At 67.5% G+C, this 57,201-nt stretch carries 51 protein-coding genes and 1 pseudogene (1 of these 52 running past the window's edge); 26 read left to right on the plus strand and 26 right to left on the minus strand.

Going from position 1 to position 57,201, the window contains the following annotated elements; translation table 11 throughout:
* The 4 genes from AC1RIF_RS20480 to AC1RIF_RS20495 form a co-directional block, all read right to left on the minus strand.
* Positions 1–218 carry the 5' portion of an MbtH family protein gene (locus AC1RIF_RS20480; protein WP_031937199.1) on the minus strand. The gene continues 16 nt to the left of window position 1, outside the view, so only the first 218 of its 234 coding nucleotides appear in the window; the start codon lies at positions 216–218; the stop codon falls past the left edge of the window.
* Positions 215–1,567 (minus strand): lysine N(6)-hydroxylase/L-ornithine N(5)-oxygenase family protein, encoded by a 1,353-nt coding sequence (locus tag AC1RIF_RS20485; protein ID WP_492603201.1) that lies wholly within the window; start codon positions 1,565–1,567, stop codon positions 215–217. Before AC1RIF_RS20485 ends, AC1RIF_RS20480 begins: the two co-directional genes overlap by 4 nt.
* A gap of 151 nt (positions 1,568–1,718) precedes the next feature.
* Complete coding sequence (locus AC1RIF_RS20490) at positions 1,719–4,313, minus strand: condensation domain-containing protein (protein WP_492603202.1); 2,595 nt, start codon at positions 4,311–4,313, stop codon at positions 1,719–1,721.
* Positions 4,314–4,343: 30 nt separating this feature from the next.
* On the minus strand, positions 4,344–5,150 hold the full coding sequence (locus tag AC1RIF_RS20495; RefSeq protein ID WP_492603203.1) for an alpha/beta fold hydrolase: 807 nt from the start codon (positions 5,148–5,150) through the stop codon (positions 4,344–4,346).
* A gap of 265 nt (positions 5,151–5,415) precedes the next feature.
* Between AC1RIF_RS20495 and AC1RIF_RS20500 the strand changes: the two genes are divergently transcribed.
* A complete protein-coding gene (locus tag AC1RIF_RS20500) occupies positions 5,416–5,538 on the plus strand; it encodes a hypothetical protein (RefSeq protein WP_492603204.1) in 123 nt (40 codons plus the stop codon).
* A 12-nt stretch (positions 5,539–5,550) separates the two neighbouring features.
* Here AC1RIF_RS20500 and AC1RIF_RS20505 read toward each other — a convergent pair whose 3' ends face one another.
* The 4 genes from AC1RIF_RS20505 to AC1RIF_RS20520 all read right to left on the minus strand — a co-directional run bounded on the left by AC1RIF_RS20505 (position 5,551) and on the right by AC1RIF_RS20520 (position 9,525).
* Positions 5,551–5,811, minus strand: coding sequence for a WhiB family transcriptional regulator (locus AC1RIF_RS20505; RefSeq protein ID WP_492603205.1), 261 nt, complete (start codon positions 5,809–5,811; stop codon positions 5,551–5,553).
* A gap of 24 nt (positions 5,812–5,835) precedes the next feature.
* Positions 5,836–6,378: an HNH endonuclease gene (locus tag AC1RIF_RS20510; protein ID WP_492603206.1), complete on the minus strand. Its 543-nt coding sequence runs from the start codon at positions 6,376–6,378 to the stop codon at positions 5,836–5,838.
* A gap of 575 nt (positions 6,379–6,953) precedes the next feature.
* Positions 6,954–7,919, minus strand: coding sequence for an NAD(P)H-dependent flavin oxidoreductase (locus AC1RIF_RS20515; protein ID WP_492603207.1), 966 nt, complete (start codon positions 7,917–7,919; stop codon positions 6,954–6,956).
* A gap of 46 nt (positions 7,920–7,965) precedes the next feature.
* Positions 7,966–9,525, minus strand: coding sequence for a class I adenylate-forming enzyme family protein (locus AC1RIF_RS20520; RefSeq protein WP_492603208.1), 1,560 nt, complete (start codon positions 9,523–9,525; stop codon positions 7,966–7,968).
* A gap of 92 nt (positions 9,526–9,617) precedes the next feature.
* On the opposite strand from AC1RIF_RS20520, the gene AC1RIF_RS20525 reads away from it, so the two are divergent.
* The 9 genes and pseudogenes from AC1RIF_RS20525 (at position 9,618) to AC1RIF_RS20565 (ending at position 19,710) form a co-directional block, all read left to right on the plus strand.
* Positions 9,618–10,811 carry a thiolase family protein gene (locus AC1RIF_RS20525; protein WP_492603209.1) on the plus strand — a complete coding sequence of 398 codons (1,194 nt, stop codon included), beginning with the start codon at positions 9,618–9,620 and terminating at the stop codon, positions 10,809–10,811.
* 53 nt (positions 10,812–10,864) lie between these two features.
* On the plus strand, positions 10,865–11,806 hold the full coding sequence (locus AC1RIF_RS20530) for a winged helix-turn-helix transcriptional regulator (protein ID WP_492603210.1): 942 nt from the start codon (positions 10,865–10,867) through the stop codon (positions 11,804–11,806).
* Positions 11,807–11,998: 192 nt separating this feature from the next.
* Positions 11,999–13,660 carry an aldehyde dehydrogenase family protein gene (locus tag AC1RIF_RS20535; RefSeq protein WP_492603211.1) on the plus strand — a complete coding sequence of 554 codons (1,662 nt, stop codon included), beginning with the start codon at positions 11,999–12,001 and terminating at the stop codon, positions 13,658–13,660.
* A gap of 2 nt (positions 13,661–13,662) precedes the next feature.
* Positions 13,663–14,859 carry a thiolase family protein gene (locus tag AC1RIF_RS20540; protein ID WP_492603212.1) on the plus strand — a complete coding sequence of 399 codons (1,197 nt, stop codon included), beginning with the start codon at positions 13,663–13,665 and terminating at the stop codon, positions 14,857–14,859.
* 33 nt (positions 14,860–14,892) lie between these two features.
* A complete protein-coding gene (locus tag AC1RIF_RS20545; RefSeq protein ID WP_492603213.1) occupies positions 14,893–16,632 on the plus strand; it encodes a class I adenylate-forming enzyme family protein in 1,740 nt (579 codons plus the stop codon).
* A 2-nt stretch (positions 16,633–16,634) separates the two neighbouring features.
* Positions 16,635–17,162 carry a PaaI family thioesterase gene (locus AC1RIF_RS20550; RefSeq protein ID WP_492603214.1) on the plus strand — a complete coding sequence of 176 codons (528 nt, stop codon included), beginning with the start codon at positions 16,635–16,637 and terminating at the stop codon, positions 17,160–17,162.
* 2 nt (positions 17,163–17,164) lie between these two features.
* Positions 17,165–18,646: a carotenoid oxygenase family protein gene (locus AC1RIF_RS20555; protein WP_492603215.1), complete on the plus strand. Its 1,482-nt coding sequence runs from the start codon at positions 17,165–17,167 to the stop codon at positions 18,644–18,646.
* A gap of 151 nt (positions 18,647–18,797) precedes the next feature.
* Positions 18,798–18,917: pseudogene (locus tag AC1RIF_RS20560) on the plus strand (acetyl-CoA acetyltransferase); the annotation flags it as partial.
* 175 nt (positions 18,918–19,092) lie between these two features.
* Entirely contained in the window at positions 19,093–19,710 is a 618-nt protein-coding gene (locus AC1RIF_RS20565) for a beta-ketoacyl-[acyl-carrier-protein] synthase family protein (protein ID WP_492603350.1), read from the plus strand.
* Here AC1RIF_RS20565 and AC1RIF_RS20570 read toward each other — a convergent pair.
* A complete protein-coding gene (locus tag AC1RIF_RS20570) occupies positions 19,700–21,367 on the minus strand; it encodes a metallophosphoesterase (protein WP_492603216.1) in 1,668 nt (555 codons plus the stop codon). The two genes, AC1RIF_RS20565 and AC1RIF_RS20570, sit on opposite strands and share 11 nt — an antisense overlap.
* Positions 21,368–21,638: 271 nt before the next feature.
* On the opposite strand from AC1RIF_RS20570, the gene AC1RIF_RS20575 reads away from it, so the two are divergent.
* Positions 21,639–22,472 (plus strand): tyrosine-protein phosphatase, encoded by an 834-nt coding sequence (locus AC1RIF_RS20575; RefSeq protein ID WP_492603217.1) that lies wholly within the window; start codon positions 21,639–21,641, stop codon positions 22,470–22,472.
* Here AC1RIF_RS20575 and AC1RIF_RS20580 read toward each other — a convergent pair.
* Positions 22,449–24,248 carry an ABC transporter ATP-binding protein gene (locus AC1RIF_RS20580; RefSeq protein WP_492603218.1) on the minus strand — a complete coding sequence of 600 codons (1,800 nt, stop codon included), beginning with the start codon at positions 24,246–24,248 and terminating at the stop codon, positions 22,449–22,451. The two genes, AC1RIF_RS20575 and AC1RIF_RS20580, sit on opposite strands and share 24 nt — an antisense overlap.
* Positions 24,245–25,942 (minus strand): ABC transporter ATP-binding protein, encoded by a 1,698-nt coding sequence (locus AC1RIF_RS20585; protein WP_492603219.1) that lies wholly within the window; start codon positions 25,940–25,942, stop codon positions 24,245–24,247. Before AC1RIF_RS20585 ends, AC1RIF_RS20580 begins: the two co-directional genes overlap by 4 nt.
* 138 nt (positions 25,943–26,080) lie before the next feature.
* Here AC1RIF_RS20585 and AC1RIF_RS20590 point away from each other — a divergent pair, with 138 nt between their 5' ends.
* From AC1RIF_RS20590 to AC1RIF_RS20600, 3 genes are all read left to right on the plus strand, one after another.
* Positions 26,081–26,254, plus strand: coding sequence for a hypothetical protein (locus tag AC1RIF_RS20590; RefSeq protein ID WP_492603220.1), 174 nt, complete (start codon positions 26,081–26,083; stop codon positions 26,252–26,254).
* 31 nt (positions 26,255–26,285) lie between these two features.
* On the plus strand, positions 26,286–27,815 hold the full coding sequence (locus tag AC1RIF_RS20595) for an alpha,alpha-trehalose-phosphate synthase (UDP-forming) (RefSeq protein ID WP_492603221.1): 1,530 nt from the start codon (positions 26,286–26,288) through the stop codon (positions 27,813–27,815).
* Between the two features lie 261 nt (positions 27,816–28,076).
* Positions 28,077–28,469, plus strand: coding sequence for an IS3 family transposase (locus AC1RIF_RS20600; RefSeq protein ID WP_492603222.1), 393 nt, complete (start codon positions 28,077–28,079; stop codon positions 28,467–28,469).
* Here the strand turns inward: AC1RIF_RS20600 and AC1RIF_RS20605 are convergent.
* From AC1RIF_RS20605 to AC1RIF_RS20660, 12 genes are all read right to left on the minus strand, one after another.
* Positions 28,456–29,028: an Rv1363c family protein gene (locus AC1RIF_RS20605; RefSeq protein WP_492603223.1), complete on the minus strand. Its 573-nt coding sequence runs from the start codon at positions 29,026–29,028 to the stop codon at positions 28,456–28,458. The two genes, AC1RIF_RS20600 and AC1RIF_RS20605, sit on opposite strands and share 14 nt — an antisense overlap.
* Positions 29,025–29,816: an Rv1363c family protein gene (locus AC1RIF_RS20610; protein WP_492603224.1), complete on the minus strand. Its 792-nt coding sequence runs from the start codon at positions 29,814–29,816 to the stop codon at positions 29,025–29,027. Before AC1RIF_RS20610 ends, AC1RIF_RS20605 begins: the two co-directional genes overlap by 4 nt.
* Positions 29,783–31,195, minus strand: coding sequence for an MCE family protein (locus tag AC1RIF_RS20615; RefSeq protein WP_492603225.1), 1,413 nt, complete (start codon positions 31,193–31,195; stop codon positions 29,783–29,785). The genes AC1RIF_RS20610 and AC1RIF_RS20615 overlap by 34 nt, the downstream gene beginning before the upstream one ends.
* Entirely contained in the window at positions 31,192–32,415 is a 1,224-nt protein-coding gene (locus AC1RIF_RS20620) for an MCE family protein (protein ID WP_492603226.1), read from the minus strand. Before AC1RIF_RS20620 ends, AC1RIF_RS20615 begins: the two co-directional genes overlap by 4 nt.
* Entirely contained in the window at positions 32,412–33,716 is a 1,305-nt protein-coding gene (locus AC1RIF_RS20625) for an MCE family protein (protein ID WP_492603227.1), read from the minus strand. The genes AC1RIF_RS20620 and AC1RIF_RS20625 overlap by 4 nt, the downstream gene beginning before the upstream one ends.
* The gene (locus AC1RIF_RS20630) at positions 33,713–34,765 is read right to left on the minus strand and encodes an MCE family protein (RefSeq protein WP_492603228.1); all 1,053 of its coding nucleotides are present in this window, start codon (positions 34,763–34,765) and stop codon (positions 33,713–33,715) included. Before AC1RIF_RS20630 ends, AC1RIF_RS20625 begins: the two co-directional genes overlap by 4 nt.
* A complete protein-coding gene (locus AC1RIF_RS20635; protein WP_492603229.1) occupies positions 34,752–35,786 on the minus strand; it encodes an MCE family protein in 1,035 nt (344 codons plus the stop codon). Before AC1RIF_RS20635 ends, AC1RIF_RS20630 begins: the two co-directional genes overlap by 14 nt.
* Positions 35,786–36,967 carry an MCE family protein gene (locus AC1RIF_RS20640; protein WP_492603230.1) on the minus strand — a complete coding sequence of 394 codons (1,182 nt, stop codon included), beginning with the start codon at positions 36,965–36,967 and terminating at the stop codon, positions 35,786–35,788. Before AC1RIF_RS20640 ends, AC1RIF_RS20635 begins: the two co-directional genes overlap by 1 nt.
* An 11-nt stretch (positions 36,968–36,978) precedes the next feature.
* Entirely contained in the window at positions 36,979–37,830 is an 852-nt protein-coding gene (locus AC1RIF_RS20645) for an MlaE family ABC transporter permease (RefSeq protein WP_492603231.1), read from the minus strand.
* A gap of 20 nt (positions 37,831–37,850) precedes the next feature.
* Positions 37,851–38,615 carry an MlaE family ABC transporter permease gene (locus AC1RIF_RS20650; protein ID WP_492603232.1) on the minus strand — a complete coding sequence of 255 codons (765 nt, stop codon included), beginning with the start codon at positions 38,613–38,615 and terminating at the stop codon, positions 37,851–37,853.
* Positions 38,616–39,279: 664 nt separating this feature from the next.
* Positions 39,280–40,191, minus strand: coding sequence for a 3-oxoacyl-ACP reductase (locus tag AC1RIF_RS20655; RefSeq protein WP_492603233.1), 912 nt, complete (start codon positions 40,189–40,191; stop codon positions 39,280–39,282).
* Between the two features lie 118 nt (positions 40,192–40,309).
* Complete coding sequence (locus tag AC1RIF_RS20660) at positions 40,310–40,498, minus strand: ferredoxin (RefSeq protein WP_114720967.1); 189 nt, start codon at positions 40,496–40,498, stop codon at positions 40,310–40,312.
* A 276-nt stretch (positions 40,499–40,774) separates the two neighbouring features.
* Between AC1RIF_RS20660 and AC1RIF_RS20665 the strand changes: the two genes are divergently transcribed.
* The 3 genes from AC1RIF_RS20665 (at position 40,775) to AC1RIF_RS20675 (ending at position 44,823) form a co-directional block, all read left to right on the plus strand.
* Positions 40,775–41,956, plus strand: a complete 1,182-nt coding sequence (locus AC1RIF_RS20665; RefSeq protein WP_492603234.1) for an acyl-CoA dehydrogenase family protein — start codon at positions 40,775–40,777, stop codon at positions 41,954–41,956.
* 14 nt (positions 41,957–41,970) lie between these two features.
* Positions 41,971–43,092, plus strand: coding sequence for an acyl-CoA dehydrogenase family protein (locus AC1RIF_RS20670; protein WP_492603235.1), 1,122 nt, complete (start codon positions 41,971–41,973; stop codon positions 43,090–43,092).
* A gap of 99 nt (positions 43,093–43,191) precedes the next feature.
* Entirely contained in the window at positions 43,192–44,823 is a 1,632-nt protein-coding gene (locus AC1RIF_RS20675) for a long-chain-fatty-acid--CoA ligase (protein ID WP_492603236.1), read from the plus strand.
* Between the two features lie 73 nt (positions 44,824–44,896).
* Here the strand turns inward: AC1RIF_RS20675 and AC1RIF_RS20680 are convergent, their stop codons facing one another.
* Positions 44,897–46,012 (minus strand): NAD(P)H-dependent flavin oxidoreductase, encoded by a 1,116-nt coding sequence (locus AC1RIF_RS20680; RefSeq protein WP_492603237.1) that lies wholly within the window; start codon positions 46,010–46,012, stop codon positions 44,897–44,899.
* Positions 46,012–47,661, minus strand: coding sequence for an acyl-CoA synthetase (locus AC1RIF_RS20685; protein ID WP_492603238.1), 1,650 nt, complete (start codon positions 47,659–47,661; stop codon positions 46,012–46,014). The genes AC1RIF_RS20680 and AC1RIF_RS20685 overlap by 1 nt, the downstream gene beginning before the upstream one ends.
* Before the next feature lie 79 nt (positions 47,662–47,740).
* Here AC1RIF_RS20685 and AC1RIF_RS20690 point away from each other — a divergent pair, with 79 nt between their 5' ends.
* From AC1RIF_RS20690 to AC1RIF_RS20705, 4 genes are all read left to right on the plus strand, one after another.
* Positions 47,741–48,562 carry a crotonase/enoyl-CoA hydratase family protein gene (locus AC1RIF_RS20690; RefSeq protein WP_492603239.1) on the plus strand — a complete coding sequence of 274 codons (822 nt, stop codon included), beginning with the start codon at positions 47,741–47,743 and terminating at the stop codon, positions 48,560–48,562.
* 144 nt (positions 48,563–48,706) lie between these two features.
* On the plus strand, positions 48,707–49,330 hold the full coding sequence (locus tag AC1RIF_RS20695) for a TetR/AcrR family transcriptional regulator (protein ID WP_492603240.1): 624 nt from the start codon (positions 48,707–48,709) through the stop codon (positions 49,328–49,330).
* Between the two features lie 80 nt (positions 49,331–49,410).
* Positions 49,411–50,604, plus strand: coding sequence for a thiolase family protein (locus tag AC1RIF_RS20700; RefSeq protein ID WP_492603241.1), 1,194 nt, complete (start codon positions 49,411–49,413; stop codon positions 50,602–50,604).
* A gap of 28 nt (positions 50,605–50,632) precedes the next feature.
* The gene (locus AC1RIF_RS20705; RefSeq protein ID WP_492603242.1) at positions 50,633–51,394 is read left to right on the plus strand and encodes a 3-hydroxyacyl-CoA dehydrogenase; all 762 of its coding nucleotides are present in this window, start codon (positions 50,633–50,635) and stop codon (positions 51,392–51,394) included.
* A 76-nt stretch (positions 51,395–51,470) separates the two neighbouring features.
* Here AC1RIF_RS20705 and AC1RIF_RS20710 read toward each other — a convergent pair whose 3' ends face one another.
* A complete protein-coding gene (locus AC1RIF_RS20710) occupies positions 51,471–52,511 on the minus strand; it encodes an LLM class F420-dependent oxidoreductase (RefSeq protein WP_492603243.1) in 1,041 nt (346 codons plus the stop codon).
* 106 nt (positions 52,512–52,617) lie between these two features.
* Here AC1RIF_RS20710 and AC1RIF_RS20715 point away from each other — a divergent pair, with 106 nt between their 5' ends.
* The 5 genes from AC1RIF_RS20715 to AC1RIF_RS20735 are packed head-to-tail and all read left to right on the plus strand — an operon-like array spanning position 52,618 to position 57,158.
* The gene (locus tag AC1RIF_RS20715) at positions 52,618–53,574 is read left to right on the plus strand and encodes a Zn-ribbon domain-containing OB-fold protein (RefSeq protein ID WP_492603244.1); all 957 of its coding nucleotides are present in this window, start codon (positions 52,618–52,620) and stop codon (positions 53,572–53,574) included.
* A 13-nt stretch (positions 53,575–53,587) separates the two neighbouring features.
* Entirely contained in the window at positions 53,588–54,652 is a 1,065-nt protein-coding gene (locus tag AC1RIF_RS20720; RefSeq protein ID WP_492603245.1) for a thiolase family protein, read from the plus strand.
* A gap of 1 nt (position 54,653) precedes the next feature.
* The gene (locus AC1RIF_RS20725; RefSeq protein ID WP_492603246.1) at positions 54,654–55,829 is read left to right on the plus strand and encodes a thiolase family protein; all 1,176 of its coding nucleotides are present in this window, start codon (positions 54,654–54,656) and stop codon (positions 55,827–55,829) included.
* A 14-nt stretch (positions 55,830–55,843) separates the two neighbouring features.
* On the plus strand, positions 55,844–56,707 hold the full coding sequence (locus AC1RIF_RS20730) for a TIGR03619 family F420-dependent LLM class oxidoreductase (RefSeq protein WP_492603247.1): 864 nt from the start codon (positions 55,844–55,846) through the stop codon (positions 56,705–56,707).
* Positions 56,708–56,720: 13 nt separating this feature from the next.
* Positions 56,721–57,158 carry a nuclear transport factor 2 family protein gene (locus AC1RIF_RS20735; protein WP_492603248.1) on the plus strand — a complete coding sequence of 146 codons (438 nt, stop codon included), beginning with the start codon at positions 56,721–56,723 and terminating at the stop codon, positions 57,156–57,158.
* Positions 57,159–57,201: the final 43 nt, after the last annotated feature.

Below are 57,201 nucleotides of genomic sequence, written 5' to 3' on the forward strand. Positions count from 1 at the left end.
TTCTGATCCTGCTCCATGGCCTCACGCAGGCTCTTCGGCCGCATGTCGGTCCAGTTCTTCTCGACGTATTCGACGCATGCCTGACGCGAATCCTCACCGAAAACGATCCTCCAGCCCTGCGGGACCTCGGAGAACGTAGGCCACAGGGAGTGCTGGTCTTCGTCGTTCACCAGCACGTAGAAGCGGCCGTCTTCGTCGTCGAACGGATTGGTGCTCATCTAACCTCGCTTGTCGCGTACGGGTTGTCTGCGCTCAGCCTAGCAAGGCTGCCGCTGAGATCTCGATGAGCGAGAATCGAATTGAGAATCTCTCCTGCGCGCACCGCGACATTGGACAGCAACGACGCTGTCAGGCCGTGGGTCTTCTCGGTCCCGCCCTGCAGGTAGATGCCCCCGCGAACCCCCGGACCGGCCTCGAGTCGATAGTCGCGGCCGACCCCACGATCGACGCTCACCTCAGGCAGCGACGCGCCGAACAACGACTCCAACGGCGCCGCCGAGAACCCGGTCGCCAGGACCAGGGCGTCACAGGTCAGCGTGTCGGTCAGGCCGTCGATCGAACTGCGCACCGACACCTCGATACCGTCCTCGACTTCGCGGACACCCTCGATCTCGGACGCACGGCGCATGAACAGACGCCGCTCACCCCGGACGCGCTCCTGGTACTCGGTCGCGTACAACTCGTTGATCAGGTCGATGTCGACGACCGAATAGTTGGTGCTGCGATGCAGTTCGAGCAGCCGAGCACGTTCCCCCGCCGGCGCGGCGTGCAGTTCGTCCACTGTGTCCGGATCGAAGATCCGGTTCGCATACGGACTGTCGTCGGCGGGGCTGAACCCGAAGCGGGAGAACACACTGTGCACCTCGGCGCCGGGATAGTTGGCGTGCAGGTACTGCACCACCTCGGCGGCGCTCTGCCCGGCGCCCAGGACCACGAACCGCTGATGCACGGGCTCGGGCAGTTCCGCGATCCGGAACAGGAACTGATGGTTGTGGAAGCAGCGCACGGACGGGGTTGCCCACTCCGGCAGCCTTTCCCGCAGCCCGGCACCCACCACGACATTGCGGGCGTGCACCGTTCGTCCGTCCCTCGTCTCCACCGCGAACCGGTCCGCGACGCCGGACGCGTCGGTGACGGCCTCGACCCGGTCGACGACCGCGCCGTAGCGGACATCCGCCTCGACCCGCTCCGCCGCCCACTGCAGATAGTCCTGGAACTCGAGGCGGGTCGGGAAGAACGTCTGGTGGTTGACGAAGTCGACGAGCCGCTCGCGGGCGTGCAGGTAGGCGAAGAAGCTGTAGCCACTGCAGGGATTCCGGAACGTGACCAGGTCCTTCGGGAATGCGATCTGCATGGTCGCGCCGTCGAGGAGCATGCCCTGGTGCCAGCCGAACTGATCCTGCTTCTCGAAGAAGCGAGCGGCGATCCTCGCATCGGGAGCACACTCCCCGTTGTGCTCCTCGATCGCGATCGCGAGCGCGAGGTTCGCCGGCCCGAATCCGATCCCGACGACATCGAGCGGCGCCTCGAATGTGTCCCCACTGCCGGTTCGTCGACTGTCAGTCATCGCTCATCGTCCGTCCTCGTCGCACCGGCACCCCGATCTGGCTTTGCATCTTGCGTTGCAGAAGATAGCAAAGGCTATCCTCAGTCGGGGATGCTACCAACTAGGAACCGACTGCGCTCTTCGTCGCGCGAGCCCCTTGTGCACGCCCGGCTCACGCCCGCGTGGCGCCGCCGGTGACCACGTCCAGCAACGCCGGAATCTCACGGGCCCAGCGCTCGACGGTGTCCCGATCGAGAACTCCTGTGGAGAAATCGAAACCGGCCCGCACCGGACCCCCACCAACGGCTTCATGGAAGCGCAGCGTCAACTCCGCCGAGGGCATCCCCACCGGAACCGCAAGCAGTCCGTCGAGGACACCATCGGGGACGTCGAATCGGGGCCGCTCGTCACGAACGAGCATCACCTGCGGGTCCCGTGCACCCGCCCTACCGTCGAGTACTGATGCGACACAGTCGAATCCGACATCCTGGTGACCCAGCGCCTCACGGTTCGACGACCGGACGCGTGCCAGCAGCTCGTCGAACCTCGGCGATCCACTCGTGTCGGTACGCAGCACCACGACATTGGCGAAGCAACCGACCAGGCCGGCGAGCGCGTCCTCGGTGCGTCGCGCGACCAGCGAACCGATCGGAATATCTTCCCCCGCACCATGCCTGGTGAGGATCGTCGCGAGCGCCGCCTGCAGCACCGTGAACGTGTCGGTGTCCGTACGGTCCGCGAGCCGGTCGATGCCGTCGCGCAGCGCCGCCCCGATCTCGATCCGGACCGTCTCGCGCCGAGGCTCACGGACGCCGGCGGGAGCAGGAAGATGGAGCCGAGGAACCATGCCCGACAGCCGATCCCGCCAGTAGTCGAGCTGCCGGGCGTGCCTGCTGTCGGGGTCGCGCGGATCTCCCAGCAGCCGGGCCTGCCAACGGACGTAGTCCGGGTACTCCACCTCGAGAGGCGCCCACTCCGGCCGCGCACCGCCGGACCGCGCGGCATACGCGGACAACAGGTCTGCGAGCAGCAGCCCCACGGACCGATCGTCGACCGCCAAGTGGTGCATGGTGAGGAGCAGCACCCGGCGGCCGGCGTCGTCGCACACCAGGTGCAGCCGAAGCGGTGCCTCCTCGGTGAGGTCGATCCGTAGCTGCGCGAGACCGTGGACCCGGCGCTGCAGGTCGTCGTCACCGATCTCGATCACCTCGAGGCGCGGACGCGGACCGTCGGTCGCGAGCACCTCCCGACCGTCCAGCGCGAACACCGTGCGCAGCGGAGCATGTCGCTCGACGACGTCGTCGAGCGCGCGCGCCAGGTGCTCGCGATCGACCGATCCGGTCAGATGCAGCGCCAGCGCGTGGTCGGCGCGGGCCGACCTGCCTGCCGCGCGATGCCGCAGCCAGTGCAGGCGCTGCGACGGCGCGAGCGGCACCGGCCCGGACCCGTCCGTCGGGGCCAGCGCGGGGCTGCGGTCGTCGTCGGTCGTCGGATCGAGCGTGCCGACCGTGGCCATCGGGTCCGCGAAGAACTGGGACAGGAAGTGCACCAACCGATCCTGGTGCCGGAGCAGTTCGGTGCGCCGACCTGCGGGCGCCCGCAGGTCGATGCGGACGGGTTCGCCGTCCGTGCCGCCCTGGATGGAGAAGTCGAGGTCGCGGACCGGTCCGGTGACCAGCTCCCGAACCCGGACCGGCGCGCCGCCGAGTGCGACCGGATGCTCGAACATCATGGAGTTGAGGCCCGGACCGAACACCCGCCGGTCCGGGTCGATCGCGTGGACCTCACGCTCGAGTTCCTCGCCGCGGTAGCGGCCGTGGCGCAGCGCCGCCACCAGCCGGACGTCGATCGCGCGGGCGAGTTCCCCGACGGTGGCGTCCGGATCGACGTGGAACGTCACCGGCAGGATCGTCGACACCGCGCCCGGCGTGCGACGCAGCGCGGGCCCCACGCGGGCAGCGATCGGCACGGACACCGTCAGATCGCGCAGCCCGGTGATGCGGTGCAGATAGGCGACGAGCAGCGCCATCGGCAGTCGGCTCCGACGGATACCGACGTCGGCGGCGAACGCGGACAACGCATCCGCGATGCCGGCATCGATGTGGACGGTGGTCGATTCGGGTGGCGCCGAGGCATCTCCGCCGGCGCACAGCAGCGGCGGCTCCGGTGACTTCAGAACCTCGGCAAGCCAGTACTCGCGATCCGCGGCGAACCGGGCCGAGCCGCGGTAGCCGAGGTCCGCGTCGACCAGATCGCGCAGCACCCACTCCCCCGGCGACGATTCGAGGTCGGGGTCGGCGCAGCGGGCGGCCGTGTCCGCGGCGAGCAGCGCGATCCCGCGACCGTCGACGAGGGCGTGATGGTAGCGCTGATACCAGACGGTGTGGTCGTCGGCGAGCCGCAGCAACGCGTGCGCGAACAGCGCGTCGGACCCGGTGACCTCGACGCGGGTCCGCAGGTCCCGGTCCATCCACGCCTGCGCGGCCGCCTCGGGATCGGCCGCGTCGCGCAGGTCGACCACGTCGACCGACCACCCGTCGGGCGGTGTCGGCACCTGCCACAGCGTGCCGTCCGCCTCGACCCGGAACCGCACGTGCAGCGCCTCGGCGTGGGTGACGGTGCGGCGGATCGCCTCCGCGGTCCGGTCCAGGTCGATCGGACCGGTGACGTCCACGACGAGCGACAGGTTGTGGGCAGTGCTCTCCGGGTTCTGCTGCTGCGCAACGAGAATCCGGGACTGCGCAGCGGTCACCGATAGGCCGGTCATGTCCTGCAGCTTCCTTCAGCCCGTCGTGTCTCAGTCCGCGAGGAAGTCCAGAACCACCTTGTTCACGGCCTCGGGACGCTCGAGGTAGCCGTAGTGCCCGGTATCGGGAATCTCCTGGTACGTCGCACCCGGGATCGCGTCGGCCAGTTCCTTCGACAGGTAGGCAGGGATCATCCGGTCGTCCGCGAAGCCCACGGACAGACACGGACGGGTGATACCACGGTACGCGGCGGCGCGGTCGAAGTCGCGGTCCATCGCGAGCTGCGCCCGCACACCGGCCGACGTCTTGCCACCGGAGAACTCGAAGACATCGAGCCAGTCCCGCGCGGCATGCTGGTCCGCGAGCGTCGCCGGCGACAGGTTCATGACGGCCGTGACGGCGGCCCGGTACTTCGACGGCAGCGTGATCCCGGCATCCTCGAGTTCGCGCTCGCCCTCGTTGAGGGTCCGCTGGAACTGGTCCATCCGGGCGTGGCCCGCGAGGAACACCGCCTTGCGCACCAACTCCGGACGCGACAGCGCCAATTCCTGTGCCACCCGGGCACCCATCGACGTGCCCACGACATGCGCCGGGCCGCCGCCACCGAGCAGCTCCATCAGCCCCGCGGTGTCGGCCACCATGTCCTCGATCGTGATGCCGTCGACGCTCTCCCCCGACGGAGCGATCCCGCGGTTGTCGAACGTGCACACCCGATACCCCGCGGACAGCAACGCCGGGACCTGATGCAGGTCCCACACCCGGCCGGGGCTGCCGGTCCCCATGATCAGCACGACCAGGTCGCCGTCACCCTTGACCTGGTAGTTCAGAGGAATCCCGTTGATGGTGGCGATGGGCATGTCGGCCTTCCTCGTGACGTTCCGGCTGGTTGCGATCCGGGGCAGGAGGCACCCGATCCTGGGGCAACGGTACCCCGCGGTCCGCCCCGGACCCGGATCGCGAGGCGGTGCCGGCCGTCACCGTCTCGAATGCACCGCCCATCCGAGTTGCACCGAATCGCGTCGGTACTCCTCACCCGATTGATACCGTCCCCGACGGCACCGCGGAGATCACTTCGCCCCACCGGGCACGGCATCGGCCGGGCCGAGACCTCAGGAGACACGAATGGGAATGCTCACCTTGATCGGCCGCCTGTTCGGCTTCGACCCCAAGGACGCCGTCCCGGCGCTGCTCGACCAGCTGCTGGCCGCGTCGAGCGCCGCACAGGAGCCCCCCGCCGGCCAGTAGGACCACGGCCGCTCACTCGCCGGACCGCCGCACCACGGTGCCGCGCCGGTACTCGCGCCCGCCCCACACGCCGGACTGCTGGGCGGCCACGGCGAAGTCGCCGCACGCGGTCGCGATGGGACATCGGGCGCAGACCCCGGCGGCGTAGTCGAACGGCTCGCTCGGGTCCGGAAACCAGCGGTCAGGGTACTGGTCGCCCCGGCAGGCGGCGACGCCCCAGTCGGTGGTGTCGTCGGTGATCGGCAACAGGTCGGCCAAGGTCGGGGTGGCCATCGTTCTTGCCTCCTCTCGGGGCGGTCACTGCGTCGGGGTCAGGTCGCGCCAGATCGCGCGCTGACGCTTGAGGTCCTCACGCGGCGCCCGGGGAACCCACAGCAGCGGCATCCCGGCTTCCTCCGGGGTCCGGTCCGCCTTGCGTCCGTTGCAGTCCGCGCAGGCGGCGACCAGGTTGTCGTACGTGTCTCCGCCGCCACGACTGCGGGGGAACACGTGGTCGACCGTGCGAGCGCCGGTTCGCCCGCAGTACGCGCACCGGTAGTGATCGCGCACCAGGATCGCCGGGAACGTGGCCCGGGAGTGGTCGTCGACGACCGGACGCGGTGGCGTGTGAACGTATTCGAGCAGCTGGATCGTGCGCGGGAGCGGGAACGCGATGCGCTGGGAGCGGACCACGAATCGCGGGGTGTGCTCGATCAGCGTGACGGCGAGCTCTTCGGCAAGCAGCACGACTGCCCGCGCGGCGGGTACGACATCGAAGTCCTCGTAGGTGGCATTGAGGACGTGGACGCGGGTGTTCATCCAGGTGCGTGCGGTAATCGCGGTGGAGGAAGAATGGGCCATGACTATCGACAACCTCGTTCTCTCGCAAAGGGAGTAGCGGGTTCTCGAGGTGTGTGCGGCCCGTAGCGGCCTGAGTCGGCCGGCGGATCACCCGAAGGTGACGATTCTGTCGGGGCGTGCACGCCCCGAGAGGTGGGGCGTCAGAGGACGCGGAATCCGGCTGCAGTGCCGGGGTTTTCGGAAATCCGGTCCAGGCACTGAACCAGCGGATGCTGCCTGCGCTGCAAATACGTGTTCATGCACATCCGACTGTTCCTTCCTGATCGCGTGGCGGCTTCCGGGCGCCCAGTGTGCCACTGACCTGAGCCAGAGGCGACGGATTTGTTTCGACACCTGCCGGGTACGGCGCTGCCACGCCTGCCGGCTCGTCGCACCATGAGCGGCCGCAGTACATGAGCGAATCCGGGGCAGCTTCGGCCCCGGATTCGCTGTCCTCGAACGGACTTCTACCGCCTGGCGCTCCACCGAGGGGCGGAACATACGGTCACTGTCGGCTGAAGCGAGGGGCCGGCTCGTTGCCGATCTCGGCCTGCACCGCCGCGGCCTCGGACTCGAGACACGCCCCTATCGCGAATTCAGACCACGGCGGGCGTGGTCAACCGGCCCGCCCGTTTCAGCGCTGCGGCGTACTCCCCCTCGATCGTCTCGACGATCGTGCTCACCGATTCGATCGAGTGGATGGGCGCGAGTCCCTGACCGGCAGCCCAGACGTCCTTCCATCGCTTCATCGATTCCGCACCGGCGGTGTAGTTCTTCTCCCCGGTCGGCGATGTCAGGTTGTCGGGATCGAGTCCACAGGCCACGAGGCTGGGCTTGAGCCACGAGGCCGGGGTGCCGGTGATCGCCGAACTGATCACGAGGTCGTCGACCCCGTGGTCGACGACCATCTGCTTGTACCCGTCCACGGCCATGCTCTCCGCGGCCGCCAGGAACCGGGTGCCCATGTAGACCAGGTCCGCACCGGCGGTGACTGCGCCCGCGACACCGTGGCCGTCGCTGATGCCGCCGCCGACGATGATCATCCCGTCGAAGAACTCGCGCACGGCCGACGTGAACGCGAAGGGCGACAGGTGACCCGTGTGGCCTCCCGCGCCGGCCGACACGCAGGCCATGCCGTCCACTCCCGCATCCGCGGCCTTGTGTGCCAGGCGCAGATTCACGACATCGGCGATGACCGTGCCGCCGTAGCCCTTGACGATGTCCATCACGGGTTTCGGGGACCCGAGAGCGGTGATGACGATCTGCGGCCGGTACTCGGCGATGAGGCGTAGGTCGTCCGCGAGGCGGGCGTTGCTGCTGTGGGTGACCACGTTTGCCGCCCACGGGGCGACCGGGTCTGCGCCGGCCTCGGCCGCACGCAGGTCATCGGTGATCGATCCCATCCAGGTGTCGAGGTCGGCCGCGGTGCGGCAGTTCTGAGTCGGGAACGAGCCCACGATGCCGGCGGTGCACGCGGCGGTGACGAGTTCCGGGCCGGACACCAGGAACATCGGTGCCGCGACGACCGGCAGGCGCAGGCTGGACAGGAACGAATTGGTCATGGTGTCTCCTCTGTCTGGAGCAGTCGGTGCAAGTGTTGGCGTGGGTTCACGATGCCGCTCGGACGAGGGCGTCGAGCAACTCGGTGGCCGCCGCCCGATCGACCTTTCCCAGCGCGGTCAAAGGGAGGCAGTCGACGCGGTGCGCTGCCTTCGGGCGTTTGTAGTCGGGCAGGCGAGTGCGACTTTCCGCCAGCACGACGTCGCCCTCGACCCTCGCGTCGGTTGCCGAGGTGTACGCGGCGACGATGCGCTGTCCCCACACCTCGTCCGGCAGCCCGACGACGACGACATCGTCGACCCCGGGGATCGCGGAGATCGCTTCCTCCACCTCGCGTGGATAGACGTTGTATCCGCCGGTGATGATCATGTCCTTGCTACGGCCGGTCAGGTGGATGTAACCGTCCGGGTCGCGGTAACCGAGATCGCCCGAGTACAGGTGGCCGTCGACGTGACTCTTGCCCAAATCGGTTCGCGTGCCCGCATTGTGATAGCCGGGACTGACGGCCGGGCCGGCGACGACGAGCTCACCGACCTCCCCGTCGGGGACGGTGGAGCCGAGGGTCCGGAACGCTATGTCCGCCTCGGGGCAGGGGCGCCCCACCGAGCCGAGGAGTCCTGCCCCCTCGAGTACACCGCGGCGGTGGTCCTCCGCCGTCAGCACGGTCAGTGGCGGGATCGCCTCCACCATTCCGTAGTACTGAACGAGATTGGGCGTGATGCGGTGGAATGCCTGGCGAACATGTTCGACCGGCATCGGTGCGCCGGCGTACGCGAGCATCCGGATACGACGCATCACCGACAGCCGGTCGTCGTCGAAGTCCAGCAGTCGGGCGATGACCGTGGGCACCAGAGCCGTGTGTGTCGCGGCGTGGGTCTCGACGGCGTCGATCAGGCCCGCGGGACTCACGTGGTCGAGCAGCACCTGCCGCCCACCGGCCTCGAGGAACGGCAGCACGAACAGGCCACTGGTGTGAATGACGGGGCCCGCGTGCAGGAACACCGCCCGCTCGGCTCCGTCGAGGGTGCCGGCGAGCACGTGGTCGCGCATCGCGCCCAACGAGGCCAGTCGGTTCGCGTGTGTCCGCTGGGCTCCCTTCGGGATGCCTGTGGTCCCGGACGAATAGTGCAGCGCGCACAGAGAACTCGGCTCGGGTGTGGCAAAGGATGCGCGGCCCGCGACACCGGCCGCCAGCTCGTCGAGCGAAGGCCCGATCGACGATGTCCCGTCAACGGTGATCACGGTCGGCGTGTTCGTCCGGGCAGCGAACTCGGCCGCGCCGTGGATCCGGGGGTCGACGATCAGCGCTTCCGGTTCACAGTCGTGGACGACGCGTTGCCAATCCATCTGACCTACGCGCGGATTGAGCGAGACCCGGACGAATCCACCGATTGCCAGTGCCAGATCGACCTCGACCGCGGCAGCGGAGTTGCCGAGTAGGACCACGACCCGACTCCCCACTGCGATCCCGAGTCCGTGCAGGCCCCCGACCAGCGCGTGCGCCCGATCGGACAGTTCGGTGAACGTTCGAGCCTCGCAGCTGTCCTCGATCGCGACCGCGGGCCCGTACCGGTCGGCCGCGGTTCGAACTACGTCGGCTATGGACATGAAGCTTCCTCCATTCGCTACAGTTATTGAAGTAGACAACGGCGGGCGCATTTCCGCAAGGGCCGCACCCCGACCGCACAGGAGGAGTCCCCATGACCCAACGCCTTGCCCCATCCGACCGACGCGCACCGTGGGTGATCGATGCAGTCCGGACCCCGTTCGGCTCGGCACGAGGGGCGCTCTCTCATGTGCGGGCGGACGACCTGGCCGCGCTTCCGATCGCGGAGCTGGTCCGTAGGCATTCCACGCTCGATCCCGGCCGCATCGACGACGTCGTGTGGGGAAATGCCAACGGCGCGGGCGAGGACAACCGCAACGTGGCCCGGATGGCGCTGCTCCTCGCGGGGCTTCCCCACACGATTCCCGGAGTGTCGGTCAACCGACTGTGCGGTTCCGGTGCCGAGGCAATGTTGTCTGCGGTCAGGCGCGTCGAAGTGGGCGACGCCGAGATCGCAATCGCCGGCGGCTCGGAGAGCATGAGCCGCGCTCCATACGTACTGCCGCCGGTGGACTCCGCGTTTCCTCGGTCGATGGAGCTGATTCCCACCACCGTCGGGTGGCGCATGCCGAACCCCCGATTCCCCGCGGCCTGGGTCGAGACGCTCGGCAGGTCGGCGGAACTGGTGGCGCAGCAGGTGGGCGTCGGCCGACTCGAACAGGACGAATGGGCGCTTCGGTCCCATGAGCTGGCGGGCCGTGCGTGGGCGGACGGCGTGCACGACGGCTTCGTCGCGCCGTACCCGGACCTCGACCGCGACGAATCGATTCGCGACACCGACCTTGCGACCCTGTCCGCGCTACGGCCGGCCTTCTCCAGCGGCGGCAGCGTCACCGCCGGGAATTCCTCTCCGATCAGCGACGGAGCGGTCGCGGCCCTGGTGGGTACCGGAGCCGCTGCCGACGACCTCGGTGTCGAACCGCTCGGCCGGGTTCTGGCCTCGGCGGTCGTCGGCACCGAGCCCGACAAGTTCGCGCTGGCGCCCGTGGCTGCCATCGCGAAGGCCCTGGACCGCACGGGTCTCGGGCTCGCCGATGTTCGAGTGCTCGAGCTCAACGAGGCATTCGCCGCGATGGTCCTGTCCTGCCTCCGTGAACTGCCCGGCATCTCGGTCGATCGGGTCAACCCCTTCGGTGGCGCCATCGCGCTGGGCCATCCGCTCGGCGCATCGGCGGCCCGGATGGTGGTGGATTGCCTGCGTCATCTACGCCGGCTCGGCGGGGGAATCGGGGTCGCGGCTGCGTGCATCGGAGTGGGCCAGGGCATCGCTATTGTGTTGGAGGCCTGACAGACGATCCGACAGGATGCGATCGTCGCGGGCAGTGCCGAGAGGTGGGTGACGTGGCCGAATCCGGGGCCGCCGCGCCTCAGAGTCCGGTTGCTCAGACGATCGACCTACTCGGTGACCGGCTGACTCTTGCCATCCTGCGCGAGGCCTTCGTCGATCACGTGCGGCGCTTCAGCCAGTGGATCGACCGCACCGGCGCTCCACCGGCCATGCTGACCGCACGACTGAACGCGCTGGTGGAGGCCGGCCTGATGGAGCGCCGGCCGCAGCAGAACGGCGGCGACCGGCACGACTACCTCCTGACCGAACTCGGCATCGCGACGTGGGAGATCCTGGCCAGCGTCTGGGCGTGGCAGCGCGAGTGGTCTCCGGAGGGGTTGTTGCAACCCGAGTTGGTGCACATCGACTGCGGCCACCGGGGACCACCGGCGATGATGTGTCGGCACTGCGACGGAGCCGTCGGCACGCGGGATGCGCAACTCGAACTGGATCCCGAATCGCTGGTTCTCGTGGCACGGAGCGGGCGACGGCGATCGACACGCAATGCCCCGTCGGTGAGCCGGGTCGACCTGCAGTTCACCGAGGTCATGGAGGCGATCGGCGACCGCTGGAGCGCCCTGGTCACAGGCTTGGCGCTGTCGGGGGTTCGCCGCTTCGGCGAATTCCAGTCGATCCTGAAGATCTCGCCGACCACGCTCACCGAGCGACTGGTCCGGCTGTCCGACGTGCAGATACTCACCCGGAGCGAACACGGCGGCGGTCGCGAGTACGTGTTGACACCCCGCGGCCGAGGACTGTTCCCGATCTTCGCGTTCATGCTGTCGTGGACGCAGGTCGCGCATCCCGATGCGCTCCCGCTGGGTCCGAAACTCCGGCACCCCGACTGCGGTTCCTGGCTGCTCCCGGCGCTGCGCTGCCGCGGATGCGACGCCAGGCTGGAACGCACGTCCGTGCGCTTCGAGCCCTTCCCGTTCGGCACTCAACTCCCGCGCTAGGCAGAGCACTCTCACGAAGCACTGTCACCAAGCGGTCCGACGTCGTCGACCGTTGACAACCTCCACTGTGTCCTGGTTCACTTCAATAACAGTAGTTACTTCGGTCGAAACGGACAACGTCCTCATCCGAAACGCATCGCCCCGATGACTGACTGATCTCGCCCAACTCTGTTGACACAGGAACGAGCGCCCATGTTCTTCGAAACCCACCTCGAACTGCTGAAGGCCGCGGCCGAGGCCAACCGCACCCGTGCCGCGTGGACCGGGTACGCGGCTGTCACCCCGCCCGACGCAGCACAGTCCGACGCCCTCGTGGGGGCCTACGACGGTGCCACCCTGACGCTTTCGTCTCCCACCGCCTCGGTGATCACCGCCGACGAGGTCTCGCCGTACACCGGGAAGGCGCTCAACGTCAGCTACAGCGCACCGTCCGTGAACGAGGCGCTCGTGGGCGCGGCGACCACCGCCACCGCGCTCCGCGATGCGGGCGTCGAGCGGCGGGTCGGCGTCTGCCTCGAGGCACTGCACCGGATCCACCTGCGCGGCCAGGAGTTCGCGGCCGTCACCTCGCACACCACAGGGCAGAGCCTCAACATGGCCTGCAGTGGCAGCGGGACCAACGCGCTCGACCGCGGCCTGGAGGCCGTCGCGATGGCCTGGTCCGCGATGACACGGGTGCCCGAGAACGTCACCTGGCAGCAGAGATTCGGCAAGTCGGACGTAACGCTGCGCAAGCGGTTCCGTACCCGGCCGATCGGCACAGCGCTCGTCGTGGCCTGCGCCTCGTTCCCCGCCTGGAACGCCTACCCCGCGATCCTCGCGAACCTCGCGACCGGAAATCCGGTGCTGGTCAAACCGCACCCCCGATCGGTGCTCGCCACCGCACTCGCGGTGGAGGTGATTCGCGAGGTGCTGGCCGAGGCGCAGCTGCCCGCCGATGCCGTCCAGCTCGTGGTCGACACCGTCGACGCTCCCATCGCCGGTCAGCTCGCCACGAGCCCCGAGGTGCGGATCGTCGACTTCACCGGCAGCCCCACGTTCGGGTCGTGGCTGGAACGAAACGTCCCGAACGCCCTGGTGTTCACCGAGACCGCGGGCGTCAACACCGTCGTCCTCGATTCCGTGTCCGACCTCTCGGCGGCAATGCGCACGCTCGCCGGGGGTCTCGCGCTCTTCAGCGGCCAGATGTGCACCACCCCCCAGAACATCTACATCCCCGACGCGGGCGTGCGCACGGACGACGGCGTGATCGCCCGAGACGACGTCATCGCGGCCCTCCTGTCGGCGATCGACGACCTCGCCGGCGCACCTCGGCGTGCCGGGGCCGTCTGCGGCGCGCTTCAGTCCGACGCGACGCTGCACTCGATCACCGCCCTGGCCGACGCAGCCGGGGCGAGCGGGACCCTGCTCCGCAGGCCGACGCCCTACGCCCATCCGGACTACCCCCAGGCCCGGGCGGTGACGCCGCTGATCATCCGAGTCGACCCGCGGCGGGACGCATCGCTTCCCGACGGCGAACAGTTCGGCCCGGTCGCCTTCATCGTCGATTGCGCCGACACCGCGTCCGCGGTCGAACACGCGACCGCGAGCGTCCGCCGTCACGGCGCGATCAGCTCGTATCTCTACTGCACCGACGACGCGGTCGTCGACGAGGTGGCCGACGCGTATGCCGACGCCGGCGCCTCCCTCTCGGCGAACCTGGTGTCCTCGATGCCCATGCAGTTCGCGGCTGCCTACAGCGACTATCACGTCACCGGCCTCAACCCGGCGGGCAACGCGACCCTCACCGACGAGTCCTTCATCGCCGGGCGATTCCGCATCGTCCAGGATCGTCGCCAGGTCGAGGGGCAGTGACCATGTCCCAGTTCTCATCCGGCGTCTACATCTACGACGCGGTCCGCACGCCGAAGGCCCGGGTCCGGCGCCAGGGCGGCACGTTCGCCGACGTACCCGCACACGAACTTCTCGCCCAACTGCTGTCCGCCCTGCAGGACCGCGGACTCGCTGCCGAGACGGTCGACGATGTCGTAGTCGGCACCAGTACGGCCGTCGGCGAACAGGGCGGCAACGTCGCCCGTGCCGGCGTGCTCTGGGCCGGCTGGCCGGACCACGTCGGCGCCGGGGTGGTCTCCCGCCTGTGCTGCTCGGGACTTGACGCGATCGAGTCCGCCTCCGCCAAGGTGGCGTCCGGCATCACCGATGTCGTCGTCGCCGGCGGGGTCGAGTCGATGTCGCGTGTGCCGATGTTGTCGGACCGGCCGGCCTTCGTCTCCGACGAGGAGCTCGGCGACCGCACGGGCTACGTGACCATAGGGGTCTCCGCGGATCTCACCGCAGTCGAATATGGTTTGGCGCGAACGGATCTCGATGCCTACGCGGTGACCTCGCACCAGCGTGCCGCCGCGGCCCCGCCGTCCCGGTCGGTGATTCCGGTCCGATCGGGCGCCACCACGATCCTCGAGCGGGACGAGGGACCCCGACCGAACGTCAGTCTCGAGTCACTCGCCGAACTCGCGCCCCTCTTCGCGGAAGATCCGTCGTGGAGCCGGGTGGCGATGCGCCTGCCCGCCGTCGGGCGTCCGGACGGCGGACTGCACACCGCCGCCACCGCCCCGCAGATGGCGGACGGTGCGGCGATGGCGGTCTTCGGATCCTCCGCAGCGCGTGATCGTATCGGCCACGACCCGATCGCGGAGGTGGTGGGCGTCGCCCAGGCCGCCGTGCGCTCTCCGCTGCTGACGGCATCCGTCACCGCCTCCAGACGGGCCCTCGCGAACGCGGGGATCACCGCCGGGCAACTCGACGTGATCGAGGCGAACGAATCCTTCGCTGCGTCCGTCCTGGTGACGATCCGGGAGCTGGGGCTCGATCCGAACAAGGTCAACCCGCTCGGCGGATCGCTCTCCACCGGTCACCCGCTCGGTGCGAGCGGTGGAGCCCTCCTCGTCAACGCCCTCGATCAGCTCTCCCGCATCGACGGCGAGTACGCCCTGGTGACGATCCCGGCCGCGCTCGGGCTCGGTGCCGCCGTCGTCGTCCGCCGACTCCGCTGACCACCGCCCCAGACCACTGCACGAAAGGACGCCATGAACGCCATCTCGGAAGGCCACGCCGCCAACCGTTTACGCCCGTGCCATCCCGACAGTCGTGTCGACGACTACCTCGAACACCGCTGGTGGTCGCCGCTGACCGTGCTGGACCTCCTCGACAACCAGATCCGAAGCCGCGGCGACGCCCCGGCAGTGACCGATCCGACGAACCTGCCCGCGCTGTGCGGAATCGAACCGGAGGCACTGAACTGGCAGGAACTCGACTCGCGCGTCGACGACCTCGCCGCCAAGCTGCACGAATCGGGTATCGGTCCCGGCGATGTCGTGGCGGTGCTGATGCCCAACTCCGTCGCCCTGACCGCGACCTACTTCGCCCTGTGGCGTCTCGGAGCGATCGCGGCCCCGATGCCGGCCTCGTACCGGCGGCACGAACTGACCCGAATCGTCGAATCCGCCTCGGCCGTCGCGGTGGTCACCGTCAGTACCTTCGGCGACCGCGCCCCGTCCGAGGAGTCGCTCGACCTGATCGACGAGCTGCCCTCACTGCGCACCGTGTTCACCTTCGGCCCGGCCGCCTCGAGCGGCGCCAGGCCTCTGGACGCGGCCCCTGCCACCGACGAATCGCTCGACGCCGTGCGACGCCTTTACACGGCACTGCCCCGATCGGTGAACGACTGCATCACCATCTGCTGGACCAGCGGCACCGAGGCGGCCCCCAAGGGCGTGCCGCGCTGCCACGGTGACTGGATCGCGGTCGGCCAGGCGGTCCAGGACGGCCTCGAGACCGACACTGCGTCCGTCATGCTCAACCCGTTCCCGATGGTCAACATGGCCGGGTTCGCGACGTCGCTACTGCCGTGGCTGCTCGGCGGCGGCCACCTGATCCACCATCACCCGCTGGACATGGCCGTGTATCTCGATCAGCTCCAGCGTTATCGGGTCACCCACACCAGCATGCCGCCCGCGATCCTGACCATGCTGCTGCAACGCGAGGACCTTCGGACCGCACACGACCTGTCGGCGCTCCGCCGGGTGGGGTCGGGCGGTGCTCCGCTGCCCCCCGGCGTCGTGCGTGACTGGCAGTACTCGCTCGGCGTCGAGGTGCTCAACTTCTTCGGGTCGAACGAGGGCGTGTGCATGCTCGGCGCCCCGTCGGACACGCCGGACCCGTTGATCCGGGCCGAGTACCTGCCGAACTACGGCGCACCGGACAGGTCGTGGGCCACCGAGGTGGCCGAGCGCACGTCGGCGCGCCTGGTGGATCTGGCGACCGGTGAGCAGGTCACCGAGGTCGGTGGGCGCGGCGAACTCCGACTCAAGGGACCGACCATCTTCGCCGGCTACCTCGAGGGAACCGCGGCTTCGAGCCCGTTCGACGAGGACGGATACCTCTGCAGCGGAGACATCTTCGAGCTCTGCGGAGAGAACGGCGAGTACCTCAGGTTCGTCGACCGGAGCAAGGAGATCATCATCCGGGGCGGGATGAACATCGCTCCGGCCGAGATCGAGGGGATCCTCATCGAGCATCCCGCCGTCGCCGACGTGGCGATCGTCGGGTACCACGACGATGTTCTCGGCGAGAAGTGCTGCGCGGTGGTCGTTCCCACGACCGGAGGTGAGCTCGCCCTCGAGGACCTGGTGAGCTTCCTGCGCGCGAAGGAGGTGGCATCGTTCAAGCTGCCCGAGCGGCTGGTCACGGTCAAGCAACTCCCCCGGAACCCGGTAGGAAAGTTGCAGCGTCGCGACCTTCGCGGCGCGGTCGCGAAGGTCGGCTGACCATGGGATCACCAGATGTCGGCGGCGCACCGGTCGGCATGCCGCGAGAGACGCCGACCGGCTCCGGCGGGTACATCGCCGCCGAGATGACCGCGATGCTCGAGGGGCGGTTCCCCGGTCTGGTCGGTATGCGCATCATCGAGGCGACGGCGACAGCGGTCACCGGCGAACTCACCGTTCGCGAAGAGTTGCTGGCGCCGAACGGATACCTGCACGCGGCCACCGTCGTGGCCTTGGCCGACACCGTGTGCGGTGTCGGCGCGCGGCTGGCGCTGCCCGCCGAGGCATCCGGATTCACCACACTCGAACTCAAGACGAACTATCTCGGAACCGCACGGTCCGGAACCGTCACCGTGGCGGCGACACTCATCCACGGCGGACGGCGCACCCAGGTGTGGGACGCCACGGTCCGCGACAACGCGGGGATCACGATCGCGCTCTTCCGATGCACCCAGATGGTGCTGCACCCCGCGTCACCGCAACAACATTCATCCACTCGACCCACCCTCCACACCACCGAAGCGGAGTAGCCATGACTTCCCCTCAGCCCGGTGCGAGCGGCGACCTCGTTGCCGTCGCGCGCCCGGTCGACGCCATCGACGACAACCCGTACACCCTCGGGGTGTTCGCACCCGTCGACGACGAACTCACGCTGGACGACCTCACCGTCATCGGTGAGATCCCCAAGGACCTCAACGGTGTGTACCTCCGCAACGGCCCGAACCGGCAGTTCGAGGCGTCGGGCCGTTATCACATGTTCGACGGCGACGGCATGATTCACGCCGCCCACTTCGAGAACGGGAAGGTGCGGTACCGCAACCGCTACGTCCGGACCAAGGCGTTCCACGAGGAGTCGGATGCGGGCCGCGCCCTGTGGACCGGACTCATGGAGAACCCGAAGGACAACCCGTGGGGCAACGGACACGGTCTCGGGATCAAGGATTCCGCCAACACCGACGTCATCTACCACCGCGGCCAGGTCCTGGCGACGTGGTACCTCTGCGGGACTCCCTACGCCGTGGACCCGCTGTCCTTGGAAACTCTTGGTGCACAGGATTTCCTGGGGACTCTTGCCGGCGACATGATGGCACACCCCAAGGTCGACGAGGCCACCGGCGAACTGATCTGGTTCGACTACGGGCCCGACCAGGACTTCCTGGGCTACGGCATCATCGGCGCCGACGGTCGTCAGACGCACCTCACGCAGATCGATCTGCCGGGTCCGCGACTTCCGCACGACATCGGGATCACCGAGAACTACTCGATTCTCATGGACCTGCCGCTGGTGCAGGATCACGACGCGCGCCGGGCCGGCAAGTACCGGATCTTCTACGATCAGGAACTCCCCGCTCGTTTCGCGGTCATCCCGCGTCACGGGAGTGGCACCGACGTGCGCTGGTTCGAGGTCAAGCCCTGCTACATCTACCACGTCGTCAATTCGTGGGAAGAGGGCGACGAGATCGTCATGGACGTGTGCCGGGTGAAGAACCCGCAGCACCAGACGACTTTCGCCTCACCGCTGTCGAACATGCTCGCGTACATGCGACTCGACGCGCAGCTCTACCGGTATCGGTTCAACCTGCGCACCGGCACCACAGTCGAGACCGAACTCGACAATGCCAACATCGAGTTCCCCAGCGTGGATTCGAGGGTGATGGGCCGCTCGCACCGGTACTCGTACAGCATGAGCCTCGGCAACGAGCCGACCCTGCTCTTCGACGGTCTCGTCCGCTTCGATTCGCTGACCGGCACCAAGGAGGAGCACAAGTTCGGTTCCGGCCGTTGGGGTTCGGAGGCCCCCTTCGCGCCGCGTGACGGATCGACCGGAGAGACCGACGGCTACCTGGTCTGCTTCGTCAACGACGAGGCCGAGGACCGGGGCGAGATCGACATCTTCGACGCCCAGGACGTCGCGGCGGGACCGATCGCGCGGGTGTTGCTGCCGCGCCGGGTTCCCTCCGGCTTCCATGCCACCTGGGTGCGTGCCGATCAGTTGGCCGAGGCCCGCGCGTAGAAGAAGGACCCTCGGCCCGTGTGGTCGGGCCGAGGGCGCGTCAACCCGCGGACCACAGGAGAATCAGATGACGGACCCCGTCTACGTGCTCGGAGGAGCCCAGACCGACTTCGCCGGAGAACTCTTCGCAGGACAGGCCCAACTCGGCGGCATGGTGGTTGCAGCCGTACCGGGACTCGACGGCCTACCGAGTACACGGCACGAAGCGGCTTGCGCCTCCGGCAGCACGGCAGTACTCGCCGCATGTGCGGACATCGAGTCCGGCCGCTACGACGTGGCACTGGTCGTCGGGGTCGAGTTGATGCGAAATGTGTCCGCGCAGAAGGCCGCCGAGTACTTGGGTTACGCGGCGTGGGCGGTTCGGGAGGCGCCGGGCGTGAAGTATCCGTGGCCCGTGCGCTTCGCCGACATCGCGCGGGAGTACGACCGGCGTTACGGCCTCGATCATGCGCATCTGGGTGTTCCCGGCTGGATCCTTCGACGTGAACGACGAGGTGAACCCCACGGTGGAGGGGATGCTCCGCAAGACCGACTGCGGACGTATCACCGACGGCGGTGCCGCCGTAGTGCCGGCAGGGCCGACGTTTGCTCGAGAATGGGCACAGCGGACGGGCGCCGACCTCGACCAGGAGGCGACCATTGCAGGGTTCGGCCACCGCACCGCGACCCTGCTGCTCGCGGACAAGATCACCCAGAGCGCCGACCGGAACTACCTCTTCCCGCATCTACACGGCACCGTCGAGGACGCATACCGGCGCGCGGGGATAGCAGGGGTAGCCGACCTGGACGTCGCCGAGATCCACGACTACTTCACCATCAACGGTCTGGTCACACTCGAGCATCGCCCGACGCGCCCTCACCGTGAACATCGGTGGATCGTTCACGACCGCGGTGTCCACGGTCGTCGTCCGAGGTACCCGCTGAGCGCGAAATGCGGTGGACGAGCACCCACAGCGCCACACTCTCCGGATCGGGGCTCGGCGCGCGGCCGTCCGGCCCGATCCGAAGTGGCGGGCGCTCTCGTCCGCCACTCCGGATCGTTCCGATCGACGGTCAGCGAGTGAAGGTCAGCGTCACCGCAGGGGACGCGTTGCCGTACGCGTCCACCGCCACGACCTCGGCGTCGTACGCGTTGCCCACCACCGCGTCCGGGACGGGGATGTCCAGGGAGTTGGGGCGCGGCATGAAGTAGAAGTCCGAGAGGACCTTGGACGAGACGACCTTCGTGCCGGACGTCGTGTCCGTGATGTCGACGCGGTAGTGGTGGACCATCTGGTCGTCACGGGCCTGCTCGATCCGCACGGCGGTCGCGCCGTCCGGTCCCGTTACCGCGGACAGCGGTGTGGGCGAGGAGAATTCCGGTGCGACAGTGTTGCGTGCGGCGGACGTGTAGCGGAAGTTGTCCTTGATCTGCGGGCTCGTCGATCCCTCCAACTCCACGGTCCAGCTCGAGCCGCTGAGGGTGCCCGCGCTCGAGTACGGCGGCTGCCAGTTCGCGGACCACTGCCCACCGGTGTAGATGTCGTGCTTGTCGGCGGCCATGTTGATCCGGCTGATCTCCGCGCGGTCCTGGTAGACCTCGACGAAGAGTGCCTGCGAGGTCGGCGACTCGAAGCGGTTCGCGAGACCGGTCTCGGTGACCATCTGGTAACCACGGTCGAACTCGATGTACGACATCGAACCGTCGTTCACCGCCGTGAAGTCACGCTGGTGGATCGACCGGTCGTCGTTGTTGTTCAGATGCGAGTGGCCGGAGAAGTAGATCACCTGAGGGAATGCCTTCAGGTCCTCGGCCAGACGCGGGTTGGACGCCTGCTGTCCGTCCATCGCGGTCCCGGTGGTGGGGCGGTGCCCCTGGACGAGGATCGGCTCGGTGAGGTTCGCCGGATCGGCGGTGATCTCGGTGAGCCTGCCCTTCAACCAGTCTCGCTGCGCCGTGTCGTTGTTGTACGTCTCCGTGTTCAGCGTGAGCACGTGCACGCCGTTGACGTTCGATTCGTAGTAGCCCCCACCGGAATCCGGGAACCACTCCCGCGGGTAGCCTGCCCGGACGTCGTCGAGGTACGCGTCGTGGTTGCCGTAGGACATGAGCACCTGGGTGTCGGCCATGCCCTTGCGGTCGAGGTTCTCCTGGAAGATCCGCGAGACGATCTTGTGGTCCGGCCCCTTGCCGTTCCAGTTGTCGTTGATCATGTCGCCGTTGGACAGGATCGCGTCGGGCTTCGGGAAGATCGATCCGATGGTGTCGAAGAAGCTCTCGTACTTCTTGGTGTTGTTCTCGTAGTCGCCGACGTGGACGTCCGACATCACCACGATCTCGGCGATCGGCTTCTCCGTGGTCCTGATCAGGTACCCGAACGAGACTGCGGCGCTCGCGTGGTCGCCGCGGAACGCGACGGCGGTGACGTTCGTGTCCTCCGCGATCTTCAGCGGACGACCCGGCTTGTAGGCCAGGCTGTCCCGGGTCGGGGTCGTGCCGTCGAGCGTGTAGCGGACGGTTGCTCCCCGTTCGGTATCGAACTTCAGCTCGACGGGGTGCTCGTACCGTCCGCCGGGAACGCTGACGCCGGGTGCGGCCGGCGGTGCGTCGTCCGGTCCGGCGGAGCTGCCCCATGCGGGGCCGAGGCTTCCGGTGCTGCCCCACGCGGGCTCCGCCTGGGCGACGCCCGGGGCGGCGAGCGCCGCGGTCACGGCGGCAATCACAAGAGTTTTGCGTCTCACGAGGATTCCTTGTCTTCGGCGCGGTCACCAGACCCGATCCGGTAATTGGTCTGGACCAATCAAGCTAGGCGGCCCCGGGTAGTGGCAGGTGCGCCCCGGTTGGCCGCCCGATGAAGGACACGTGAACATCGGCCGCATCTGCCGCCGGGTGTCGCGAACGAACGAGCGGTTCGACGATTCGCCTGCTGTCACCGCTTCGAAACGGCTACCCTCCCACCGAATCAGCGAGAGGCACCGGGCCACTCGCGCCCGAAGCCAGTCGCGAGGACCCATGGGATCGACTCGTTCCGCCGTCAATCGACTTCTCCTACTGATCCTGGGCCTGCTCGCCCTGGTCGCGCCCGTGCTCGCCGCGCCGCTCGCGAGCGCCGACCCGAACACCGACACCACCCCCGCGATCCGGCTCGAGGGTGCGAAGAACTTCCGCGACATCGGTGGCTACGAGACCACGGACGGCAAGCAGGTCCGCACCGGCCTGGTGTTCCGCTCGAACCGGCTCAGTTCACTCACCGACGCCGACCTCGCGAAGCTCACCGGCGCGAACGTCACCCTCGACGTGGACCTGCGAAACAAGTGGGAGCGCAAGGACGACCCCGACCGGATCCCGGAGGGCGTCCGCTACCAAGTGGCCGACGTCGTCTCCTTCGAGCACGGGATCGCGTTCCACGAGTTCGTGCCGCTCACGTTGGGCCGCGCGCTGATCGACGCGGCGGTCAACGGATCGTCGGACGTCGGGCAGTCCATCGGCTACCCGTTCATGGTCACCTATCGCGGCTCGGACGTCGCGTTCCGCGACCTGCTGACCGCGATCGCCGGCAACACCGACGGTGCCACCGTCTACCACTGCAGCGCCGGCAAGGACCGTACCGGCTGGGGCACCGCGATACTGCTGACACTGCTCGGCGTCCCGAAGGAGACCGTGTACGCGGACTTCCTCGCCAGCAACACCTACCTCGGCCGCTCCGACGCCGTCGAGAAGTCCTGGCTCGACGCGTCCTTCGCTCAGGTGAATCGGCTCTACGGCAACGTCGAGAACTACGTGCGCGAGGGACTCGGAGTCGAACAGCAGACCATCGACGCCCTACGCGCGAAGCTGCTGGTCTGACCCGACGCCCTGCTGCGCATTCGGGCCGGTCCCCTGCCAGGCCACCCACAGCTGCGCGTAACGCCCACCCGCACCGACCAATTCGGCGGGTGTGCCCTGTTCCACGATCCGGCCGTGCTCGAGCACCACGACGCGGTCGGCGGCTGCGGCCTGGGTGAGGCGGTGCGCCACCACGAGTGTCGTCCGGCCGAAGGTCGCAGCGTCGGCGGCCCGTTCCAGTTCGCGGGCCCCGGCGCTGCCGGCCTCGGCGGTCGCCTCGTCGAGGACCGCGACCGGCGGATCGGCCAGCACCAGCCGGGCCAGTGCCAGCTCCTGTGCCTGCGCCGCCGTCAGTACGTGGCCGCCCTCGCCCACCACCGTGTCGAGACCGGCGTCGAGCGCGCGCACCCATGCCAGCGCCCCGACCGTGTCGAGTGCGGTGGTGACCTCGTCCACGGTCGCGTCCGGCCGGGCGAGGCGCAGGTCCTCGATCAACGGCCCCGCGAACACGTGCACCTCCTGGCTGACGATCGCGACGTGACGCCGCAGTCGGTCACCCAGGTCGGCGATCGGCACGCCACCGATCCGCACCGTGCCCGACGTCGGCAGCAGCGAACCCGCCGCCAGCGCCGCGAGCGTCGTCTTGCCGGCGCCCGTGGAACCGACCAGCGCCACCCGCTCCCCCGGCTCGATCCGCACACTCACCCCGTGCAGCACCTCGTGGCCGCCGTCGTAGCTGTGCCGCAAGTCGATCAGCTCGAGTGACGCGTCGGCCGGGTCGGCGCCCGCGTCGGGCTCGTCCGCCTCCGGAATGCGCAGCACGCCGATCAGCCGGGCGAGACTCGCACCGGCAGACTGCACCTCGTCGAACGTGTAGAGCAGCGTGCCGATCGGGTTGAACAGTCGATGGAACAGCAGGGCCGCCGTGGTGGTCTGACCGACGGTGACGACGTCCTGCCTCACGAGGACGAACCCGGCCGCGAGGATCACCGCCAGCCCCACGTACTCGGCGCGGTTGCCCCGCCCGGCGAAGCGGGTGAACAGCCCGAACACCCCGACTGCGACGTTGCGCGCGTCCGCCGACGCCCGGTCGATGTCCGCGAGGTGGCGGTCTTCGAGGCCGTACGCGCGGACCGTGCGCACGCCCTGCATGCTGCTGATCAACGCCTGCGAGCGCCGCCCCATCGCGACGCGCTCCTCGGCGTAGAGCGGGCCCGACCGCGGCAGGTACCAGCGCAGCGCGAGCACGTACATCGGTAGCGCGACCATCCCCGCCAGGCCCAGCCGCCAGTCGATCCCGAGCATCGCCACCATACTCAGCACCACCAGCAGCAGCGCCGAGACCAGGCTCGGCACGACGTCGGCGACGGCCTTGCCGATCACCGCGACGTCGTCGCCGACGCGGGAGAGCAGATCGCCCTTGCCGACGCGCTCGACCGTGGGGATCGGCAGCCGCAGCGCCCGCGCCACCACCCGCTCCCGCAGTCCCGCCAGCGTGCCCTCGCCCAGTCGCGCGATGAGATACGAGCCCAGCCCGGTCAGCGCGCCGGCCACGACCGCGGCGGCCGTGATCACCGCGACGACACCGACGATCGTCGACGCCGGGGCACCCTCGCGCACGCGGTCGACGAGGACACCGAACACGTACACCGGGACCACCGCGGCCGCGGCAGCGATCAGCCCGACGAGCAGGGTCAGCGTCGCCAGGCCCTTGCGTCGGCCCAGTTCACCGCGCAGCCAGCGCCAGCTCTCCGACGCCGACGCGATCGGCAGCAGCCGCTGTTCCGAGGCGCTCATCGCAGTACCGCCTTCCGGTAGTTCTCGTCGGTGGCCGACAACCCGGCATGGGTGCCCTCCGCGGCAACGCGGCCGTCGGCGAGGACCACCACGCGGTCGGTGACGGACAGCAGTGCCGGGCTGCTGGTGATGAGGATCGTGGAGTGCGCGCGGGTGCCGCCGTGCCGGCTGTCCGCGACGCCGGCGGCGATCGTGTGCTCGGTGACGGCGTCGACCGCGGTGGTGGGATCGTGCAGCACCAGCACCGGGGCCTGTGTGGCCAGCGCCCGGGCGAGCGCGACCCGCTGCCGCTGACCACCCGACAGACTCGCACCGCGATCGGTGACCTCGTGATCGAGACCGTCCGGATGCGCGTCCACGACGTCGACGGCGGCTGACGCCCGCAGCACGTGCTGGACCGCGTCGTGGTCGGCGTCCGTGGCCCCGGCCGTGACATTGGAGTGCACGGTGCCCGCGAACAGATCGGTGTGGTGCGGTTCGACGAGGACCGTGCGGCGCGCGTGCGTCAGACCCAACTCGGTGACGTCGACGCCGCCGATCCGCACCTCACCGTCGCGCCGGTCGGACGGCACCTGCCCCGACAGGACCTCGGCGAGCGACTCGGCATCCTCGGGCCGGTACGCAACGATCCCGAGCAACTCCCCCGGCGCGACGTCGAGCGTGACGTCGTCGAGGGACCGGTACGCGACCGACCGCAGCCGCACGTCGCTCGCACCGGACGGCTCGACGGTCCCGCTCGGCAGCAGCGGGTCGGCGTCGAGCACCAGTGCGAGACGATCGGCCGACGCCCGCGCGTTCGCGTAGAGACCGGGCACCCGGGCGAGCATGCCGAGCGGTTCGGAGATGAACTGCGCGAGCCCGACGACGGTGATCAGTTCGCCGACCGAGATGCGGCCGTCGAGGGCGAACCAGCCGGCGAACCCGGCGACCGCCACGGCGAGCAGCGAGCTGACCGTCGTCGACACCCCGACGAACACCCCGGTCGCCTTCGCCGCCCGTATCGTCGCGGCCAGCGCGCCCCGGCTGACCTCCCGGTAACGCTGCGCCGCGGTCGCCTCCGCACCGACACCCCGCAGCGGCCGCAGACCGCTGACCAGATCGGTCGCCATGCCCACTGCCCGCGCCGTCGTCTCCTGCTGGGCCGTCGCCCGCCGGATGATCAACGGCGCCGCCAGCTGCAGCAGACCGAGCACGACCGGCGTGCCGATCAGCACCGCCAGACCCAGCGGCACGTCGATCCACAGCAGCGCGATCGCAGACGCAATCAGTGCGGTGAGCGCGGCCGCGACGCGCGGGACGACGTCGAGGATCCAGGCCTCCCGGTCCGCGTCGGACGTCGACACCGTCAACAGTTCACCCGCCCGCAGGTCGGTGCGGACCCCGCGCGGATCGAGGATCCGGCCGGCGACCTCGACACGGAGCCGGTGTGCCTCCTGCTGGACCGCGACGACGATGAATCGAGCACCGAAACGCCACGCCGAGGTGAGCACCACGAACAGCACGGCGAGCGCCGCCAGCCACACCACCAGCGCGGTCACGTCCCCGGTCTCGATCGCCCGGTCGACGATCACGCCGATCGCGATCGGCACCGCCGTTTCCGCCACCTGATGCAGGCTCACCAGCAGCGTGCCCGCGATCAGACGCGCACGATTCCGTGTCAACGTGCGGCGCAGCACCGCGGCACCACCTGCCATCAACCCTCCAGCCCTCGAAAACAGCATGTGTTAGTAGACCCTAACCGGGTGGTGAGTGGCGCTGACCGGGGCAGTTCTCATAGAGTCGCAGTCAGGAACTACCTGCTCGTGAAGTAGCAGCAAGCCGGAAGGAACAAGATGGCCGCGAAGACGACCGCCGAGAACGAGATCGCGGACGAGGACCTCGAGCCCGTAGCCGACGAGACCGCCCGGCAGGCCCAGCGCGTCGTCGCTGCGTATGCCACGGACGCCGACGAGTGCCGCATGCTGCTCTCGATGCTCGGCATCGGACCGATCGCGAAGCTCGACTGACGAACGACGACTGAGGAAAGAGTAGGAATCCGTGGCTGAGCCTTCGGAATTATCGACCAGTTCCGAGGGCGCTGCGGGCGCATACTCCGATGACACGGAGCGCGGAGGATCCGACTTCGTCGTCGTCGCGAACCGTCTCCCGGTAGATCTCGAGAAGTTGCCGGACGGCTCCACGCGCTGGAAGCGCAGCCCCGGCGGGCTCGTCACGGCCCTCGAGCCGATCCTGCGCAACAACAAGGGCGCCTGGGTCGGCTGGCCCGGCGTCCCCGACGTGGACCTCGACCCGATCGTCGAGGACGGCCTCGACCTGTACCCCGTGCCGCTGAGCTCTCAAGAGGTCGCGGACTACTACGAGGGCTTCTCCAACGCCACCCTGTGGCCGCTGTACCACGACGTCATCGTCAAGCCGGAGTACCGGCGTGAATGGTGGAACGCCTACGTCGAGGTGAACCGGCGCTTCGCCGAGGCCACCTCCGAGGCGGCCGCCGAGGGCGCCACCGTCTGGATCCAGGACTACCAGCTGCAGCTGGTGCCGAAGATGCTGCGGATGCTGCGCCCCGACCTCACCATCGGCTTCTTCCTGCACATCCCGTTCCCGCCGGTCGAGCTGTTCATGCAGATGCCGTGGCGGCGCGAGATCGTCGAGGGACTGCTCGGTGCCGACCTCATCGGCTTCCACCTGCCCGGCGGCGCACAGAACTTCATGTTCCTCGCGCGTCGTCTCGCCGGCCAGCAGACCTCGCGCGGCACCGTCGGTGTGCGGTCCAAGCTCGGCGTCGTCCAGGTCGGATTCCGCACCGTGCGGGTGGGTGCGTTCCCGATCTCCATCGACTCCGGCAAGCTCGACGAGCTGTCCCGCCGCAAGTCGATTCGCGACCGCGCCAAGCAGATTCGCAAGGAACTCGGCAACCCGAAGCGCATCATGCTCGGCGTCGACCGTCTCGACTACACCAAGGGCATCGACGTCCGCCTCGATGCACTGTACGAGTTGCTCAACGAGGGCCGGGTCGATCCGGCCGACACCGTCATGGTGCAGCTCGCCACCCCCAGCCGGGAGCGCGTGGAGAGCTACGTGCAGATGCGCGGGGCGATCGAGCAGACCGTCAGCCGGATCAACGGCGAGTACGCCGAGGTGGGCCGCCCGGTGGTGCACTACATTCACCGGCCCATCGGCCGCGACGAACTGATCGCGTTCTTCGTCGCCTCCGACGTCATGCTCGTGACGCCGCTGCGCGACGGCATGAACCTGGTCGCCAAGGAGTACGTCGCGTGCCGCAGCGATCTCGGCGGCGCGCTGCTTCTCAGTGAATTCACCGGCGCCGCAGCCGAACTCCGCCAGGCCTTCCTGTGCAACCCCCACGACCTCGACGACGTCAAGGACAAGATGGAGGAAGCGCTGAACCAGAGCCGGGAGGACGGCCGACGCCACATGCGCGCCCTGCGCCGCCAGGTCCTCGCCCACGACGTCGACCGCTGGGCCAGGTCGTTCCTCGACGCACTCGGCCGGCAGGGCGTCGCCGGGCCGGCCCTGCTACCCGCTGACGGCGAGTACACGGAGTAGACCTCGGAACGACGAAATGGGCTCCCGCGCAATGAACTGCTCCCCGGAAGTTGGACTGGGGAAATTCAGTTCCGACTTCCGGGAGCAGTTCTGTGTATCCACAAAGTTCACTGTCTGAAGATCAGCGCTCCGCGGCGATAGCGTTGTTCTGTTCGACCGGCAGATCATCGCCTACTCGATCGGCGCGTCACCGAACCTGCAGTTGACCACAGTTCTCTGCGCGCCGCGCTCACGACCCTCGGCGACGGGCAGACGCCGCTCGTGCACTCGGACCAAGGAGTCCAGTACCGGCACCCATCCTGGCGGCGACTGCTCGCCGATGCCGGTGCAACGCAATCGATGTCCCGCAAGGCCAACTGCTTCGACAACACCGTGATCGAGAACTTCTTCGGCCACCTCGAGGCCGAACTCTTCCATCACACCCGATACCTCGATATCGAGGCGCTGACCACCGCACTCGACGACTACATCCACTGGTACAACACCGAACGGATCTCCACAAAGCTCGAGGGCCTGAGCCCGGTGCAATACCGGGCCCAGGCCCTCGCCGCCCAGGCCACTACTTTGCCAGTCCAACTATCGGGGACCAATTCACAACGCGGGAGCCCATTTGTCGTTCGGGCGGCGATCCGGCTGATCGCTAGACCGGCGTGAGCCGCCCGGTCAGCCAGCGATCGCCCTCCTTGTGCATCTCCATCCGCACACGGCTGCCGGTGGTGGCGGCGTCCGGCATGTCGGCACTGGTGGTGATCTGGTTGACGTACAGCAGCACCACCGCGTCGTCGGGGCTCGCCGATTCGATCGCCCCCGCCTGCACCGTGGCTTCGACGGTGATCTTCTTCTCCTTGGCGCCCGGCGCGATCGTCTCCTTCGCCAACTTGTCGTATTCGGCCCTGAAGTCACCGGTGAGACCGTCACCGGCGGCAGCCAACTGCTGGTCGACGTCGTTGAAGTTGTACGACAGCATTGCCATGGCCTGAGTCGTCGCCGCCTGGACCGCGTCGGTCCTGGCCTGTTCGGTGGCACGATCCTGCAGGTAACCCCAGCCCAAGAACCCGACGCCCACCAGCAAGGCTGCCACCACCACGCCGGCAACGGCGACGAGCGCCGTCGGCAGCGGGGACTTCACGGGCGCGGACTCGGACTCGGACTGCGGCGAACTGGCGTCGATGCTCATACCAGGACCCTCGTTCTCGACACTCTTCTCGGTCACGGCACGAACTCCACCTTCGAAGCGGTCAGCGTCCCGTTGTCGTCGATCACCGTGACCCGCATCCGGAAGTCACGCGTGCCGTTCTGCGTTCCGTCGGGGGTTGTCACGTCGGCGCGTGCGGACACGAGAACCTTTGCGGTGGTGTCGTTGTCGCTCTCGATTCCGGTCGCGACGATCCGGCCCACTGTGGTCACGCCGGCCTCCTTCACGATGCTGACGAACGGATCCTCGCGGCCGTCGAACTCGGACTTGAACTCGCCGCTCGCCCCCGCCAGGATCTTCTCGACATCTTCCTTGGCCGTCTCCGGCTTGATCGTCGTGAGGTTGAGGACGGTCTGCTGTGCCGTGTCCGCGAAAGCTGCTCGCCGCGCGTCACGATCGCCGGCGGCCATCCGCTCGAACACCAGCCATCCACCGACGCCCAGAAGCGCCACGATAACCAGGCCCACCGCGATCGCGGCCGCCAGCGCACCGCGACTCCGACGCGGAGCGGTCGAGGCGATCGAATCCCGATCGTCCGACGCAGTCTCCCCCGCCGCCCCAGGAAGGGGTGCCGCCGCGGAATCCCCCGGCGGCTCCGTCGCCGCGGCATCCGCGACCGGCGTCCGGCTCTTCTCCAACGTGATGGTGCCGGTGGGGCCGGTACCCGAACCGGCGGTGCTTACCTGCTCCGCCGGCCGGGTGACGTCGCCGTTCGCCGGTCCCGCACTGCGACTGGCACGCCGACGCGCCGGTCGCTTGTGCTCGTCGGGTGTCAGCCCTGCTGACGTGTCATCATCGTCTGCCACGTCGTGTCCTCCCTCGGTGTTCCTCCCGCAAGCCCCGGCTGCGAGTACAGCAGGCCGTCGGGCCCGACGTACTTGCCCGTCGTCGGGTCATAGGGGCGCGCTGTGGCAGGCACATTCGCGCTCCCGACGCTCGCCGGAGCCGTCGTGTACGAGGGTACAGACGCATCCTGCGGCGGCCCACTGGGCGGGTTGTTGCCCAGCGGAACGTATCCCGCCGCGCTGCGGCACTCCGCGGGCGAAGCGGCCCGCTTGCCCGGAACCTCCATACACGGATAGTTGCGCGCACCGCGAACTGTGGTCGGGTCGTCCTGCGCCACCCTGCAGAACAGGTCCGACGGCGTGGGAGGAGTCGTCCTCTCGTTCGGCGCACGCCACTGGTCGGCCGGGAGGAAGCCCGTGGTGCACGGCGGCGGATCGTTCACCTGCAGAGCAAAGTTCACGATCGCACCGTCGTCGATCGGTCCCTTCATCGCGATGGTCAGCAGCGAAGACACCAGCGGCGGATAGATCACGAGCACCTGCTCGATGCTCTTGTGATAGATCGTGGAGACCTCGCCGACACTCACCAGATTGGCGAGCAGCAGCGGCAGCGTCGGCTTCAACTCCTGGAACAGGGCGTTGGCCTCGCTCGCCGCGTTCGGCGTCTGCGCCAGCACGCTACGGATTTGAGGATCGCTGGCGCGCAACTGGTTCGAGAATGTCACCAGGTCCTTGGTCCACGCCCGGATCGCGTCGCTCGTGACCACCTGCGTGTCGAGCAGGCCCTCGGCCTGCTCGATCAACGTCTTGGTGGCGTCGGAGTTGGCGTTGGCCTCCTGGACGAACAGCCGCGCCGAGTCGATGAGCCGCTGCAGGTCCGGACCGGCACCGTTGAATGCCTTGAACGACTCGTCGACCACGGTGCGCAACTGGGTGTTCGAGATGCTCTGGACGAGGGTGTTCGCCTGGTCGAGCATCTCGCCGACGTCCTGCGGAGTACTCGTGCGATCGACGGGAATCACGTCCCCATCGGTGAGGTACGGCCCCGAATCGGTACGCGGAATCAGATCGACGTACTGCTCACCGACCGCCGACACGCTCTTGACCGCCGCGTCGAGGTCGGCGGGGATGTCGTAGCTGCCGCTGATGGACAGCTTCGCGTCGACGCCGTCCTCGGTGAGCACGACGTCCTCGACCTTTCCGATATTGGTGCCCCGGAACGCGACGTTGGCGTTGACGTACAGCCCACCACTCGAGGGCAGCTGCACGGTCACCCGGTTCTGTCCGATGCCGAACAGAGCGGGCAACTGCACGTATTGAGTGGCCATCACGACCAACCCGATGGCAGTCAGGATCGAGAAGATCACCAATTGGATTCGGACGAATCTCGAGAGCATCATGGCGTCGGCGCTCCTAGTTGCGGAAGGCCAGGAATCTGCAGCGACGGAACATCGTTCGCCGTCGCAGGTTTGGGCTCGGGCTGGATCAGATCGGACTTCTTCGGCTCGGGGATCTTGAGTGGATCGTTGGTCTGGCCGGCCGTGCCTGCCAACGTCCCGAGCGCGCCCTCGACTCCGGCGAGTGTCGGACCCAGACCCGTCTTGTCAATAAAATTGCTGGTCAGGCGCTCGTTGGTCAGGTCGATCATCATGTTGAGGTTCGCGTAGTCACCCTGGAACACCTGATCCATGTACTTCATCGTGAACGGGAAGGTCAGCATCATCGACAGCACCTCGGTGAGGTTGTTGCCGGTGCCGGCGAGTTGCTCCAGCAACGGTGACAGCGAGGCGAGATTAGCCTTGAGGTCGTCACCGCTCTCATTGATCACTCGCGTCGCAGTGTCGCTGAAGTTGCCCAGTGCCACGAGAGCATTCGTCAGGTTCTGACGCTGGGTCACCAGCACCTCGAGGGCGGGCGGAATGCCGTCCAGGGCCCGGTTCAGCGTGTCGGTCTGCTGGTTGACGGTGCCGGCGAGCCGATCGATTCCTTCCATCGCGGAGATGATCTGGGTGCGCTGATCGTCGAGACTGCCGACGAGTTGGTCGAGTTGCGGCAGGAGGTCCCGGATCGAGTCCTCTCGTCCGTCGAATGCCGCATTGAGCTCTCGGGTGATGTCGTTGATCTGAGCGAGGCCACCGCCGTTGAGCACGACCGACAGCGACGACAGCGTCTGCTCCGTCGTGGGGTAGGCACCCGCACGCTCGAGCGGGATGACGTCCCCGTCCTGCAGGGTGCCCTGCGGGGCGATGCCCACCGGGGGCGCCAACTCGAGGTGCTGCGAACCGAGCAGGCTGGTCTGCCCGATCTTCGCCGTCGTGTTGGCCGGCAATTGCACATCCTTGTTGAGCGACACCGTGACGAGGGCGTGCCAGTCCTGTACTTCGATGCCGGTCACCGCGCCGACCGTCACATCGTTCACCCGAACCGGTGAGTTCTGCGACATGGTCGTCACGTTCGGCATCTGAACCTGAACGGTGTACGAGTCATCTCCTCGGCCTTCGGTGCCGGGCAACGGAACCGAGTTGAGTCCGTTCCACTCGCAGCCCGTCACGGCGAGGGTGAGGGTGAGGGTGATGGCCGACGTGGCCAGCACTCGGGTTCGCTTGCGGTTCCCGGTCATCGCCCACCTCCCGGATTGAGCAGTTCGCTGAGGTCCTTGGGGACCTGGACCGACGGCATAGTGAAGAGCGGCGCAATCTCGGAGGATGACGGTCCCAACGGCGTCCGCGCCGGCACCTGGCCGGCAAGACTCGGCGGACTGAACTCGATCTGCTCCGGCAGAGCACCCTGTGCATCTGCAACACGCGTCAGGATGGCCGGGTAGTTCGTCGCGATCGAGTTGAGCACCGGACCGAGGAACTGAGCGCACAGGTCGGCCGATCGATCCGAATCGTTGGTTTCGAGCCCCGCAATGAGGCCACAGACCATGTTGATCGGGTTCCTAGCGTTGCTCGCAGCCAGAACACCGTTCACCGATCCCTGTTTGGGGGTGTAGATGTCCTTGAAGTTCGCCAGCGCGTTCGGTGCGACATGCAGAATCTGCTCGAGTTGCGGGCGCTTCTCGACGAGCACCGAGGTCGCGTCCGCCAACCGGCCGACCTGCTCGGTGAGTGAGGCGCGGTTGTCGGTGACGAAACGGTTCACGTCGCCGATCGCGACGTCGAGATCCTGCAGTGCCGTTCCGAGTTCGTCGCTGGTGTCCGCGAGCAACGAGGACACCGACTGCAGACGCCCGCCGAATTGCACGATCTGCTGGTTGCTCGACGACAATGCGGACACGAAGACCTGCAGGTTGCGGATCGTCGCGAACAGATCGGTTCGGCCGTCGGACAGCGTCTTCATTGTGTCGGAGAGCTCGCGCAACGTGTCGCGCAGTGCATCGCCGTTGCCGGAGAGGTTGTCACCCACGGTGTCGATGAAGTTGCCGAGCGAACCCTGATCGGCACCGCCCTGCGGGCCGAGCGCCTCCGACAACTTGGTCAGCTCGGTCTTGATTTCGTCCCATTCCACCGGAACTGCGGTGCGCTCCATCGGAATCTCAGCACCGTCTGCCATCGTCTCGCCCCCCGTGTACACGGGGGTCAGCTGCACGAACCGCGCCGCGACGAGGCTGGGCGCGATGATGACGGCTTTCGCGTCGGCCGGGATGTCGACGGAACGATCGACATTCATGACGACCGTCGCACCAGTTCCATTGGGGTCGATACTCTCGATCGAGCCGACCGACACCCCGAGTACTCGGACGTCGTCGCCGGCGTACAGACCCGTGGTGGACGGGAACTGCGCCGTAATGGTGGTCTTTCCGAGCCCGGGGAACAGGTAGATCACCCCTGCCGCGAGAACGGCAACCACCACGACGGCAGCGCCGCCGATCGTCAGCCACTTCTTCTTCGCACTCATGTGCTGCTGTTCGTCGCTCATCGGTTCGGATCCTTGAGCTCGGTCGTCAATGGCGGAAGCTGGGCGAGGTCCTGAGGCACATGCTCTGGCCACAACAGTTGATCGACCGCAGTCTGGGTCAGCGCGCTGACGCTGAAGTTCGCGACATACGCCATGAAGAACGGGCCACTGCCGACAGCCTCTCCCAGCGAACGCGCGTACGGCGCCAGCCCCTCGAGCGCCTGGCCGATATTGTCCTTGTTGTTCTGCAGGTTCGCGACGACCGCGTTGAGCTTGTCAAGCGTCGGCTTCATCTGCTGCTCGTTGTCCCGGACCAGACCGGTGAGCTGCTGCGATACCGACGAGACGTTCGTGATCAGCTCACTGATCGCGTTGCGGCGACGGTCGAGTTCGCCGAGCAACTGGTTGCCGTCGAGGATCAGCGAGTTGATCTGGTCGCTGCGGTCCGCGAGGATCTTCGTCACGCCCTCGGCCCGGCCCAGCAGGTCCTTCAGGGACTCGTCTCGTGAGTTGATGCTCTGTGACAGCCGAGTGACGCCGTCGAGCGCGGCGCGCAATTCGGGCGGGGTGTCGGAGAGCGTCTCCGACACCGCATTGAGCGATTCATTGAGCTGGTTCGTATCGAGATCCGCAACGGTCGAGGTGAGGTCCCCGAGCGCATCGTTGAGCGAGTATGGAGAGTTGGTGCGCTCCAACGGAATGGTGCTACCGACCTTCATGACGTCCTCGCCCTCGGAGGTCACTTGAAGCGACTTGCGTCCGAGGATCGTGTTGGTCTTGATGTCGGCGCCGGTGCTGCCGCCGAGGCGAATACCCTCGTTCATCGAGAAGGCGACCCGCACTTCGGCACCGTCGAGTTCGATGCTCTCCACCTTGCCGACGTTGACGCCGGCGAGCGTCACATAGTCATCGGGCATAAGCCCGCCCGCGTCCTCGAACAGCGCCTCGTAGCGCACGTTGCCGAACAGGAACGGCAGTCGGTCGTACTGCAGTCCAGCAAGCACAAGGCACGCTGAGACCGCGACACCGATGATGCCGATGCGCGTGAGATTCCGCTCACCCTTGGCCATCGAATGCACACCTCCCCGTCGTCTGAAGCGGTGTGGTCGGCAGGTTCACCCGCAGCTCCTTCCCGTCGGGCCCGGAGAACTTGAACGCCACTTCGCACGTATAGAACTGGAAGAACGCGCCGTACGCGCCCGTGCGGATCAGCTTCCGGTACGCCTCAGGCAACCGCTCGAGCACCCAGTTGATGTCGTCCTGGCCATTCTGCAGGTTCGTCGCGAGAACGCTCGTGTGGGCGATCGTCGACTGCAGATCGGGGCGTGCGCCCTGGAGCAGCTGCGCGAGATCGCCGGTCGCCGTGGCGATCTTCGGGATCGCTGCTCCGATCGGATCGCGGTCCTGAGCGAGCCCACTCACCAATTGCTGAAGCTGGTCGATCGTCGACGAGAACTGGTCACCCTTGTCGTTGATCGTCGCCAACGTGGTGTTGAGGTTCGTGATGACGTCACCGATCAGCTTGTCCCGGTCCGCGAGCGTGGAGGTGAACGAACTGGTGTTGCCGAGCAGCGACACCAACGTGCCGCCCTGCCCCTGAAGGACGTGCAGAAGCGCGCCACTCAAGTCGTTGACCTGGTCTGCGCTCAGCCCGCGGAGAAGCGGCTTGAAGCCACCCAGGAGCAGGTCGAGGTCGAGGGCCGGCGCTGTCTGCGACTCCGGGATGGTCCCGCCCGTGTCGAGCGGCTCGGGCGAGCCCTCGCCTTCGAGCAGTTCGAGGTATCGGTCGCCGACGAGGTTCTCGTAGCGGACCGTGGCCCGGGTGCTCTGGAGAAGCGGGTACTTCGTGTCGACGTCGAACGTCACGTTGGCGAGGTTGTCGGAGTTCACCTCGACGCCCTTGACCGTGCCCACCGGGACACCCGCGATCCGCACCTTCTCCCCGGACTTGAGCCCGGACGCGTTGGTGAACACCGCACGATAGCCGTCGGTGCTGCTGAATCGGGCCTGGCTGAACACGATTGCCAGACCGGCGAAGATCAGCACCATGACGGTGGTGAACGCGAGGAACTTGACTGTGGTCGCGCGCATCACTTCTGACCTTCCGCAACCGGGGTTCCGCCGTAGAGCATCTGGAACAGCGTGGGCATGCTGATGGTGGTCTTCGTCGCAGGCATGTACGGGGTGTTCGCGCTGTCCGTCACGACGAACGGCGCGTTGCCGTCACGCCTCGGATCGAAGTCGGGGAGGCCCCAGCAGCTCGGACCGCCGGTGGCGTTGACCTTCGGCAGATCCCGCGGGTACGTGTACGGCTCGAGGCCACCCAGGAAGCTCGAACTCATCGCGAAGCCTGCCTGGGCGCCGCCCTCGATCTGCTCGGCCATCGGGCGGGCCTTGTTGAGACCCACGATGAGGCACGAGATCGCCGGTGAGTACCCCGACAGCAGTGCCGTGGTCGGCTCCAGCAGCTCGAGCGCCCGCGTCAGATTCGCCTCGTTGTCGGTGAGCAACTGGTTGCCGTTGTTCGCCAGCGCCACCGCGTTCTCCAGCGTCATACGGAGGTTCTCCCGCTCCTCGACAATGCTGCCGCTGGTCGCGGTCAGATTGCCGAGCAGCGTCATCAGGTCCGGTGTGACATCGGCGTACGTGTTGGTCACAGTGGCCGCGGCGTCGAGATCCCGCTGCAGTTGCGGCAGAGTCGGGTTCATCTTCTTCAGGTACGCGTCGGTTTCGCCGAGCAGCTCACCGAGCTCGTTGCCCCGCCCGTTGAGCGCCGACGAAATGGCGCCCAGCGTCGCGTTGAGCTTGTCCGGCTCGATCTGCTGCAGCAACGTGGACAGGTTCTGGAAAAGCGTGTTGAACTCCACCGTCACGCTCTCTGCACCGATAACCGAACCCGGCTGTAGCGACTTCGGCGACGGATCGCTGGGCGTGACGAAATTGACGTACTTGGCGCCGAACACCGTGGTCGACTTGATCTCGACGGTCGAGTTCGACGGAATGAGGTGCAGCTGAGACGGATCCATGTCCAGCTTCAGCCGGGCCTGGCCGTCGACCTCGTCGATCGAAGCGACTCGTCCGACCTCGACACCACGAAGCTTGACCTTGGCGTCGGGGTCCATCACCAGGCCTGAACGCGAGGCCGTGATCGTCACCGGTTCGCTCTTCGTGAATCCACCGACGAACATCGTCAGGGCGACCACGACGATCGCCACGAGACCGAACACCATCGCGGCCGCGGCAAACTTTGTCTTCCACCTTGATTCGGGCATCGCTCCTCCGCCTATCCCGAGAGGTTGAAGTTGCCGGACTGGCCGTAGATCGCCAGCGAGATCAGCAGGGTCACGGTCACGACTGCGATGAGCGAGGCTCGGACGGCGTTACCGACCGCGACACCGACACCGACGGGACCGCCGCTGGCGTTGAAGCCGTAGTAGGTATGGATCAGCATCACGGCCACGCCCATCACGATCGCCTGCACGAACGACCAGAGGATGTCCGTCGGAATCAGGAACGTGGAGAAGTAGTGGTCGTAGACGCCGCCGGACTGACCGTTGAGCACGACCGTCGCGAACCGGCTCGCCACGAACGATGCAATGACCGCGAGCGAGTACAGCGGGACGATCGCGATGATGCCGGCCATCACACGGGTCGACACCAGATACGGAACCGACGGAATGGCCATCGATTCGAGCGCGTCGATCTCCTCCGAGACGCGCATGGCACCCAGCTGCGCGGTGGAGCCGGCGCCGATGGTGGCTGCCAGGCCGATACCCGCGATGACCGGTGCGGCGATGCGCACATTGATGAACGCCGCGAAGAAGCCGGTGAGCGCCTCGACACCGATGTTTCCGAGCGAGCTGAAGCCCTGGACTGCGATGGTGCCGCCGGTGAACAGCGTGAGGAATCCGACGATGACGACGGTGCCGCCGATGACAGCGAGTGCGCCTGTGCCCATGCTGATCTCGGCGATGAGACGCAGCACTTCCTTCCGGTAGTGCACGAGCGCGCGCGGCGCCCACACGAGGGCACGCCAGAAGAACAGGGCCTGCTCGCCGACCCGGTCCACCGAGCGCGATGTGCGTGCGAGACGCCGCCGAGTGCGGACGAATCGCCCTGATGCCACCAGAGCCATCTAATTCACCACCCTGTCACTCATCCGGACGTCAACTTGATACCGATGGCGGTGATGAGCACGTTGACCACGAACAGCGCCATGAACGAGAAAACGACGGTCTGGTTGACGGCGTCGCCGACACTCTTCGCGCCGCCCCGGACGTTCATTCCGAGGTACGCGGCCATGAGACCGGCGATCATGCCGAACAGACCGGCCTTGAGCATCGAGATCATCAACTCGCCGAACCCGGTGAGGAGGGTGATGCCGTTGACGAAGGCGCCGGGATTGACGTCCTGCACGTACACGGAGAAGAGGAACCCGCCGAGGATGCCGATGGTGCAGACCAGGCCGTTGAGCAGGAGTGCGACCACAGTGGAGGCCAGGACTCGCGGCACCACCAGCCGGTGGACCGGATTGATACCGAGCACCCGCATCGCGTCGATCTCCTCGCGGATGGTGCGGGCGGCGAGGTCCGCACAGATGGCGGTCGCGCCGGCGCCGGCGACGATGAGCACCGTCACGATCGGACCGACCTGCGTGACTGCGCCCAGTGCCGCACCAGCGCCACTGAGGTCGGCCGCGCCGATCTCCCGCAGCAGGATGTTGATCGTGAAGCTCACCAGCACCGTGAACGGGATCGCGACGAGCACCGTCGGGATCATCGACACCCGCGCCACGAACCATGCCTGATCGATGAATTCCCGCCGCTGGAACGGACGTGAAAACACGGCCCTGAGCGTGTCCGCCGACATCGCGAAGAATCCGCCGGCCGCTCTCAGGGGTACCTCGAGGAGGTCGACCACTCTTCCTCCTCACCCGTACTCGTCATGGTTGTCCACATTTGCGCCGGCCACTCTCGCGACACAGCACCTCCCCCAGAGCGCCCGAACAGCACAAACGCCCTGTGATCCACGTCATATTAACTAGAACGTGTTCACCTGTCAAAGGTCCCTGATGTCCGGGTTGCAGAACCTCATCCACGGCACTCGAAACCTTCGCCTCCAACTGGCCCGGCCGCCGCGACGACGGGCATCGCGCACCGCCGCTCACGCCTCCGGACCCCACGGCTCCCAGGGGCGCCCGCGGCTCCGATAAATCGGCCTGACCACTACATACGATAGAAGTCCGAGAAGATCCCCCGAGCGCCGGGCATCGCACCGGGAGCGCTCCACGAGGACCGGATCGACCCCCGCCCACCCCGGCGCCCACTCACGCCTCACAGCACCATCGACACCATCACAGGACCAACCCGTCCCGCCGCGACCGACGACAGAACTGGAACATGTTCTAGACACCAGTACAGTGTTTTGCATCGGCACGCCCCCGCAGTGCCTCATCCCCCGGCGCACGGACCTCGCATCGCATGCGTCTGCACCATCTTCGTCCGCATTCGTCCTGCATGTATCGAAAATCCCGCAATCTCCCGTTACAGAGGAGGTTGCGGGATCGGATCGATGCGGAGCGGGATCAGCCCAGGCCCTTGAGAGCCTCCGACGCCGAGAACATGCGCTCGGGATCACGGTCGTCGAAGTACGCGCCCATCTCGTCCGCGAGATCGGCCGGCGTCCACTGCGCGGCGGCGTCGAATCGCTGTTCCACGACCGGTGCCGCCATCAGCGCGACCATGGGGCCGTAGACGACGAACACCTGACCGTTGACCTTGTCCGCGGCCGGCGACGCGAGGTACGACACCAGCGCGGCGACGTGCTCGGGCGACAGCGGATCGATCTCACCCTCGGGGGCGTCACCGAAGACCGACTCCGTCATCGACGTCCGGGCGCGGGGGCAGATCGCATTGGCTCGCACGCCGTACCGGGACAGACCGCGCGCTGCCGACAGCGTCAGGGCCGTGATACCTGCCTTCGCGGCGCCGTAGTTCGGCTGCCCGGCCGGGCCGAGCAGACCAGCCTCGGACGACGTGTTGATCAGTCGGCCGTAGACGGGCGCACCGGCCGCCTTCGACCGGTCCCGCCAGTACGTGGCGGCGTTGCGGGAGAGAAGGAAGTGACCACGGAGGTGGACCTTCAGGACGAGGTCCCACTCCTCATCGGACATGCCGAAAAGCATGCGGTCACGGACGATACCCGCGTTGTTGACGACAATGTCGACGCCACCGAGACCCTGCGCCGCGGCCATGAGCGCGTCTGCAGTGGACCGCTCCCCGACGTCACCGGCGACGAACTCGACTTTTCCACCGAGAGTGCGGATTTCGTCCAGCGTGGACTCGACCGCGTCGTTGATACCGAGATCGTTGACGACGACCGCCGCCCCGGACTGCGCCAGGCCGATCGCCTCGGCTCGACCGAGGCCCGAACCCGAGCCGGTCACGATTGCGACCTTGCCCTCCAGGCTGACCTCGCGACTGTTGACTGCACTCATGAACGCGCTCCCGTACCCGTGACGTCGACCGGCCTGGTGCCGATCGGTGCCTCGTCGCTGCGGCTGCCGGCGACGCGGCCAATGTAGAACGCGTTCTACATTGGCCGCAAGGTTCGGTCTAGTGTTCGGTCAACGCAGCGCGCGGGCACTGCGCGATCGCCGAACGCACGTCCGCCTCCCGGTCGGCCGGCGGCACGGGAGCCGAGATGATCAACTCCTCGTCGTCATCCAGATCGAAGATGTCGGGAGCGATTCCGACGCATACGCCGTTCGCCTCGCAGCGATCCCTGTCGACCCTTACCTCCATGACCAATCCTCATTTCACATTCGTTCGAAAGACTCGCGGAAAGCGCGTTGCACCGGGCTGTGGTCCAACGACTTCGGTGATAAGACTAGAACCCGTTTCACTGCTGTGCAATGATTCGGACAACCATCCTCGACGCGGCTGCTGCACGGCTCCGCCTCGGTGACGGACAGCCCGCCGCACGGCCCCGATCACCTCGGCCGTGGCCCGCGATCTTTCCAGAAACCGTGCCGAATCCCGCGATTCCGCGCCGACGATAGCCCGGATTGGAGAAACCAAGTGGATATCACCTACACCGCGGAGCAGCAGAAGCTGCGCGAGGAATTGCGAAGCTACTTCGCGAAATTGATGACTCCGGAACGTCGTGAAGCCCTGATGGCGACCACCGGCGAGTACGGCGCAGGAAACGTCTACCGCGAGGTCGTCCAGCAGATGGGCAAGGACGGGTGGCTCACCCTCGGCTGGCCCAAGGAGTACGGCGGCCAGGAGCGATCCACGATGGATCAGCTCATCTTCGTCGACGAGGCCGCGATCGCCGGTGCGCCGGTGCCGTTCCTGACGATCAATTCGGTCGCGCCGACCATCATGCATTTCGGTACGGCCGAACAGAAGGCCTACTTCCTGCCCAAGATCTCCGCGGGCGAACTGCACTTCTCGATCGGCTACTCCGAGCCGGGCGCCGGCACCGACCTCGCGTCGCTGCGCACGTCCGCGGTCAAGGACGGCGACGACTACGTCATCAACGGCCAGAAGATGTGGACGAGCCTCATCCAGTACGCCGACTACGTCTGGCTCGCGTGCCGCACGGATCCGGCCGCGAAGAAGCATCGCGGCATCAGCATGCTGATCGTGCCGACCACCGCTGAGGGATTCTCGTACACGCCGGTCCACACGATGGCCGGGCCAGACACCAGCGCGACCTACTACCAGGACGTCCGTGTGCCGCAGAGCTCGCTGGTCGGTGAGGAGCACGGCGGCTGGAAGCTCGTCACCAACCAGCTCAACCACGAGCGGGTCGCGCTCACGTCGGCCGGCGTGATCATGACCGCGCTGCAGGAAGTGCGTGAGTGGGCACAGAACACCAAGCTGGCCGACGGCCGTCGGGTCATCGACCAGGAATGGGTCCAGATCAACCTGGCCCGGGTGCACGCCAAGACCGAATATCTCAAGCTCATGAACTGGGAGATCGCGTCGGCCACCGACCACGCTCCCGGCCCCGAGGCGGCGTCGGCCAACAAGGTGTACGGCACCGAGTTCGCCACCGAGGCGTACCGGCTGATGATGGAGATCCTGGGCCCGTCCGCCACCATCCGGCAGAACTCGCCGGGAGCGGTCCTGCGCGGACGCCTCGAGCGGTGGCACCGCTCGGCACTGATCCTCACCTTCGGCGGCGGCACCAACGAGGTCCAGCGCGACATCATCGCCATGACCGCCCTCGGCCAGCCCCACGCCAAGCGATAAGCAAGGACCACACCATGGACTTCTCTCTCACCGAGGCCCAGCAAGACCTGGCAGGTCTCACCCAGGGCATCGTCTCCGACATCGTCACCAACGACCGTTTGCGCGAACTCGACTCCGCTGAGGATCGCTTCGACCGCAAGCTGTGGGACGCGCTCGCGTCGTCCGGCGTGCTCGGCGCAGCGCTGCCCGAGTCGGTCGGCGGCGACGGCTTCGGCATTCTCGAACAGTGCAGCATCCTCATCGAACTCGGTCGCGGCGTCGCACCGGTGCCGTATCTGTCGTCGATCGTGATGGGCGCCGGGGCGATCGCCCAATTCGGTTCGGACGCCCAGCGTGCCGAATGGGGTGCACCCGCGGCCGCCGGATCCAAGATCATTGCCGTTGCACTCGCCGAGGAGCTCAACGACAACCCCGCGGCGCCGGTCACGCGGGCGGAGCGGACGGCGAACGGGTGGACGCTGAGCGGCACCAAGATCGTCGTCGACGGGGCTCCGATCGCCGACCTGGTCCTTGTGCCGGCCGCCACCGACGGTGGCACCGCGCTGTTCCTGGTGCAGCCGGGCGACGCCGGTGTCACGATCACGCGCCAGCAGACCACGGACTTCGGCTGCACCGGCATCGTCGAGCTGGCCGACGTCCAGCTGGGTGCCGACCGCGTGCTCGGCACCGTCGAGCAGGGCGGCGAGATCGTCGAGTGGATCCTCGACCGCGGCGCCGTGGGCTCGAGTGCCTTCCAGTTCGGTGTCCTCGACCAGGGGCTGAAGATCACCGCCGATTACGCACGCGAACGCGTCCAGTTCGACCGGCCCATCGGCAGCTTCCAGGCCGTCGCGCAGCGCCTCGCCGACGGGTACATCGACGTCAAGGGTGTGCGGTTGACCCTGTGGCAGGCCGCTTTCCGTCTGGCGGAGGGGCTGCCGACCGAGGGCGAGATCGAGATCGCGAAGTTCTGGGCCGCGGATGCGGGTCATCGCGTCGCGCACTCCGTCGTGCACATCCACGGCGGCGTCGGTCTCGACGAGGATCATCCGGCACACCGGTACTTCCTGGCCGCGAAGCGTCAGGAGTTTCTGCTCGGGTCCGCGACCGATCAGCTCCGCCGCCTCGGTGCCGTGTTGGCCGCGACGCCGGCGTAAGCACCACGGACGCAAGCGGTCGGAATCCATTCGACCGGACCGGTCCCACACAGTGAAATCGGGAAGCATGACGCGCATCACAATCGTCATGATGTGGGAATGACAGCGACTCCCACGGTGGCGGACCTGCTCGCTCACCTCCGCCACATCGATACGCACGGAATCCGATTCGAAGACCAGTACATTCCGTGGGCGGAACACGTCCACGGAATGTACGACCGTGCGTCCGCTCTGAGCCACCTGCTCAATCCGGAGCGACCGCGACATTTCGGCGTCCTCATGGACAACGTCCCCGAGTTCTCCTCCCTGCTCGGCGCCGCCGCGTTCTCCGGTGCCGTTCTCGCCGGTCTCAACACGACCCGGCGCGGTGAGGCCCTGGCCCGCGACATCGCACTGTCCGACTGCCAGATCGTGTTCACCGAGAACACTCAGGCCCATCTCCTCGACGGCATCGACCTCGGCGACGTCCGGGTGATCAACGTGGACGCCCCGGAGTGGACGCAACTCCTGTCCCCCTTCGCCGGCAGTCCCGTCGTCGCACCCACCGCCGCACCCGACGACCTGTTGATGCTCATCTTCACGTCGGGCACCAGTGGCGACCCGAAAGCCGTGCGGTGCACGCACGCCAAGATCGCCGATCCCGGCATCATGCTCGCGGACCGGTTCGGACTGTCCGGCGACGACGTCGTCTACATGTCGATGCCGATGTTCCACTCCAACGCGATGATGGCGGCGTGGGCCGTCGCACTGCGGGCTCAGTCGGGTATCGCGATGCGACGCAAGTTCTCCGCGTCCGGCTTCCTTTCCGACGTCCGCCGTTACGGCGTCACGTACGCCAACTATGTCGGTAAGCCGCTCTCGTTCATCGTGGCCACCCCGGAGCACTCCGACGATGCCGACAACACGCTGAAGATCATGTACGGCAACGAGGGTTCCGCCCCCGTGGTCCGGGAGTTCTCCCGGCGCTTCGGGGCGCGCGTGATCGACGGCTTCGGCTCCACCGAGGGCGGCGTATCCATCTCGGCCCACCCCGAGTCGCCTCCCGGCGCCCTCGGGCTCCTCCCGAAGGACGTGGAGATTCGCCACCCGGACACCGGCACCGTCTGCCCGCCGGCAGAATTCGACGCCTCCGGCCGCCTCGTGAACGCCGAGGAGTCGACCGGCGAAATGGTCAACGTGTCGGGCGCGGGCGCGTTCGCCGGCTACTACAAGAACCCTGAGGCGGACGCCGAGCGTCTACGCGACGGCATGTACTGGAGCGGCGACCTCGCCTACCGGGACACCGACGGCTTCGTCTACTTCGCCGGCCGCAGCTCCGGCTGGCTCCGGGTGGACGGCGAGAACCTGGGTGCCGCACCGATCGAACGGATCCTGGTGCGCTACCCGGGCTTTGCGCAGGTGTCGGTGTACGCGGTGCCGGACCGGGAAGTCGGCGACCGCGTGATGGCCGCCGTCATCCCCACCGCGGACGCCGCGGACTTCGACCCGGTCGCCTTCGCCGAATTCCTGGACGGGCAGCCCGATCTGGGACCCAAGCAGCGCCCCACCCTGCTGCGGGTGTGCACCGAGTTCCCACGGACCGCGACGTTCAAGGTCGTGACGCGCACGCTCAGCGCCGAGCGCTGGCACTGCGCCGACCCGGTCTGGCTCCGCGATCGCGGCCAGGACGAGTTCGAGCTGCTCACCCCGGAACTCGCGCTCACCCTGGAGCGTCAGACCGCAGACGCCTGAGCTCCGCAGCCGCCCGACCAACGACAGCGCCCCCGGAACATCGTTCCGGGGGCGCTGCTGTGTCGTGCGGGCGTCAGCCCTTGAGGCCGTCGAGGCGGGAGACCGTCGACTCGAACTCCGCGACGAGTTCGGCCATGATCTCGGCGACCGGTCGGATCTCGTTCATCCGGCCGACGATCTGACCGACCGGCATCGCCACGACCTCGGGGTCGCTGCCGGCGGAGATGCGCTGATGCGCCTCGCTGACGAGAATGTTCTGCAGCGGCATCGGAAGCGGTTCGGGCGCACCAGGCTTGGACCAGGCCTCGGTCCACTTGGTCTTGAGCAGGCGTGCCGGCTTGCCGGAGTAGATCCGCGACCGAACGGTGTCGGCCGATGTCGCACCGAGCAGCGCGCGCTGGATCGACGACGGGCCCTCGGCCGCGCTACCGAGCTTGTACTCGCTCGTCGTCAGCCAGTACGAGCCCATCCAGACGCCGGAGGCGCCGAGCGCGAGTGCCGCGGCGACCTGACGGCCGCTCCCGATGCCACCGGCGGCGAGGACACCCGCGGAATCGCCTACGGCGTCGACGATCTCGGGGACCAGCACCATCGAGGCGATCTCACCGGTGTGACCGCCCGCCTCGTAGCCCTGGGCGATGACGATGTCGACGCCGTTCTCGACGTGGCTGCGTGCGTGGTCCACCGCTCCCGCGAGCGCGGCCACCGGAACACCCTTTTCGTGCGCGAGGTCGATCACATCCCTGGGCGGAGACCCGAGGGCGTTGGCGATCAGCGCGATTCGGTGGTTCAGCGCGACGTCGACGTGCGAGCGGGCGACCGAGTGCAGCCAGCCGAGGACTCCGGTGGCGTGCTCGACATCGTCGGACAGCGGCGGGACGCCCAGTTCGTCGAGTGTGCGGTTGACGAACGCACGGTGCTCGGCGGGGATGAGCTTGTCGAGGTCGACAGCGCCGCCCTCGGTGGGCACCTTCGCCGGCATCACGATGTCGACGCCGTACGGCTTGCCGTCGGTGTTCTCGTCCATCCAGGTGAGGGTGGCCTCGAGCTCGTCCGGGTCGTTGAACCGGACGCACCCGAGGACGCCGAGACCACCGGCGCGGCTGATCGCCGCCGCCACATGCTCGGACGGCGTGAACCCGAAGATCGGATACTGGATGCCGAACTTCTCGGCGAGATCGGTGTGCATCAAACGTCCTTGCCATTGGTGTAGTGATCGTCCGCCGCGCGCGACTGGGTCTCCGCGGTGGCCCACTTGTAATCGGGCTTGCCGGCCGGCGAGCGCTTGATCTCGTCGACGAGCCACAGGCTGCGTGGCACCTTGTAGCCGGCGATCTCCTTGCGGGCCGACTCGACGATGTCGTTCAGACTCGGGTTGGTTCCGGGACGCGGTGCGACGACGGCCGCGACGCGGTTGCCCCAGCGCTCGTCGGGCACACCGACGACCAGGACGTCGAAGACGTCGGGGTGCGTCTTGACGGCGCCCTCGACCTCCTCGGGGTAGATCTTCTCGCCGCCACTGTTGATCGAGACCGATCCGCGGCCGAGCATCGTGACGGTGCCGTCCTCCTCGACCGTGGCGTAGTCGCCCGGGATCGAGTAGCGAATTCCGTTGAGGACCTTGAACGTCGACTTGGTCTTCTCCTCGTCCTTGTAGTAGCCGAGGGGAATGTGGCCGCTGCGAGCGAGCACGCCGACCTGGCCGGAACCGGGCACGACCGGGATGCCGTCGTCGTCGATGACGACCGTGGCGGCGTCGATCTTCACACGTGGACCGCCGGTGTGCTCGAAGCCCTTCGTGATGGTGGCCAGACCACCGAAACCGGTCTCGGAGGAGCCGATCGAGTCGGTGAGCAGACGGTTCGGCAGCAGGTCGAGGAACTGCTCCTTGAGCGCCGGCGAGAACAGAGCCGCGCTGCTGGCGATGACGTACAGCGACGAAAGGTCGTACGGCTCACCGGTCTCCGGGTTCCCTGCGACGAGTGCGTCGATCATGGGCCGTGCCATCGCGTCGCCCGTGATGAAGATGAGGTTGACCTTGTGCCGGTCGATGACCTGCCACACCGCGTGGCCGTCGAACTCGGGGTGCATGACGAGCGTGCCACCGCCGAAGAGGCTGTGGAACACGGCCGACTGCGAACCGCCGTGGATCATCGGAGGAATCGGGAAGCGAACCATCGCGGGGTTGGCGGCGCCGACCTTCGCCAGCTCCCACTCGTCCTCGAGGTACTCGCCGGTGACGAAGTTGACGCCGCCGCCCAGCACGCGCCACCAGTCCTCGTGCCGCCACATGACGCCCTTGGGCATGCCGGTGGTGCCACCGGTGTAGAGGATGAAGATGTCGTCGGGGCTGCGCTCACCGAAGTTGCGGTCGGGCGATCCCTGCGACAGTGCCTGCTCGAATTCGACGCCACCGTACGACGAGTAGTCGAGATCCGTGCCGTCCTCGACGACGATGGCCGTCTTGACATGCGGGGTGTTCGGCAGAACACCCGCGACCTTGTCGCTGTAGCGGCGCTCGTGAATGAGTGCGACCATGTCCGAGTTCTCGAAGATGTACTGCAACTCGTTCTCGACGTACCGGTAGTTGACGTTGACCATGATGGCGCGGGCCTTGAAGATGGCCACCATGGACACGATCGCCTCGATGGTGTTCCGGCTGTAGATGCCCACCTTGTCGCCGGGCGCGACACCCTGATCCCGCAGGTAGTTGGCCAGACGGTTGGCCTTCTCCTCCAGTTGCGCGAACGTCAGCTCACGGTCGGCATCCACGAGGGCGAGGCGGTCCGGGTTGAGATCGATCGAGTGCTCTACGAGGTCTGCGATATTAATGGCCACGTCAACAAAGTAGAACGTGTTACTGTCGGTGACAAGACCTAATTTGAGACTCAACTCACACACATAGCGGGAGCCCTCAGTGTCCACCGAAACTACGGAAAATACAGACGTTTCGGCGAAATCGCCCCACTGCCTCGTCGAGAAGCGTGGCCACGTCCTGATCGTGACGATGAACCGCCCCGAGGCCCGAAACGCGCTCTCGGGCGAGATGATGGCGATCATGACCGACGCCTGGGACCGGATCGACTCCGATCCCGACATTCGCGTCGCGATCCTCACCGGCGCCGGCGGCACGTTCTGCGCCGGAATGGACCTCAAGGAGATGAACCGCAACGCCCCGGGCGACAAGTTCGGCGCGGGGATGGACGTGACGCGGTTGCCGGCACTGTTGAAGGGCCGCCGCCTCACCAAGCCGCTCATCGCCGCGGTCGAGGGCCCGGCCATCGCCGGCGGCACCGAGATCCTGCAGGGCACCGACATCCGCGTCGCCGGCGAGAGCGCCCGGTTCGGGGTCTCCGAGGCGCGACTCGGACTGTTCCCGCTCGGCGGATCCGCGGTTCGACTGGTGCGCCAGATCCCGTACACCGTCGCTGCAGAGATCCTGCTGACCGGTCGAACGGTGCCCGCCCCCGAGGCCAGGGAACTCGGCCTCATCGGCCATGTCGTCCCCGACGGCACCGCCCTCGACAAGGCACTCGAGATCGCCGAGCAGATCGCCGCCAACGGCCCCATCGCGGTACAGGCGATCCTGAAGACGATCCGCGTCACCGAGGGCATGCACGAGGAGGACGCCTTCGCGCTCGAGGCCGAGATCGGCATGGCCGTCTTCAAGAGCGACGACGCCAAGGAGGGCCCGCGCTCCTTCGCCGAGAAGCGTGCCCCCAAGTTCACCGGCAAGTAGCCGGTAACTGCTTCAGCTGAAGGGTCCCTTCATGCGCTGTCAGCGCCTGAAGGGACCCTTCAGCTGCTACGGGACACCCGGAGACCACCGCACGATGCGTATTCTCGACGGGCATTGACCGACGATCGACAGGTGAGACCGTAGATGGGCACAACCGCTGGTGACGCGACGCAGCCGGAGTGGCAGCGCCTGGAGCCGTTGGAGCTCACGCCGATCCTGTCCGCGGCACTCGATGCGTTCTACGAGAAGGGCTTCCACGGCGCGTCGGTCCGTGAGATCGCCCGCCGGGTCGGGGTCACGGTTCCGGCGCTGTACTACCACTACGACAGCAAGGAAGGCCTGCTCGTCGCCCTGATCGAGCTGGCCACCGGGGACGTGCTGGCGCGGGCGCACGCCGCGAACGACGCCGGCGGCAACGATCCCGCCCAGCGCCTCGAGAACGTGGTGTCGGCGATCGTGCTGCGATTGACGAACCGGGCACGACTGGCCGCCATCGAGAGCGAGGCGCGCTACCTGGGGCCGGAGAACCACGAGCGGTACCGGACGGTTCGCAAGGGCATCGAGAACCTCGTGCTCGGCATCGTCCGCGACGGTGTCCGCTCGGGCGATTTCGCGGTCGAGGATCCCGCCGAGACCACGCGCGCCATCCTCGGCATGTGCCAGGCGATTCCCCGCTGGTATCACGCGGAGGGCGAGCTGGGGCCGCAGGCCGTGGCCGCCAAGTACGCGGCGATCACGTCGAAGATGGTCGCGGGCGCTCACAGCTGATCTGCAATTGACCGAGCTCGGGCCGCCGTGGTACCACACTTAGCGATCGATAAGTAAGCACGGCGAGGAGAGGAACCACCATGGCCCAGGCAGTCATCGTCGACGCGGTCCGGCTCGCGTCCGGTAAGGGAAAGCCCGGCGGCGCGCTGTCCGGCACCCACCCGGTCGAACTGCTCGCCCAGGTTCTGCGCACGCTGGTCGAGCGCAACGACCTCGACCCCGCCCAGATCGACGACGTGATCGGCGGCTGCGTCGCCCAGGTCGGCGAGCAGTCCCTCAACATCACCCGCACCGCACTGTTGTCGGCGGGCTTCCCGGACTCGGTGCCCGCCACCACGATCGACCGCCAGTGCGGGTCGAGCCAGCAGGCCGCCCACTTCGCCGCCCAGGGCATCATCGCCGGCGCATACGACATCGTCATCGCCTGTGGTGTCGAATCCATGAGCCGCATCCCGATGGGCACCGCGACCATGGGCAAGGACACCGTCGGTCCCGACATCGCCGCCCGCTACCCGGAGGGCCTCGTCAACCAGGGCATCTCCGCCGAGCTGATCGCAGCGAAGTGGAAACTCGACCGCGAAACCCTCGACGCCTACTCCGCGCAGTCACACCAGCGCGCCGCCGCCGCGATCGCCGCCGGCGCGTTCGACAACGAGATCATCTCCATCGAGGTCACCAACGCCGCGGGTGAGACGGTCGCGCACACGCTGGACGAGACCGTCCGAGCCGCCACCACCACCGAGGGTCTGGCCGGTCTGCGCCCCTCGTTCCGCACCGACGAATACGCCGCCCGCTTCCCCGAAGCCCCGTGGCACATCACCCCCGGCAACTCCTCACCGCTGACCGACGGCGCCTCCGCCGTCCTGATCATGAGCGAGGAGATGGCGTCCAAGCTGGGCCTGACCCCCCGCGCCCGGTTCCACTCGTTCGCCGTCGCCGGCGACGACCCGATGTTCATGCTCACCGCCCCCATCCCCGCCACCCACAAGGTCCTCACCAAAGCGGGACTGTCCATCGACGACATCGATGCCTACGAGGTCAACGAGGCCTTCGCCCCCGTCCCGCTGATGTGGGCCCACGAGTTCGCCGCCGACCCCGCCAAGCTCAACCCGCGCGGCGGCGCCATCGCGCTCGGTCACGCCCTGGGCTCGTCCGGCACCCGCCTGCTCACCACCCTCGTCAACCAGCTCGAGGCCACCGGCGGCCGCTACGGCCTGCAGACCATGTGCGAAGGCGCCGGCATGGCCAACGCCACCATCATCGAACGACTCTGACACACAACATGTCTCGAAAGGACACCGCATGATCGTCAACGACAGCGTCGCCCTCGTCACCGGCGGCGCGTCCGGCCTCGGCCTCGCCACCGTCAAGGCCCTGCTCGCCGACGGCGCCAGCGTCGTCATCCTCGACCTGCCCTCGTCCAACGGCGAGGCCATCGCCAAGGAACTCGGCGACCGCGTCCGCTTCGCCGCCGGTGACGTCACCGACGAGGCGTCCGTAGCCGCGGCCCTCGACCTCGCCGAGTCCCTCGGCCCGCTGCGCGTGACGGTGAACTGCGCCGGCATCGGCAACGCCGTCAAGACCGTCGGCAAGAACGGCGCGTTCCCGCTCGCCGACTTCAACCGCGTCATCAACATCAACCTCGTCGGCACGTTCAACGTGCTGCGCCTCGCCGCCGAGCGCATCGCGAAGACCGAGCCGATCGACGGTGAGCGCGGCGTCATCATCAACACCGCCTCCGTCGCAGCATTCGACGGCCAGATCGGCCAGGCCGCCTACTCCGCGTCCAAGGGCGGCGTCGTCGGCATGACGCTGCCCATCGCCCGTGACCTCGCGTCGCTGCTGATCCGCGTCGTCACCATCGCCCCCGGCCTGTTCAAGACCCCGCTGCTCGCCGGACTACCCGAGGCCGCACAGGCCTCCCTCGGACAGCAGGTACCCCACCCCTCGCGCCTCGGTGACCCGGCCGAGTACGGCTCCCTCGCCGCGCACATCGTCTCCAACCCCATGCTCAACGGCGAGGTCATCCGCCTCGACGGCGCCATCCGCATGGCCCCGCGCTGATCCCGGAAGCGTAGAGACGGCGCGGGCCGTGAAGGGCTTCCCTTCACGGCCCGCGCCGTTCGTGTGCACGCTGCCGTCAGGCGGTGCCGACGGCAGCCGCCAACTCACGCATGTGCTCGACACTGCGGCAGGTCACCAGCAGCATCGTCACACCGGCGTCCTCCCACTGCTTGACCTGTGTGCGCACCTCGTCGATGTTGCCGATGATCATTGTGTCCGTGACCATCTCGTCCGGCACGATCGCGGCGGCCTCCTCCTTGCGCCCGGACAGGAACAGCTTGCCGATCTCCTTGACCTCCTCGCCGTAGCCCATCCGGGTGTAGACCTGGGCGTGGAAGTTCAGTTCGGGTGCACCCATCCCGCCGACATACAGCGCGGTGATCGGCTTGAGCTTCGCGATCTCCGCGGCGCGGTCGTCGGTGACGACCACCTGACAGGTCGCGGCCACCTCGAAATCCTCACGGCTGCGGCGGGCACCGGGCCGCGCGAACCCCTCGTCGAGCCACTCGTTGTACATCGGTGCCAGTCGCGGCGTGTAGTAGATCGCGAGCCAGCCGTCGGCGATCTCGGCGGTCATCGCCACGTTCTTGGGGCCCTCGGCGCCGAGCCAGATCGGCAGGTCCGCGCGCAGCGGATGCGTGATCGGCTTGAGCGGCTTCCCGAGCCCCATCGAACCCGGACCGGCATACGGCAGCGGATAGTGCGGCCCGTCGTTGCGTACCGCGGACTCACGGGCGAGGACCTGACGCACGATCGAGACGTATTCCCGGGTGCGGGCCAACGGCTTCTGGAACGGCTGCCCGTACCAGCCCTCGACGACCTGCGGCCCTGACACTCCCAGACCGAGGATGGTGCGGCCTCCGGAGAGGTGGTCGAGCGTCAGCGCGTGCATCGCGCAGTTCGTCGGTGTCCGAGCGGACATCTGCGCCACCGACGTGCCCAGCCGGATGCGCTCGGTGCTCGACCCCCACCACGCGAGCGGAGTGAAGGCATCGTTGCCCCACGACTCCGCGGAGAAGACGGCGTCGAATCCGGACGCGTCGGCCTCGTTCACCAACTCCTGTGCATTGAACGGAGGCTGCGCACCCCAGTACCCGAGTTGTAACCCCAGCTTCATTGCCTGCCTCCGCGTTTTCCCATATCCGACGTGACCCTTGCCACAGTAATAAGAACCTGTTCTACTCGATTCTGTGACCCAAGGAAAGACAGCGAGCAAGAGCCAAGTGGCCGAGCAGCCACTGAGAGCACCACTTAATCTGAAATTCGACTACACCCGATCGGTGGGGCCGACCATCGGAGCGTTCGTGACGGCTCTCCGTGACCGAAAGGTCATCGGCGCCCGCGGTTCCGACGGCCGCGTTCACGTGCCGCCGCCCGAATTCGACCCCTCGACCCACGAACCGATGACCGACTTCGTCGACGTGTCCGACACCGGAACGGTCGTGAGCTGGTCGTGGATGTCCGAGCCCATCGAGGGCCAGCCGTTGAGCCACCCGTTCGCGTGGGCCCTGGTGAAACTCGACGGCGCCGACACCTCGATCCTGCACGCCGTCGATGCCGGCTCCCCCGACGTGATGAGCACCGGGATGCGGGTGCGGGTCCGCTGGGCCGACGAGCGCACCGGCCGGATCCAGGACATCGCGTGCTTCGAACCCGGTGAGAGCGACTCGGACTCCACCGCAACGGTTTCCGGGGGAGATCCGGTCACCGGCATCGTCACTCCCATCGATCTGCACTACACGCATACCGCGTCGTTCGAGGAGACCTACTTCCTCCTCGGCCTCATGGAAGGCAAGATCATCGGCGGTCGAACCGACGCGAACGGCAAGGTCTACGTGCCGCCGCGCGGCGCGAACCCTACCGACGGCGCCCCCACCAAGGAGCAGGTCGAGGTGTCCGACAAGGGCACCATCACGACGTTCTGCATCGTCAACGTGCCGTTCATGGGCCAGCAGATCAAGCCGCCGTACGTCGCGGCCTACGTGCTGCTCGACGGCGCCGACATCCCGTTCCTGCACCTGATCCTCGACGTCGACGCGTCCGAGGTCCGGATGGGCATGCGCGTGGAGGCCGTGTGGCGGCCGAAGGAGGAGTGGGAGTACTCGCTCCGCAACATCTCCCACTTCCGCCCGAGCAGTGAGCCGGACGCGGACTACGACAGCTACAAGCACCATCTCTAGGAGCCTCGAGAACATGACAGACATTGCAGTCGTCGGCTTCGCACAGGCCCCCCATGTGCGCGAGACCACCGGCACCACGAACGGTGTCGAGATGCTCGTCCCCTGTTTCCAGGAGCTGTACTCCGACCTCGGAATCACCAAGTCCGACATCGGATTCTGGTGCTCCGGATCCTCCGACTACCTGGCCGGACGCTCGTTCTCGTTCATTTCCGCGATCGACTCGATCGGCGCCGTGCCGCCGATCAACGAGTCTCACGTCGAGATGGACGCCGCGTGGGCGCTGTACGAGGCCTGGGTCAAGCTCATGACCGGCGAGGTCGACACCGCCCTCGTGTACGGCTTCGGCAAGTCGTCCGCGGGCAATCTCCGCCAGATCCTGGCGATGCAGATGGATCCCTACCTCGTTTCCCCACTGTGGCCGGACTCGGTCTCGGTCGCGGGCCTGCAGGCCCGTCTCGGCCTGGACGCCGGAAAGTGGACGGCAGAGGAGATGGCGCAGGTCGCTCAGCGCAACCGCGCCGCGGCGAAGTCCAACCCCAACGCCCAGGTCTCCGGTGACGTCGACCTCGAGACGCTGCTCGCGTCCGAGTACATCGCCGATCCGCTGCGCGCGCACGACTGCGCGCCGATCACCGACGGTGCGGCCGCGATCATCCTGGCCCGCGGCGACCGCGCCCGCGAACTGCGCGAGCGTCCGGCGTGGATCACCGGCATCGAGCACAGGATCGACTCCCCCAACATCGGTTCGCGGGATCTGACGACGTCGCCCTCGACGGCGTCTGCTGCCCGCGCAGCGACGGGCGGCGACGTGTCGAACATCGACGTCGCGGAACTCCACGCGCCGTTCACCCACCAGGAGATCATCCTGCGCGAGGCGATCGGCCTGACCGACGTCACCACGGTCAACCCGTCCGGCGGCCCGCTCACCGGCAACCCGATGTTCGCAGGCGGCCTCGAGCGCATCGGCTACGCAGCCCGACAGATCTTCAGCGGTGACGCGCAGCGCGTCCTCGCCCACGCCACCAGTGGCCCTGTGCTGCAGCAGAACCTGGTCGCCGTCATGGAAGGACGCAACTGATATGGCCAAGCAACTCGCCGCGGTCCTCGGCACCGGCCAGACGTACTACGTCGCCAAGCGTCACGATGTCACGATGGCCGGCATGGTCCGCGAGGCGATCGACCGTGCGATGGCCGACGCCCACGTCGGCTGGGACGACATCGACGCCATCGTCATCGGCAAGGCTCCCGACCTGTTCGAGGGCTCGATGATGCCGGAACTCGCGATGTCGGATGCGCTGGGCGCCAACGGTAAGCCGCTGCTACGCGTGCACACCGCCGGATCGGTCGGCGCCTCGACGGGCAATGTCGCGGCCAGCCTGGTGCAGTCCGGCGTACACAAGCGGGTGCTCGCGGTGTCGTGGGAGAAGCAGTCCGAGTCCAACGCGATGTGGGCGCTGTCCACGCCGGTGCCGTTCACCATGCCGGTCGGCGCGGGCGCGGGCGGCTTCTTCGCACCGCACGTGCGCTCGTACATCCGCCGCTCGGGCGCCCCCGATCACATCGGCGCGCTGGTGGCCGTGAAGGACCGCCGCAACGGCGCGCTGAACCCCTACGCGCACCTCAAGCAGCCCGACATCACCGTCGAGTCGGTGCAGGCGTCCCAGATGCTGTGGGACCCCATCCGTTACGACGAGACGTGTCCGTCCTCGGACGGCGCGTGCGCGATCGTCATCGGTAACGAAGACGCTGCGGAGGAGGTCATCTCGGGTGGCCGCAAGGTCGCGTGGATCCACGCGACCGCGATGCGCACCGAGCCGCTGTCGTACGCCGGTCGCAACGTCGCGAACCCGCAGGCCGGCCGTGACGCCTCGGCCGCGCTGTGGAAGGCCGCGGGCATCACCGACCCGCTCACCGAGATCGACGAGGCCGAGATCTACGTGCCGTTCTCGTGGTTCGAGCCGATGTGGCTCGAGAACCTCGGATTCGTCCCGGAGGGCGAGGGCTGGAAGTTCACCGAGGCCGGCGAGACGGCGATCGGCGGGCGGCTGCCGGTCAACGCGTCGGGCGGAGTCCTCTCGTCCAACCCGATCGGCGCGTCCGGCATGATCCGCTACGCCGAGTCGGCGATGCAGGTGATGGAGCGCGCCGGTGACCACCAGGTCGACAGCGTCCGTAAGGCATTCGGCCACGCCTACGGCGGCGGCTCGCAGTACTTCGCGATGTGGGTGGTCGGCGCCGACCGTCCGACAAACTAGGAGAGGTTCCCATCATGAAGTTCACAGTCGGCATCGCGATGAGCCCGCTGGACCAGTTGACCGCCCTGGCACAGACCGCGGAGGAGTGCGGTTTCGCGAACATCGCGCTGCCCGACTCCCTGTTCTTCATGGAGACGGCCGCCGCGGACTACCCGTACACCCCCGACGGCTCGCGCATGTGGAATGCCGAGACGCCCTGGGTGGACCCGTTGATCGCGGCGGCCGCAATGGGTGCCGTCACCAACACGATCGGCTTCTACACGAACGTCCTCAAGCTCGGCTCCCGCAATCCCCTGTTGCTGGCACGGCAGGTCGGCTCGGTCGCAAATCTCACCGGCAACCGATTCGGTTTCGGCGTCGGAATCGGCTGGGCCCCGGAAGAGTTCGAGTGGTGCGGCGCTCCCTACAAGAAGCGCGGCGCCCGCGTCGACGAGATGATCGAGATCATCAAGATGGTGCTGGCCGGCGGCATGGTCGAGTACCACGGCGAGTTCTTCGACTTCGACCGACTGCAGATGAGCCCGGCACCGAGCAAGCCGGTGCCGTTCTACGTGGGCGGCCACACCGAGGTCGCGCTCAAGCGCGCGGCCCGGATCGGTGACGGCTGGACGTCGGCGATGATGAAGTTCGACGACCTGGTGGCGACGATGGCCCGCTTGAAGGAGCTCCGCGCCGAATACGGCCGGGCCGACCAGCCTTTCGAGATCCAGGCGGTGTGCATCGACCGGTTCGGCAAGGACGGCTACGCACAGATGGCGGACGCCGGCATCACCGACAACATCGTCGTCCCGTGGATCTTCGACGGCCTCGGCTTCGACGCACCGCTCGAGGCCAAGCAGGATTCGCTGCGCAAGTTCGCCGATCAGTACATCAAGTAGGGAGGGACAGCACGTGAGCACACAGGCCGGTACCGAATCGTCCACCGCCGAGCATCCCGCACGGATCGCGGCACACGCGTCGCAGTCCGCCGCGAGCGGCAAGCGCAAGGAGGAGTGGCTGGACCTGTTCGCCGAGGACGGCTGGGTGGAGGACCCTGTCGGTCCGTCCGGGTTCGATCCGGAGGGCAAGGGACACCATGGGCGCGAGGCGATCTCGAAGTTCTACGACATGACCATCGCCAACACCGATTCACTCGAGTTCATCGTGAAGGACTCGTTGGTGTGCGGTGACGAGAACGTCAACATCGGCTTCATCCGCTCGGTGATCGCCGGCAACCAGGTCGACGCCGAGGGTGTCTTCATCTACCGCGTGAACGCGGCGGGCAAGTTGCAGTCGCTGCGGGCCTTCTGGGAGGTCGACCGGGCGATGAAGACGCTGAAGAAGGTCTGATTCCGCGAAAGATGCAGTTCCCGAAACACGAGGGGCGGTTACC

The organism is Prescottella sp. GW823-FHT02E09, assembly GCF_058797375.1.

What these genes read in the sequence shown, in the direction of transcription:
- AC1RIF_RS20485 (WP_492603201.1), bottom strand. Translation starts at nt 1,567, where the DNA reads ATGACTGACAGTCGACGAACCGGCAGTGGGGACACATTCGAGGCGCCG.
- AC1RIF_RS20490 (WP_492603202.1), bottom strand. Translation starts at nt 4,313, where the DNA reads ATGACCGGCCTATCGGTGACCGCTGCGCAGTCCCGGATTCTCGTTGCG.
- AC1RIF_RS20495 (WP_492603203.1), bottom strand. Translation starts at nt 5,150, where the DNA reads ATGCCCATCGCCACCATCAACGGGATTCCTCTGAACTACCAGGTCAAG.
- AC1RIF_RS20500 (WP_492603204.1), top strand. Translation starts at nt 5,416, where the DNA reads ATGGGAATGCTCACCTTGATCGGCCGCCTGTTCGGCTTCGACCCCAAG.
- AC1RIF_RS20505 (WP_492603205.1), bottom strand. Translation starts at nt 5,811, where the DNA reads ATGGCCACCCCGACCTTGGCCGACCTGTTGCCGATCACCGACGACACC.
- AC1RIF_RS20510 (WP_492603206.1), bottom strand. Translation starts at nt 6,378, where the DNA reads ATGGCCCATTCTTCCTCCACCGCGATTACCGCACGCACCTGGATGAAC.
- AC1RIF_RS20515 (WP_492603207.1), bottom strand. Translation starts at nt 7,919, where the DNA reads ATGACCAATTCGTTCCTGTCCAGCCTGCGCCTGCCGGTCGTCGCGGCA.
- AC1RIF_RS20520 (WP_492603208.1), bottom strand. Translation starts at nt 9,525, where the DNA reads ATGTCCATAGCCGACGTAGTTCGAACCGCGGCCGACCGGTACGGGCCC.
- AC1RIF_RS20525 (WP_492603209.1), top strand. Translation starts at nt 9,618, where the DNA reads ATGACCCAACGCCTTGCCCCATCCGACCGACGCGCACCGTGGGTGATC.
- AC1RIF_RS20535 (WP_492603211.1), top strand. Translation starts at nt 11,999, where the DNA reads ATGTTCTTCGAAACCCACCTCGAACTGCTGAAGGCCGCGGCCGAGGCC.
- AC1RIF_RS20540 (WP_492603212.1), top strand. Translation starts at nt 13,663, where the DNA reads ATGTCCCAGTTCTCATCCGGCGTCTACATCTACGACGCGGTCCGCACG.
- AC1RIF_RS20545 (WP_492603213.1), top strand. Translation starts at nt 14,893, where the DNA reads ATGAACGCCATCTCGGAAGGCCACGCCGCCAACCGTTTACGCCCGTGC.
- AC1RIF_RS20550 (WP_492603214.1), top strand. Translation starts at nt 16,635, where the DNA reads ATGGGATCACCAGATGTCGGCGGCGCACCGGTCGGCATGCCGCGAGAG.
- AC1RIF_RS20555 (WP_492603215.1), top strand. Translation starts at nt 17,165, where the DNA reads ATGACTTCCCCTCAGCCCGGTGCGAGCGGCGACCTCGTTGCCGTCGCG.
- AC1RIF_RS20565 (WP_492603350.1), top strand. Translation starts at nt 19,093, where the DNA reads ATGCGCATCTGGGTGTTCCCGGCTGGATCCTTCGACGTGAACGACGAG.
- AC1RIF_RS20575 (WP_492603217.1), top strand. Translation starts at nt 21,639, where the DNA reads ATGGGATCGACTCGTTCCGCCGTCAATCGACTTCTCCTACTGATCCTG.
- AC1RIF_RS20580 (WP_492603218.1), bottom strand. Translation starts at nt 24,248, where the DNA reads ATGAGCGCCTCGGAACAGCGGCTGCTGCCGATCGCGTCGGCGTCGGAG.
- AC1RIF_RS20585 (WP_492603219.1), bottom strand. Translation starts at nt 25,942, where the DNA reads ATGGCAGGTGGTGCCGCGGTGCTGCGCCGCACGTTGACACGGAATCGT.
- AC1RIF_RS20590 (WP_492603220.1), top strand. Translation starts at nt 26,081, where the DNA reads ATGGCCGCGAAGACGACCGCCGAGAACGAGATCGCGGACGAGGACCTC.
- AC1RIF_RS20615 (WP_492603225.1), bottom strand. Translation starts at nt 31,195, where the DNA reads ATGATGCTCTCGAGATTCGTCCGAATCCAATTGGTGATCTTCTCGATC.
- AC1RIF_RS20620 (WP_492603226.1), bottom strand. Translation starts at nt 32,415, where the DNA reads ATGACCGGGAACCGCAAGCGAACCCGAGTGCTGGCCACGTCGGCCATC.
- AC1RIF_RS20625 (WP_492603227.1), bottom strand. Translation starts at nt 33,716, where the DNA reads ATGAGCGACGAACAGCAGCACATGAGTGCGAAGAAGAAGTGGCTGACG.
- AC1RIF_RS20630 (WP_492603228.1), bottom strand. Translation starts at nt 34,765, where the DNA reads ATGGCCAAGGGTGAGCGGAATCTCACGCGCATCGGCATCATCGGTGTC.
- AC1RIF_RS20635 (WP_492603229.1), bottom strand. Translation starts at nt 35,786, where the DNA reads ATGCGCGCGACCACAGTCAAGTTCCTCGCGTTCACCACCGTCATGGTG.
- AC1RIF_RS20640 (WP_492603230.1), bottom strand. Translation starts at nt 36,967, where the DNA reads ATGCCCGAATCAAGGTGGAAGACAAAGTTTGCCGCGGCCGCGATGGTG.
- AC1RIF_RS20645 (WP_492603231.1), bottom strand. Translation starts at nt 37,830, where the DNA reads ATGGCTCTGGTGGCATCAGGGCGATTCGTCCGCACTCGGCGGCGTCTC.
- AC1RIF_RS20655 (WP_492603233.1), bottom strand. Translation starts at nt 40,191, where the DNA reads ATGAGTGCAGTCAACAGTCGCGAGGTCAGCCTGGAGGGCAAGGTCGCA.
- AC1RIF_RS20660 (WP_114720967.1), bottom strand. Translation starts at nt 40,498, where the DNA reads ATGGAGGTAAGGGTCGACAGGGATCGCTGCGAGGCGAACGGCGTATGC.
- AC1RIF_RS20670 (WP_492603235.1), top strand. Translation starts at nt 41,971, where the DNA reads ATGGACTTCTCTCTCACCGAGGCCCAGCAAGACCTGGCAGGTCTCACC.
- AC1RIF_RS20675 (WP_492603236.1), top strand. Translation starts at nt 43,192, where the DNA reads ATGACAGCGACTCCCACGGTGGCGGACCTGCTCGCTCACCTCCGCCAC.
- AC1RIF_RS20680 (WP_492603237.1), bottom strand. Translation starts at nt 46,012, where the DNA reads ATGCACACCGATCTCGCCGAGAAGTTCGGCATCCAGTATCCGATCTTC.
- AC1RIF_RS20695 (WP_492603240.1), top strand. Translation starts at nt 48,707, where the DNA reads ATGGGCACAACCGCTGGTGACGCGACGCAGCCGGAGTGGCAGCGCCTG.
- AC1RIF_RS20700 (WP_492603241.1), top strand. Translation starts at nt 49,411, where the DNA reads ATGGCCCAGGCAGTCATCGTCGACGCGGTCCGGCTCGCGTCCGGTAAG.
- AC1RIF_RS20705 (WP_492603242.1), top strand. Translation starts at nt 50,633, where the DNA reads ATGATCGTCAACGACAGCGTCGCCCTCGTCACCGGCGGCGCGTCCGGC.
- AC1RIF_RS20710 (WP_492603243.1), bottom strand. Translation starts at nt 52,511, where the DNA reads ATGAAGCTGGGGTTACAACTCGGGTACTGGGGTGCGCAGCCTCCGTTC.
- AC1RIF_RS20720 (WP_492603245.1), top strand. Translation starts at nt 53,588, where the DNA reads ATGACAGACATTGCAGTCGTCGGCTTCGCACAGGCCCCCCATGTGCGC.
- AC1RIF_RS20725 (WP_492603246.1), top strand. Translation starts at nt 54,654, where the DNA reads ATGGCCAAGCAACTCGCCGCGGTCCTCGGCACCGGCCAGACGTACTAC.
- AC1RIF_RS20730 (WP_492603247.1), top strand. Translation starts at nt 55,844, where the DNA reads ATGAAGTTCACAGTCGGCATCGCGATGAGCCCGCTGGACCAGTTGACC.